General features: G+C 62.3%; 53 protein-coding genes, 7 tRNA genes, 5 pseudogenes and 1 riboswitch (2 of these 66 running past the window's edge). Of the genes and pseudogenes, 35 read left to right on the plus strand and 30 right to left on the minus strand.

The annotated features are described in order from the left end of the window. Both LDP01_RS00745 and LDP01_RS00750 read right to left on the minus strand, forming a co-directional pair. Positions 1–140 carry the 5' portion of a potassium channel family protein gene (locus tag LDP01_RS00745; RefSeq protein ID WP_224089620.1) on the minus strand. The gene continues 595 nt to the left of window position 1, outside the view, so only the first 140 of its 735 coding nucleotides appear in the window; it begins with the start codon at positions 138–140; the stop codon falls past the left edge of the window. Next, a pseudogene (locus LDP01_RS00750) lies at positions 140–812 on the minus strand (potassium channel family protein). Before LDP01_RS00750 ends, LDP01_RS00745 begins: the two are co-directional and overlap by 1 nt. Before the next feature lie 115 nt (positions 813–927). Here LDP01_RS00750 and LDP01_RS00755 point away from each other — a divergent pair. From LDP01_RS00755 to LDP01_RS00790, 8 genes are all read left to right on the plus strand, one after another. Then, positions 928–2904: an APC family permease gene (locus LDP01_RS00755; RefSeq protein WP_224089621.1), complete on the plus strand. Its 1977-nt coding sequence runs from the start codon at positions 928–930 to the stop codon at positions 2902–2904. Next, positions 2901–4268, plus strand: a complete 1368-nt coding sequence (locus tag LDP01_RS00760) for a class I SAM-dependent RNA methyltransferase (protein WP_224089622.1) — start codon at positions 2901–2903, stop codon at positions 4266–4268. Before LDP01_RS00755 ends, LDP01_RS00760 begins: the two co-directional genes overlap by 4 nt. Before the next feature lie 264 nt (positions 4269–4532). Continuing rightward, on the plus strand, positions 4533–7343 hold the full coding sequence (gene acnA, locus LDP01_RS00765) for an aconitate hydratase AcnA (RefSeq protein WP_224089623.1): 2811 nt from the start codon (positions 4533–4535) through the stop codon (positions 7341–7343). A gap of 172 nt (positions 7344–7515) precedes the next feature. Beyond that, the gene (dxs, locus tag LDP01_RS00770; protein ID WP_224089624.1) at positions 7516–9489 is read left to right on the plus strand and encodes a 1-deoxy-D-xylulose-5-phosphate synthase; all 1974 of its coding nucleotides are present in this window, start codon (positions 7516–7518) and stop codon (positions 9487–9489) included. After that, a complete protein-coding gene (locus LDP01_RS00775; protein WP_224089625.1) occupies positions 9486–10055 on the plus strand; it encodes a DUF402 domain-containing protein in 570 nt (189 codons plus the stop codon). Before dxs ends, LDP01_RS00775 begins: the two co-directional genes overlap by 4 nt. Next, on the plus strand, positions 10052–10612 hold the full coding sequence (locus LDP01_RS00780) for a hypothetical protein (protein ID WP_224089626.1): 561 nt from the start codon (positions 10052–10054) through the stop codon (positions 10610–10612). The genes LDP01_RS00775 and LDP01_RS00780 overlap by 4 nt, the downstream gene beginning before the upstream one ends. Positions 10613–10644: 32 nt before the next feature. Then, complete coding sequence (locus LDP01_RS00785) at positions 10645–10863, plus strand: helix-hairpin-helix domain-containing protein (RefSeq protein WP_224089628.1); 219 nt, start codon at positions 10645–10647, stop codon at positions 10861–10863. A 43-nt stretch (positions 10864–10906) separates the two neighbouring features. Next, a complete protein-coding gene (locus LDP01_RS00790) occupies positions 10907–11884 on the plus strand; it encodes an aldo/keto reductase (protein ID WP_224089629.1) in 978 nt (325 codons plus the stop codon). A 74-nt stretch (positions 11885–11958) separates the two neighbouring features. Here LDP01_RS00790 and LDP01_RS00795 read toward each other — a convergent pair whose 3' ends face one another. The 9 genes and pseudogenes from LDP01_RS00795 to LDP01_RS00835 form a co-directional block, all read right to left on the minus strand. Then, positions 11959–14103, minus strand: a complete 2145-nt coding sequence (locus tag LDP01_RS00795) for a 3-hydroxyacyl-CoA dehydrogenase NAD-binding domain-containing protein (protein WP_224089630.1) — start codon at positions 14101–14103, stop codon at positions 11959–11961. Continuing rightward, on the minus strand, positions 14100–15368 hold the full coding sequence (locus LDP01_RS00800; protein WP_224089631.1) for a thiolase family protein: 1269 nt from the start codon (positions 15366–15368) through the stop codon (positions 14100–14102). Before LDP01_RS00800 ends, LDP01_RS00795 begins: the two co-directional genes overlap by 4 nt. Before the next feature lie 220 nt (positions 15369–15588). After that, the gene (locus LDP01_RS00805; protein ID WP_224089632.1) at positions 15589–16932 is read right to left on the minus strand and encodes an HRDC domain-containing protein; all 1344 of its coding nucleotides are present in this window, start codon (positions 16930–16932) and stop codon (positions 15589–15591) included. Between the two features lie 59 nt (positions 16933–16991). Further along, positions 16992–17652 (minus strand): annotated as a pseudogene (locus LDP01_RS00810) (DUF3000 family protein). Between the two features lie 69 nt (positions 17653–17721). Beyond that, entirely contained in the window at positions 17722–18840 is a 1119-nt protein-coding gene (locus LDP01_RS00815; protein WP_224089633.1) for a threonine aldolase family protein, read from the minus strand. A gap of 10 nt (positions 18841–18850) precedes the next feature. After that, on the minus strand, positions 18851–19600 hold the full coding sequence (locus LDP01_RS00820) for an SDR family NAD(P)-dependent oxidoreductase (protein ID WP_224089634.1): 750 nt from the start codon (positions 19598–19600) through the stop codon (positions 18851–18853). Then, positions 19600–20967 (minus strand): DUF6421 family protein, encoded by a 1368-nt coding sequence (locus tag LDP01_RS00825; RefSeq protein WP_224089635.1) that lies wholly within the window; start codon positions 20965–20967, stop codon positions 19600–19602. The genes LDP01_RS00820 and LDP01_RS00825 overlap by 1 nt, the downstream gene beginning before the upstream one ends. 185 nt (positions 20968–21152) lie before the next feature. Next, on the minus strand, positions 21153–21611 hold the full coding sequence (gene msrB / locus LDP01_RS00830; protein WP_224089637.1) for a peptide-methionine (R)-S-oxide reductase MsrB: 459 nt from the start codon (positions 21609–21611) through the stop codon (positions 21153–21155). 14 nt (positions 21612–21625) lie between these two features. Next, on the minus strand, positions 21626–22117 hold the full coding sequence (locus LDP01_RS00835; protein ID WP_216923124.1) for a hypothetical protein: 492 nt from the start codon (positions 22115–22117) through the stop codon (positions 21626–21628). A gap of 135 nt (positions 22118–22252) precedes the next feature. Between LDP01_RS00835 and LDP01_RS00840 the strand changes: the two genes are divergently transcribed. Further along, positions 22253–23521 (plus strand): alpha/beta hydrolase family protein, encoded by a 1269-nt coding sequence (locus LDP01_RS00840; RefSeq protein WP_224089639.1) that lies wholly within the window; start codon positions 22253–22255, stop codon positions 23519–23521. A gap of 2 nt (positions 23522–23523) precedes the next feature. Here LDP01_RS00840 and ybaK read toward each other — a convergent pair whose 3' ends face one another. Genes ybaK through LDP01_RS00855 form a run of 3 tightly spaced genes read right to left on the minus strand, consistent with a single transcriptional unit; the run spans position 23524 to position 25508 of the window. Continuing rightward, entirely contained in the window at positions 23524–24018 is a 495-nt protein-coding gene (ybaK, locus tag LDP01_RS00845) for a Cys-tRNA(Pro) deacylase (RefSeq protein WP_224089640.1), read from the minus strand. A gap of 58 nt (positions 24019–24076) precedes the next feature. Further along, positions 24077–24544 (minus strand): SufE family protein, encoded by a 468-nt coding sequence (locus LDP01_RS00850; protein ID WP_224089641.1) that lies wholly within the window; start codon positions 24542–24544, stop codon positions 24077–24079. Positions 24545–24581: 37 nt separating this feature from the next. Further along, positions 24582–25508 (minus strand): sulfurtransferase, encoded by a 927-nt coding sequence (locus LDP01_RS00855; RefSeq protein WP_224089642.1) that lies wholly within the window; start codon positions 25506–25508, stop codon positions 24582–24584. Positions 25509–25719: 211 nt separating this feature from the next. On the opposite strand from LDP01_RS00855, the gene zapE reads away from it, so the two are divergent. After that, a complete protein-coding gene (gene zapE / locus LDP01_RS00860) occupies positions 25720–26760 on the plus strand; it encodes a cell division protein ZapE (protein ID WP_224090952.1) in 1041 nt (346 codons plus the stop codon). A gap of 13 nt (positions 26761–26773) precedes the next feature. Here the strand turns inward: zapE and LDP01_RS00865 are convergent, their stop codons facing one another. The 9 genes from LDP01_RS00865 to LDP01_RS00905 form a co-directional block, all read right to left on the minus strand. Then, a complete protein-coding gene (locus tag LDP01_RS00865) occupies positions 26774–27994 on the minus strand; it encodes a benzoate/H(+) symporter BenE family transporter (protein WP_224089643.1) in 1221 nt (406 codons plus the stop codon). A gap of 116 nt (positions 27995–28110) precedes the next feature. Beyond that, positions 28111–28344: an antitoxin gene (locus LDP01_RS00870; protein ID WP_224089644.1), complete on the minus strand. Its 234-nt coding sequence runs from the start codon at positions 28342–28344 to the stop codon at positions 28111–28113. 83 nt (positions 28345–28427) lie between these two features. After that, on the minus strand, positions 28428–29882 hold the full coding sequence (locus LDP01_RS00875; protein ID WP_216923133.1) for an amino acid permease: 1455 nt from the start codon (positions 29880–29882) through the stop codon (positions 28428–28430). Positions 29883–30057: 175 nt separating this feature from the next. Next, positions 30058–30133, minus strand: a tRNA-Gly gene (locus LDP01_RS00880). Between the two features lie 57 nt (positions 30134–30190). Next, positions 30191–30265, minus strand: a tRNA-Val gene (locus LDP01_RS00885). 24 nt (positions 30266–30289) lie between these two features. Beyond that, positions 30290–30362, minus strand: a tRNA-Gly gene (locus LDP01_RS00890). 56 nt (positions 30363–30418) lie between these two features. Beyond that, positions 30419–30493, minus strand: a tRNA-Val gene (locus LDP01_RS00895). A gap of 38 nt (positions 30494–30531) precedes the next feature. Then, positions 30532–30602: transfer RNA gene (locus LDP01_RS00900), tRNA-Cys, on the minus strand. Positions 30603–30647: 45 nt separating this feature from the next. Next, a tRNA-Gly gene (locus LDP01_RS00905) sits at positions 30648–30720 on the minus strand. Between the two features lie 270 nt (positions 30721–30990). Between LDP01_RS00905 and LDP01_RS00910 the strand changes: the two genes are divergently transcribed. Then, positions 30991–31065, plus strand: a tRNA-Val gene (locus LDP01_RS00910). Here LDP01_RS00910 and LDP01_RS00915 read toward each other — a convergent pair. The 4 genes from LDP01_RS00915 to LDP01_RS23835 all read right to left on the minus strand — a co-directional run bounded on the left by LDP01_RS00915 (position 31036) and on the right by LDP01_RS23835 (position 33274). Beyond that, positions 31036–31392, minus strand: coding sequence for a hypothetical protein (locus LDP01_RS00915; RefSeq protein ID WP_224089645.1), 357 nt, complete (start codon positions 31390–31392; stop codon positions 31036–31038). The genes LDP01_RS00910 and LDP01_RS00915 overlap by 30 nt on opposite strands. Before the next feature lie 213 nt (positions 31393–31605). Beyond that, complete coding sequence (locus LDP01_RS23830) at positions 31606–32082, minus strand: RNA polymerase sigma factor (RefSeq protein WP_224089646.1); 477 nt, start codon at positions 32080–32082, stop codon at positions 31606–31608. 75 nt (positions 32083–32157) lie between these two features. Further along, positions 32158–33033, minus strand: a complete 876-nt coding sequence (locus LDP01_RS00925; protein WP_224089647.1) for an NmrA/HSCARG family protein — start codon at positions 33031–33033, stop codon at positions 32158–32160. Between the two features lie 106 nt (positions 33034–33139). Next, entirely contained in the window at positions 33140–33274 is a 135-nt protein-coding gene (locus LDP01_RS23835; protein ID WP_527249059.1) for an FAD-dependent oxidoreductase, read from the minus strand. Here LDP01_RS23835 and LDP01_RS00930 point away from each other — a divergent pair. Further along, positions 33236–33568 (plus strand): hypothetical protein, encoded by a 333-nt coding sequence (locus LDP01_RS00930; protein WP_224089649.1) that lies wholly within the window; start codon positions 33236–33238, stop codon positions 33566–33568. The two genes, LDP01_RS23835 and LDP01_RS00930, sit on opposite strands and share 39 nt — an antisense overlap. Here LDP01_RS00930 and LDP01_RS00935 read toward each other — a convergent pair. Both LDP01_RS00935 and LDP01_RS00940 read right to left on the minus strand, forming a co-directional pair. Next, entirely contained in the window at positions 33555–34853 is a 1299-nt protein-coding gene (locus LDP01_RS00935) for a Y-family DNA polymerase (RefSeq protein WP_224089651.1), read from the minus strand. The genes LDP01_RS00930 and LDP01_RS00935 overlap by 14 nt on opposite strands. Next, on the minus strand, positions 34846–35277 hold the full coding sequence (locus tag LDP01_RS00940) for a LexA family protein (RefSeq protein WP_224089653.1): 432 nt from the start codon (positions 35275–35277) through the stop codon (positions 34846–34848). The genes LDP01_RS00935 and LDP01_RS00940 overlap by 8 nt, the downstream gene beginning before the upstream one ends. Positions 35278–36396: 1119 nt before the next feature. Here LDP01_RS00940 and LDP01_RS00945 point away from each other — a divergent pair. The 17 genes and pseudogenes from LDP01_RS00945 to hisF all read left to right on the plus strand — a co-directional run bounded on the left by LDP01_RS00945 (position 36397) and on the right by hisF (position 52406). Then, entirely contained in the window at positions 36397–38631 is a 2235-nt protein-coding gene (locus LDP01_RS00945; RefSeq protein WP_224089655.1) for a CLIPPER-2 domain-containing protein, read from the plus strand. Between the two features lie 105 nt (positions 38632–38736). Further along, positions 38737–40218 (plus strand): SpaH/EbpB family LPXTG-anchored major pilin, encoded by a 1482-nt coding sequence (locus LDP01_RS00950; protein WP_224089657.1) that lies wholly within the window; start codon positions 38737–38739, stop codon positions 40216–40218. A 229-nt stretch (positions 40219–40447) separates the two neighbouring features. Continuing rightward, the gene (locus LDP01_RS00955; RefSeq protein WP_224089659.1) at positions 40448–40627 is read left to right on the plus strand and encodes a hypothetical protein; all 180 of its coding nucleotides are present in this window, start codon (positions 40448–40450) and stop codon (positions 40625–40627) included. A 37-nt stretch (positions 40628–40664) separates the two neighbouring features. Beyond that, complete coding sequence (locus LDP01_RS00960) at positions 40665–41618, plus strand: PD-(D/E)XK nuclease family protein (protein WP_224089660.1); 954 nt, start codon at positions 40665–40667, stop codon at positions 41616–41618. A gap of 50 nt (positions 41619–41668) precedes the next feature. Then, entirely contained in the window at positions 41669–42241 is a 573-nt protein-coding gene (def, locus tag LDP01_RS00965) for a peptide deformylase (RefSeq protein ID WP_224089662.1), read from the plus strand. Then, positions 42238–43158, plus strand: coding sequence for a methionyl-tRNA formyltransferase (fmt, locus tag LDP01_RS00970; protein WP_224089663.1), 921 nt, complete (start codon positions 42238–42240; stop codon positions 43156–43158). Before def ends, fmt begins: the two co-directional genes overlap by 4 nt. Then, positions 43136–44707, plus strand: a complete 1572-nt coding sequence (locus LDP01_RS00975; protein WP_527249060.1) for a transcription antitermination factor NusB — start codon at positions 43136–43138, stop codon at positions 44705–44707. Before fmt ends, LDP01_RS00975 begins: the two co-directional genes overlap by 23 nt. A 109-nt stretch (positions 44708–44816) precedes the next feature. Next, positions 44817–45503: a ribulose-phosphate 3-epimerase gene (gene rpe, locus LDP01_RS00980; RefSeq protein WP_224089664.1), complete on the plus strand. Its 687-nt coding sequence runs from the start codon at positions 44817–44819 to the stop codon at positions 45501–45503. A 77-nt stretch (positions 45504–45580) separates the two neighbouring features. Beyond that, positions 45581–45735: riboswitch (FMN riboswitch) on the plus strand. A gap of 87 nt (positions 45736–45822) precedes the next feature. After that, positions 45823–46473 (plus strand): annotated as a pseudogene (gene pnuC, locus LDP01_RS00985) (nicotinamide riboside transporter PnuC); the annotation flags it as partial. 84 nt (positions 46474–46557) lie between these two features. Further along, positions 46558–47649: a bifunctional diaminohydroxyphosphoribosylaminopyrimidine deaminase/5-amino-6-(5-phosphoribosylamino)uracil reductase RibD gene (gene ribD / locus LDP01_RS00990; RefSeq protein WP_224090953.1), complete on the plus strand. Its 1092-nt coding sequence runs from the start codon at positions 46558–46560 to the stop codon at positions 47647–47649. Then, positions 47649–48347: a riboflavin synthase gene (locus tag LDP01_RS00995; protein WP_224089665.1), complete on the plus strand. Its 699-nt coding sequence runs from the start codon at positions 47649–47651 to the stop codon at positions 48345–48347. The genes ribD and LDP01_RS00995 overlap by 1 nt, the downstream gene beginning before the upstream one ends. Then, positions 48344–49039 carry a 3,4-dihydroxy-2-butanone-4-phosphate synthase gene (ribB, locus tag LDP01_RS01000; protein ID WP_224089666.1) on the plus strand — a complete coding sequence of 232 codons (696 nt, stop codon included), beginning with the start codon at positions 48344–48346 and terminating at the stop codon, positions 49037–49039. Before LDP01_RS00995 ends, ribB begins: the two co-directional genes overlap by 4 nt. Next, positions 49036–49741, plus strand: a pseudogene (gene ribA / locus LDP01_RS01005) (GTP cyclohydrolase II). The gene ribB and the pseudogene ribA overlap by 4 nt, the downstream one beginning before the upstream one ends. Positions 49742–49759: 18 nt before the next feature. Beyond that, on the plus strand, positions 49760–50245 hold the full coding sequence (gene ribH / locus LDP01_RS01010) for a 6,7-dimethyl-8-ribityllumazine synthase (RefSeq protein ID WP_223948696.1): 486 nt from the start codon (positions 49760–49762) through the stop codon (positions 50243–50245). Positions 50246–50376: 131 nt separating this feature from the next. Next, positions 50377–50640, plus strand: a complete 264-nt coding sequence (locus tag LDP01_RS01015) for a phosphoribosyl-ATP diphosphatase (protein ID WP_018778638.1) — start codon at positions 50377–50379, stop codon at positions 50638–50640. 84 nt (positions 50641–50724) lie between these two features. Then, positions 50725–51585, plus strand: a complete 861-nt coding sequence (gene hisG, locus LDP01_RS01020; protein ID WP_224089667.1) for an ATP phosphoribosyltransferase — start codon at positions 50725–50727, stop codon at positions 51583–51585. 44 nt (positions 51586–51629) lie between these two features. Further along, positions 51630–52406 (plus strand): imidazole glycerol phosphate synthase subunit HisF, encoded by a 777-nt coding sequence (gene hisF, locus LDP01_RS01025; RefSeq protein ID WP_224089668.1) that lies wholly within the window; start codon positions 51630–51632, stop codon positions 52404–52406. Positions 52407–52490: 84 nt separating this feature from the next. Here hisF and LDP01_RS01030 read toward each other — a convergent pair whose 3' ends face one another. After that, positions 52491–53135, minus strand: a complete 645-nt coding sequence (locus LDP01_RS01030) for a TIGR03085 family metal-binding protein (RefSeq protein ID WP_224090954.1) — start codon at positions 53133–53135, stop codon at positions 52491–52493. 89 nt (positions 53136–53224) lie between these two features. Here LDP01_RS01030 and hisI point away from each other — a divergent pair, with 89 nt between their 5' ends. The 6 genes and pseudogenes from hisI to trpB form a co-directional block, all read left to right on the plus strand. Next, on the plus strand, positions 53225–53641 hold the full coding sequence (gene hisI / locus LDP01_RS01035) for a phosphoribosyl-AMP cyclohydrolase (protein WP_224089670.1): 417 nt from the start codon (positions 53225–53227) through the stop codon (positions 53639–53641). A gap of 57 nt (positions 53642–53698) precedes the next feature. Then, positions 53699–55283, plus strand: a pseudogene (locus tag LDP01_RS01040) (anthranilate synthase component I). Further along, the gene (locus tag LDP01_RS01045; protein ID WP_224089672.1) at positions 55280–55882 is read left to right on the plus strand and encodes a Trp biosynthesis-associated membrane protein; all 603 of its coding nucleotides are present in this window, start codon (positions 55280–55282) and stop codon (positions 55880–55882) included. The pseudogene LDP01_RS01040 and the gene LDP01_RS01045 overlap by 4 nt, the downstream one beginning before the upstream one ends. A gap of 131 nt (positions 55883–56013) precedes the next feature. Further along, positions 56014–56286 carry an HGxxPAAW family protein gene (locus tag LDP01_RS01050; protein WP_216923214.1) on the plus strand — a complete coding sequence of 91 codons (273 nt, stop codon included), beginning with the start codon at positions 56014–56016 and terminating at the stop codon, positions 56284–56286. A gap of 2 nt (positions 56287–56288) precedes the next feature. Beyond that, a complete protein-coding gene (gene trpC, locus LDP01_RS01055) occupies positions 56289–57107 on the plus strand; it encodes an indole-3-glycerol phosphate synthase TrpC (RefSeq protein ID WP_224089674.1) in 819 nt (272 codons plus the stop codon). A 113-nt stretch (positions 57108–57220) separates the two neighbouring features. Beyond that, positions 57221–57671, plus strand: partial view of a tryptophan synthase subunit beta gene (gene trpB / locus LDP01_RS01060; RefSeq protein WP_224089676.1) — the beginning only. The gene runs 926 nt beyond the window's last position; only the first 451 of its 1377 coding nucleotides appear in the window; it begins with the start codon at positions 57221–57223; its stop codon lies beyond the right edge, outside the window.

The following is a 57671-nucleotide window of genomic DNA, read 5'->3' on the forward strand; positions in this document are numbered from 1 at the left end:
AGCCAGCGCGCACCCCGAAGGCCGCTGCGGCCAATGACTTCAGGCTTGAGGTCGATGAGCAGGATTTGATGGTTGTGGGCCAGGAGCTCACGGGCAATGGACGAGCCGACGCTGCCTGCGCCAACGATGACAACTTTCACTAAGACTCCTTGGCCGGTGCTTTGGCGAGGACCCGGCTGATCTCCGAGGTCCTGTCCAGGCTCAACATTGCGTGGACGGTATCGCCTTCCTGGTACGCCGTGCCCGGCAGGGGCAGGAGGCCTTCACCAAAACGCGTCAGGAAGGCTATACGAATGCCCGCGGCAGCTTCAATGGACATCAGGCTGTGGCCAATCCATCCTTCATGCAGGTCCACTTCTGCCAGGACGAGCCGCCCTGATGGCTCCCGGTAATCGCCGGCGAGATGCTGTTCGGGAAGTATGCGCCTGAGGACCTGGTCGGCGCTCCACCGCACGGCAGCCACGGTGGGAATGCCGAGGCGTTGGTAAATTTCGGCGCGTCCGGGATCGTAAATACGGGCCACGACGTGTGCCACATGGAATGTCTCACGTGCTACCCGGGTGGCCAGGATATTGGAATTGTCACCACTGGAAACTGCGGCGAAGGCGTAAGCCTCTTCCACTCCGGCCCTGCTTGAGCGTGTCCCTGTCGAAACCTACGCCAGTGACCTTGCGGCCGGTAAACGTGTTGCGAAGCCGACGGAACGCCCGCTCGTCCTGGTCGATGATGGCCACCGAATGGCCGGCGTCTTCCAAAGTGTGTGCCAGGGTTGCGCCAACACGGCCGCAACCCATGATCACGAAGTGAGCCACCGTGTCTCCTTATGTGTGTTTACCGTGCCGCTGCGTATGACTTTACCGGTGCGGCGGACGTAAGGCGGCGACCGCCGTCATGACATCGCCGGGGATTCAGAGTAGTTTTGCGAAAGTGTTGACAATACTGAATGCTGCGAAGCGTGTGGTTGTGGGCCGGCCAGTCCGGAATGACCGCTTATCCCACACCCTCTTGCCCAAACGCATCGCTTTGCCGATCTTCGCCTCGGACGCCCTGTCTTCAGTGGCCTACGCGCCGGATGAAATCCTGTTGACCCTGGCTCTCGCCGGTGTCAGCGCCGTGGCCTTCTCCCCGTTCGTCGGCTTGGCCGTGATGGTGGTTTTGCTCACAGTGGTTGCCTCCTATCGGCAGAATGTGCACGCCTACCCATCGGGCGGGGGCGACTACGAGATCGCCAACGTCAACCTGGGCAAATATGCCGGGCTCACCGTTGCTTCCGCGCTCTTGGTGGACTACGTCCTGACCGTTGCGGTATCGATGTCCTCCGCAGCCGCCTACCTCACCACGGCGATCCCTTCATTGCACGGCCAACAGGCGATGATTGCGACTGTGGGCGTGATCATTCTCGCCCTGGTCAACCTGCGGGGCATCAAGGAGGCCGGCACGGTCTTCGCCGTTCCCACCTATATCTTCATGGCGTCCATCCTGGGCATGACCCTTGTGGGCATCTTCCAGGCGCTGACGGGACAACTTGGCCAGGCGCCATCCGCCAACTTCACCATCGTGCCCGAGGCCGGCTTCGATGAAGGCCTTGTTGGACTTGCCGGTGCATTCCTGTTGCTGCGTGCCTTTTCCTCGGGCGCCGCGGCATTGACGGGTGTGGAGGCGATCAGCAACGGGGTGCCCAATTTCCAGAAGCCCAAGAGCAAGAATGCTGCCACAACCCTGCTGTTGCTGGGCGCGATCGCGGCGGCCATGCTGGCCGGCATCCTTTACCTCGCCAACGCCACCAAGGTCCACATTGTTCTGGATCCCGCCAAGGAATTCCTTCTTGACGGCAAGCCGTTGCCCGAGGGCTATATCCAGAACCCGGCCATCAGCCAGATCGCAGACACCATTTTTGGGGCAGGTTCCATTCCCTTTTACGTGGTGGTGGCCGCCACCGGCGTCATCCTTGTCTTCGCTTCCAACACTGCCTTCAACGGCTTCCCCGTGCTGGGATCCATCCTGGCGCAGGACGGCTACCTGCCCCGCCAGCTCCGAACCCGCGGCGACAGGTTGGCCTTCAGCAACGGCGTACTGGCCCTGGCTGCCGGAGCGCTGGTCCTCATCCTTTCGTTCAACGCCGACGTCACCAAGCTCATCCAGCTGTACATCGTGGGTGTCTTCATTTCCTTCACCGCCAGCCAACTCGGCATGGTCCGCCACTGGGGCCGGGAACTGAAACTGGCCAGGGACAAGTCGGTACGCCGCAGGATCATCAAGTCCCGGACCATCAACATGGTGGGCTTCGGCATGACGGGGTTGGTCTTGGTCATCGTCCTCATCACCAAGTTCGAGCAAGGTGCCTGGATCGCACTCCTGGCCATGTTCGTGCTGTTCCTCATCATGTGGAGTATCCGGGCGCACTATGACAATGTTGCCAAGGAGTTGGCAGTTGACGAGGATTCATCGCCACGCGCATTGCCCACCCGGGTGCACGCCGTTTTGCTTGTGTCCCACGTCCGCAAGCCTGTATTGCGTGCCCTGGCCTACGCCCGGGCGTCGCGGCCTTCGCGACTCGACGCGGTCACCGTGGATATCAACTCCGAAGAGACAGAACATACCGTCCGGGATTGGGAGAAGCTGGAAATTCCAGTACCCCTCACCGTGCTGGCCAGCCCCTACCGTGAGACCGTGACTCCCATCATGGAGTACATCAAGAACATGAGACGCGACTCTCCCCGCGACTTGATCGTGGTGTACATCCCTGAGTATGTCGTGGGCAAATGGTGGGAGCAGTTGGTCCACAACCAGACGGCCCTCAGAATCAAGACGCGGCTCCACTTTGAACCTGGAGTCATGGTTGCCAGCGTTCCGTGGCAGCTGAAGTCCTCCGAAGAAGCAAAGGCACTGCAGGATACCCAATGACCTCCCACAGCATTTCACCCCATACTGACAACAGCGGAGGCCAAGGTACAGCCGGCACCGAACTGACCGTTGACGTTGGCCCCATCGCGCATGGCGGGCATTTCGTCGCACGCCATGAGGGCCGCGTCATCTTCGTACGCCACGGCATTCCGGGGGAGAGGGTCCGGATCCGGTTGACCGACTCCGGCGACTCGTCGCGCTTCTGGCGTGCCGACGTCGTGGAGGTCCTGGAAGCCTCGCCGGACCGCGTGCCGCACTTCTGGAAGCCGGCAGATTCGCTGGCGGCCTGGCGGCATGGAAATCCGCCCGTGGGAGGTGCCGAGCTCGGCCACATTTCCCTGCAGCGGCAGCGCGCCCTGAAGGCTGAAGTGTTGTCGGAGCAGCTCAAGAGACTCGCCGGCCTGGACCTTGCGGTCGAGGTTGAGGGCGTAGGTGCCAACGACGACGGCGGACTCGGCTGGCGTACGCGCGCCAGCTTTGCCGTGACCTCCAAGGGGCGGCTGGGTATGCATGCCCACCGTTCCGACGTCGTGGTGCCGATCCGGGAGATGCCGTTGGCACTCCCCGGAATCAACGACCTCAAGTTGTGGGACCTCGATCTCAGCGGGATAGCGCGCGTGGAAGTGGCGACACCTGCCAATGGCTCCCGGCCGCTGGTGTTGCTGGCGCCGGAGGAAACGACCAGTCCCAAGCGGCTGCACAGCGTCCTTTCGCAGTTGCCGCATGATGTCTCCGTAGCCAGCTTCGATCCCGGCAAGGGCCAGGTGCTGCAGCTTCGGGGGAGGACTTGGGTGCAGGAATCGGCGGCAGGGCATGAATACCGTGTGACGGGCGAAGGGTTCTGGCAGATTCATAAGGACGCGCCGGACACCCTGGTGGACGCGGTGACGGGCTACCTCGCAGGCGGCGGGTATCTCCAACCCGGTGCGGCGGTGGCCGACCTCTATGCCGGTGCCGGCCTGTTTACTGCGCCTTTGGCTGATGCGGTGGGCGTTACCGGTTCGGTTTTGTCCGTTGAAGGATCACCTGGCACCAGCCGTGATGCGCGCAAGAACCTGCACGGAGAATCCCATGTCGAGATCGTGCAGGGACGAGTGGAGCGGGTATTGCACCAGCGACCACGGAACTTCGATTCCCTCGTCCTGGACCCACCGCGCGTGGGTGCTGGAAAAGCAGTGGTAAACCAACTCATGGCCTCACATCCCAGGGCAATTGCCTATGTGTCCTGTGATCCGGCTTCTTTTGCACGTGATCTGGGTTACTTCCAGCAAGGGGGTTGGCGCTTGGAGTCATTGAGGGCCTTTGACCTGTACCCCCACACCCATCACCTGGAAACCGTCAGCCTCATCGTTCCCGCCGTTTAGGCCGGTTATCGCCCGTCACGCCACCGATGGCGGGCGATGCGTGGGTTGCCGCGTTTGACGGAGCTGCCTGGCAGCGGTGCTTGAACGTGATCGAAGCCACTACGATGGGCATAGTAGTCCCACATAGCAGCCCCGCTCCGCATTGTTCCGCGCGGGGGCAGGGGTTGACCAACTGAGAGTGCCGCCCGGCTAAGTAAGGTGCGCCTAACTGGCTAGCGGCCAACCACGCGACAAAGATGAAACTGTTGCGAGAGGAGTCCTGCCATGAGCACTGTGGACAGCTTCGGTTCCAAAGGCGTACTGAATGTAGCCGGCACCGATTATGAAATTTTCCGGTTGAACTCCGTAGAGGGCGCAGACAGCCTTCCGTTCAGCCTCAAGGTATTGCTTGAAAACCTCCTGCGGACTGAGGATGGCGCCAATATAACGGCTGACCACGTCCGCGCCCTGGCCGGTTGGGACCCCAATGCGGAGCCCGACACGGAAATCCAGTTCACCCCTGCCCGGGTCATCATGCAGGACTTCACCGGCGTACCCTGCGTTGTAGACCTCGCCACCATGCGCGAGGCCGTGAAAGAACTTGGCGGCGACCCCAAGCGCGTCAACCCCCTGGCACCCGCCGAAATGGTCATCGACCACTCCGTCCAGATCGACGCCTTCGGTAACTCCGGCGCACTGGAGCGCAACATGGAGATCGAATACCAGCGCAATGGTGAGCGCTACCAATTCCTGCGGTGGGGCCAGACGGCCTTCGATGACTTCAAGGTTGTTCCCCCGGGAACCGGCATTGTCCACCAGGTCAACATCGAGTACTTGGCCCGCACAGTCATGACCCGTGAGGTCGACGGCGTGCTTCGTGCCTACCCGGACACCTGCGTCGGAACCGACTCCCACACCACCATGGTCAACGGTCTGGGCATCCTGGGCTGGGGCGTCGGCGGCATCGAAGCCGAGGCTGCCATGCTTGGCCAGCCCGTCTCCATGCTGATTCCCCGCGTCGTGGGCTTCAAGCTCAACGGCAGCATCCCGGCCGGTGCCACCGCAACGGACGTTGTGCTGACCATCACCGAGATGCTGCGCAAGCACGGTGTTGTTGGCAAGTTCGTCGAATTCTACGGTGAAGGCGTTGCCGCTGTGCCGCTGGCAAACCGTGCAACCATCGGCAACATGAGCCCGGAGTTCGGTTCCACGGCTGCCATGTTCCCGATTGACGATGTCACCTTGGACTACCTGCGCCTGACCGGCCGTTCCGAAGAGAACGTCGCCCTGGTGGAGGCATACACCAAGGAACAGGGCCTCTGGCACGATCCTTCCCGCGAGCTGCGCTTCTCCGAGTTCCTCGAGCTGGACCTTTCAACGGTTGTTCCCTCCATCTCCGGCCCGAAGCGTCCCCAGGACCGCATCGAGCTGACCGATGCCAAGGAGCAGTTCCGCAAGGACATCCACAACTACGTCGCCATTGAAGACGGCAGCGTTGACGAGGCATTGGACGAATCGTTCCCGGCTTCGGATGCTCCTTCCTTCACGCACGCTGATTCGCACACCACGGAGACCGCACGCGTTGCTTCCGCCGCCAACGGCGCGCAGGGCCGCCCGTCCGCTCCGGTGCACATCAAGACCGCTGACGGCCGCGAGTTTGAGTTGGACCACGGTGCAGTATCGATCGCCTCGATCACTTCCTGCACCAACACCTCCAACCCGTCCGTCATGTTGGCTGCAGCCCTCCTTGCACGCAACGCCGTTGACAAGGGCCTGACGTCCAAGCCGTGGGTCAAGACTTCCGTGGCTCCGGGTTCGAAGGTCGTTACGGACTACTACGAGAAGTCCGGCCTGACCCCGTACCTGGAAAAGCTGGGCTTCTACATCGTGGGCTACGGCTGCGCGACGTGCATCGGCAACTCCGGCCCTCTGGAGCCGGAAATCTCGGAAGCCATCCAGGCCAACGACCTCTCCGTTACGGCTGTCCTCTCGGGCAACCGCAACTTCGAAGGCCGTATCAACCCGGACGTCAAGATGAACTACCTGGCCTCCCCGCCGTTGGTCATCGCTTACGCCCTGGCCGGTTCCATGGACTTCGATTTCGATACCGATGCCCTGGGCACGGACTCCGAGGGCAACGAAGTCTTCCTGAAGGACATCTGGCCCAACCCCATCGAGGTGCAGGAAGTCATTGACTCCTCCATCGACAAGGCCATGTTCGCCAAGGGGTACGAGGGCGTCTTCGACGGCGACGAGCGCTGGAAGGCACTGGACACTCCTGCAGGCGACACCTTCGCCTGGGCCGAGGACTCCACGTATGTCCGCAAGCCCCCATACTTCGAGGGCATGAAGGCACAGCCGGACCCCGTCAAGGACATCCAGGGTGCCCGCGTGTTGCTCAAGCTCGGCGATTCCGTCACCACCGACCACATCTCGCCGGCCGGCTCCTTCAAGTCCGACACGCCGGCAGGGCAGTACCTCCTGGCCAATGGCGTGGAGCGCAAGGACTTCAACTCCTACGGCTCGCGCCGTGGCAACCACGAAGTCATGATCCGCGGTACGTTTGCCAACATCCGCATCAAGAACCAGCTCCTGGACGGCGTCGAAGGTGGCTTCACCCGCGACTTCAGCCAGGAAGGTGCACCCCAGGCCTACGTTTACGATGCTGCGCAGAACTACCACGCTGCGGGAACGCCGCTGGTTGTCCTTGCAGGCAAGGAATACGGTTCCGGATCATCCCGTGACTGGGCAGCCAAGGGCACGGCCCTCCTGGGTGTCAAGGCCGTCATTGCCGAGAGCTACGAGCGCATCCACCGCTCCAACCTCATCGGCATGGGCGTTCTTCCCCTGCAGTTCCCCGCTGGCGAGTCTGCGGCAACACTGGGCCTGACCGGTACGGAGACGTTCTCGGTTGAAGGCGTCACGGCGCTGAACAACGGCACCACGCCCAAGACGCTCAAGGTCACGGCAAAGGCCGAGGACGGCACGTCCAAGTCCTTCGACGCTGTCCTGCGCATCGATACCCCGGGTGAAGCGGACTACTACCGCAACGGTGGCATCCTGCAGTACGTCCTGCGTCAGATCTCCGCAGCATAGTGAACCTGCTGGTTTCCAGCTGATTCTCCAATGCAGGCAGCCCCGGCTGGTCGCCCGACCAGCCGGGGCTGCTGCGTCTGTGGATGACTATTCATCCTCCACAGGCGCGAAAACGCCTGCCCCGGGCACGCGCTAGAGTTAACAAGCACGTCATTCACCCTAAGGAGGGCCGTTGGGACTCTTGGAAACCATCAAGGATCCACAGGACCTGGCAAAACTGTCCGGCCAAGAGCTGGAACAGCTGGCCGGCGAGATCAGGAATTTCCTGATTACCAACGTAGCCGCTACGGGTGGACACCTGGGTCCCAACCTCGGCGTCGTCGAGCTCACGCTTGCCGTGCATCGCATCTTCGAGTCTCCCCGGGACAGCATTGTCTTTGACACCGGGCACCAGTCCTATGTCCACAAGCTCCTCACGGGCAGGCAGGACTTCAGTACCCTCCGGCAGCAGGGTGGCCTCTCCGGTTACCCTGACCGCGCCGAATCCGAGCATGACATCGTCGAAAGCTCCCATGCATCGTCGTCTTTGTCCTGGGCGGACGGCATTTCCCGCGCCCGGCAGCTGACCGGCGAAGGCGACCGGTTCGTCGTCGCGGTTGTAGGGGACGGCGCCCTCACGGGTGGCATGACTTGGGAAGCCATCAATAATATTGCCGCTGATAAGCGGCGGCGCGTGGTGATTGTGGTCAACGACAACGGCCGCTCCTATGCACCTACTGTGGGCGGTTTTGCCGACTACCTGGCATCGCTGCGTCCCACCATCGACACTTTGCGGACGACGCCGGCCTATGAGCGGATGCTTGACTGGTGGAAGAAGAAGCTCCAGAACGGTGGTCCCGTAGGCCAGTTCACCTACAAGAGCCTGCACGCCATGAAGAAGGGCATCAAGGACTGGTGGGCGCCCCAGGGAATGTTTGAAGACCTGGGCATGAAGTACATCGGTCCGGTGGACGGCCACAACCTCCAGGCCATGGAGCACGCCCTCACAACGGCCAAGGCCTACGGTGGCCCCGTGATCGTGCATGCGATGACCGAAAAGGGCCACGGCTATGCCCCCGCCCTTGCCAACGAGGCCGATCAATTCCACGCTGTGGGAATCATTGATCCAGAGACGGGTGAGCCGACCGAAAGGCCCGGTGCCAGATCCTGGACCTCGGTCTTCGCCGAGGAAATCGCCGACATCGCTGACGAGCGTCCTGACATTGTCGGTATCACCGGGGCAATGCTGATACCGGTCGGTCTGCATAAATTCGCGGAGCGCCATCCTGAACGCGTTATCGACGTCGGTATCGCGGAACAGCATGCACTCACGTCTGCTGCGGGGATGGCCTACGGTGGCCTGCACCCGGTGGTGGCGGTTTATGCAACCTTCCTGAACCGTGCCTTCGATCAGCTCCTGATGGATGTGGCACTCCACAAGGCAGGGGTCACGATCGTCCTGGACCGTGCAGGCGTTACAGGGCCGGACGGTCCCAGCCATCACGGTATGTGGGACATGGCAATGGTCCAGATTGTCCCCGGACTCCATTTGGCCGCACCGCGCGACGCCACCCGGCTCAGGGAAGAACTGCGCGAGGCGGTCGCCATCAATGACGCCCCCACGGTGGTACGTTTCTCCAAGGGCAGCGTTGGTTCTGAAGTGGAGGCTATTGAGCGGCTCCACGATGGCGTGGATATCCTGGCGCGCCGTCCCGAGGGCTCCAGCGAAAACGACGTCCTCATCATCAGCGTTGGCGCCATGTCCGAGCTCGCCCTGGATGTCGCCGGCCGACTTGGCGCCCAGGGAATCAGCTCGACGGTGGTTGATCCCCGTTGGCTCCTGCCTGTCCGCAGGTCAATCATCGCCCTTGCCGCCAGGCATCGTCTGGTCATCTGCATCGAAGACGGCGTCCGGGCCGGCGGCGTGGGTTCGCGCATCCGCCAGGAAATGCGCGCAGCCGGTGTTGATACGGCTTTGAACGAGGTGGGCTTGCCTGTTGAGTTCCTGGTGCACGGATCCAGGAGCCAGGTCCTGGAACGCGTCGGACTGACGGCCCAGAAAATAGCCCACGACGTCGTAGCCCAGGTCCTGGGTACAAAGGTCCCCTTTGCGCGGCCCCTGCCAGGTCAGGAACACCCCACCACCGGCAGTCTGCCCAAGCTGTGAGTCCCGATCGCGAGCCGGGCTCCCTGCAGCCCGGTGACCTCGTGGTGGCGAGAAACAGGAAATGGAACGGCAAGGCACACTGGGTTGTGCCCGGCCGCTACCTGGGTGAGGACATCCACGGGTGGTGGATTTTCCAGGGCGCGGGGGAGTTCTGTTCGCGTCCCGGTGCTGCCTTCTACACAGCTTCGGATGCCGTCCTGCTGGTACCGCGGACCGGCGAATTCGTAGCCACGTTCTATGACGACACGTACCCGGGTGACTTCCGGATCTACGTAGACCTGGCAACCGGCCATGGATGGAACACCATCAGGCCAGGCGTCACCGAGTTCCACATGATCGATATGGACCTGGACGTCATCCGATCCACCCTTCACGGTGTGTTCGTCGATGACGAAGATGAGTTTGAGGACCACCGGGCAGGCATGGGATATCCCGCAGAAACCGTGGAAACCATGCGTGCGGAGTGCGCAGCCCTTCGTGAAGCAGTGGACGCCATGAAGGCTCCATTCGACGTCGAGGGCACCAGCAACACCAGTGCAGAGTGGTTCAGGAAAGGACGAACATGAGCGGCATTATCCGCGCGTACAAGCGCGACGACGAGGGAGTACTGCACTTCCGTGAAGCCTGGTACGACGACGACGACCACCAGTTCGTGATCAATCACGGGGTGGTGGGCCACCAAAGCAAGACGGATGAAACAGGGGTCGACGACGACTCTTCCGTAGACGGTTTGATGGCGGCTTTCGCTGCCCAGTGTGAAGAGGACGGGTTCGCAGAGATCCCCGAGTCCGAGCAATTTTGGGTAGTGGCACAATTCGCTCTGAAGACCAAGGACGGCACGGAACGTGACCGTCACTTCGAGCGCAAGGCGAAGGCGGCGCTGACTGGTGAACTGGCTTGGCGGGGACTGGGAATCGTGGACCGCACGGAGATTGGGAACTCGCGCCTGAACGTCTTTTGCCTTTGCCCGGATGTCAACAAGGCCGTCAATGCCATCAAGATCTGCGTTCGCAATGAGGACCTGGATTTCACCAAGCTCTCCATCGCAGCGGCTCCGCACAGCGACCCCACGGCATTCCGCCTGAAGCACTCGCCCAAGCAAGGTGTGGGCTTTACCCTCTAAGTAGGACCTAACGCACTCAGGAGGGATGTTCCATGTCGTCCAAGAGCAACTGGCCCGGACATACGCCGCTACCCAAGGGTCTTGCGGCGCCGGCAAAACGCGCCCTGGCCCACGAAGGCATCGAAACTTTGGAACAGCTGGCCGAGTTCGGCGAACAGAAAGCCTCCAAGCTCCACGGCATGGGACCGGTGGCCATAGCCCAGCTCGAGGAGGCAATGGAGGAATCCGGCATCACTTTTGGCTTGCGCTAAACGTCGGCCATGGGCCCCGGAGTGGCGTTATAGGCTGGGTTCCATGACTGAATATCGACGCCTTGGCCATTCCGGACTGACCGTCTCAGCTGTGGGGCTGGGTTGTAACAATCTGGGGCGCGCCAACACTCCCACCGAGTCGCAGGAAGGCACGGATGCCGTTGTCCACGCCGCGATCGATGCCGGGGTGACGTTCTTCGACGTCGCGGATGTCTACGGCCGGGAAGCTGGCCTCAGCGAGACCATGCTTGGCAAAGCGCTGAAGGGGCATCGCGACGACGTCGTCATCGGTACCAAGTTTGGTATGGATATGCGCGGGGCCAATGGCAATGACTTTGGCGCGCGCGGTTCCAGGCGCTACATCCTCAAAGCGGTGGAAGCCTCGCTACGCAGGCTGGGCACGGAGTGGATCGACCTCTACCAGTTCCACACCCCGGACCCACAGACGCCCATCGAGGAAACCCTTGCAGCGTTGGATGTCCTGGTCAGCAGCGGCAAGGTCCGCTACATCGGACACTCGAACTTCGCCGGATGGCAGATCGCCGAGGCCGAGTACGTTGGGCGGCAGTCTGGAGGGGTTCGCTTCATTTCAACCCAGAACCACTACAACCTCCTGGACCGCCGCGCCGAGCTCGAGGTACTTCCTGCCGCGGGCGCCTTCTCGCTTGGCGTGCTTCCTTACTTCCCCCTGGCCAACGGCCTGCTCACCGGCAAGTACTCCGCAGGTTATGCCCCCGAGGGCTCCCGCCTGAGCCACACGCGAACCAATCTGGTGCATGACGCCGACTGGCAGCAGCTGGGCCGCTTTGGCCAGTTCGCCAAGGAGCGGGGCATCACCGAACTCCAGTTGGCATTCTCGTGGTTGGCAGCCCAACCCGGCGTCAGCAGTGTTATTGCCGGGGCGACGCGTCCGGAGCAGATTCGTGAGAACGCTGAAGCAGTGTGCTGGGTCCCGAGCCAGGAGGAGCGCGAGGAACTGGACGACATCTTCCCGCGTGCTCCCAAAGTGGCACTCTTCTAGACGGCAAAAGATTCAAACATGAAAGGGCAGTGGCGGGGGCTTTCGCTCCGGCCACTGCCCTCCCCGATGCCGATTTAGGCTGGGGCGGAGGCGACGCCCGGTGCCAGGAAACGCTTGCCATTGATGCGTTCAGAGGCACCAACACGGTCCAGATATGGAGTGATGCCACCCAGGAACATGGGCCAGCCCGCTCCCAGGATGACGCAGAGGTCGATGTCCTCAGGCCCGGCAACTACGCCTTCTTCGAGCATCAGTCCGATTTCTTCGGCCAGGGCATCCTGGGTTCGCCGCAGCACTTCCCCGCGTGTGGAGGGAGTGTTGCCGAAGGACATGATGGCCAGGGTCTCAGCCGGGATGATTGGCTGTCCATCCGGACCTGGGACCCAGAGGGACTTTACGCCGTTGTCGATGAGCTTCTGCAGGTTCTGTGAAACGGGGAAACGGTCTCCGAAGGCATTGTGGAGGGACTCCTGCACATGCTGTGCGACCGGCAGTCCCACCATGGCGCTCAAGGTGAAGGGAGTCATCGGCAGACCCATGGGCCGCAAAGCGGTGTCTGCCACTTCGGCGGGGGTGCCTTCGTCGAAGGCTGCGATAACTTCGCCCATGAGGCGGAGCAGGATGCGGTTCACGACGAACGCCGGCGCGTCCTTAACGAGGACCGCGGTCTTCTTCAGGCCCTTGGCGAGTTCAAAAGCCGTGGCAAGAACGGCGTCGTCAGTCTTCGGCGCCCTGACAATTTCCACGAGGGGCATGACGGCAACAGGGTTGAAGAAATGGAAGCCCACCAGCCGCTCCGGGTAACGGAGGTCTTCGGCCATGGCGGTAACAGACAGCGAGGAAGTGTTGGTGGCGAGGATGCACTCGGGGGAGACGATCTCTTCGACTTCGGCGAATACCTGCTTCTTGATGTTCAGTTCTTCAAACACGGCCTCGATGACGAAGTCGGCATCAGCGAAGACTTCCTTGGATACCGAACCGGTGACCAGCGCCTTGGTCCGGTTGGCGGCGTCGGCCTTGATCCGCTTCTTTGCCAGCAATTTGTCGACCTCTGCGTGGACGTATGCAACGCCCTTGTCCACCCTGGCCTGATCGATGTCTGTCATCACGACAGGCACCTTGAGTTGGCGCGCGAAAAGTAGCGCCAACTGGCTTGCCATGAGCCCGGCGCCTACCACGCCCACCTTGGTGACCGGACGGGCCAGCTTGCGGTCCGGTGCGCCTGCAGGCCGCTTGGAGCGCTTCTGGACGAGGTCCAGGAAGGCGTACACGGTGGAGCGGAACTCATCCGTCTGCATCAGGCCGGCAAGGGTTTCACATTCCAGTTCGGCCGATTCGCCTTGGCTCATGGTGCGGTTTGCTTCCATGATGTCCAGCACCTTGGCAGGCGCGGGAGAGGCATTGGATGTCTTCGCCTCCACATACGCACGGCCTGCTGAGACCGCTGCAGCCCAGCGGCGGGCGACGTCCTCGTCCGAGGGGTCGACGGCGTTCTTCCGTGCTGGTGTTTCTTCGCCGGCAATGACACGGGCAGCCCATGCCAGGGACTGCTCCACGAAGTCGGCCGGCTCGAAGAGGGCATCGGCAATGCCGAGCTCAAAGGCCTCCGGGCCGGTGAGTGTGCGGTTGTTGCTGAGCGGGTTCTCGATCATTACCTTGACGGCATTTTCGGGTCCGATCAAGCGGGGGAGAATGTATACGCCGCCCCAGCCCGGAACAAGGCCAATAAACGCCTCAGGCAGTGCGATGGCGCCGGCGCCGGTGGAGACGGTCCGGTAGGTGGATTGCAGGGCGATCTCCAGTCCTCCGCCAAGGGCCAGGCCATTGATGAAGGCGAAGCTGGGCACGCCGAGGTTGGCCAGGGTGGAGTACACCGCGTGTCCAAGCTGCGCCATCCACAAGCCATGTTCGCGTTCCTTGAGGGTCTTCACTGCAGACAGGTCTGCGCCGGCCACCAGGAAGTAGGGTTTTCCGGTTACGCCGACGCCGACGATCTCGCCCTTGGCGGCGCGGTCCTTGAGCCCTTCCAGGACCTGTCCCAATTCCACCAGGGTGTTTGGACCCAGGGTGGTGGGTTTGGAGTGGTCCAGTCCGTTGTCCAGGGTGATGAGGGCGAAGGTGCCTGCACCGCCTGGAAGCTGGATGTCCTGGACGTAGGAATGCGTCACGATCTCGTCAGGGAAGAGGGAGGCGAGCTTCTGGAATTCTGCGGCGCTCATGCGGCGGCTCCTTCTGTGGTGGCGTGGCTTGAAGCTGGGACGGAGGATTCGAAGTCAGCGTGGTTCGGGTTCTCCCAGATCACTGTGGCACCCATGCCCAGGCCGATGCACATGGTGGTGATGCCATAACGGACAGTGGGGTCTTCCTGGAATTGCCGCGCCAGTTGGTTCATTAACCGAACGCCTGAGGAAGCGAGCGGATGTCCGACGGCGATCGCCCCGCCGTAGCGGTTGACCCGGGGGTCGTCATCCGCGATGCCGAAGTGGTCAAGGAAGCTCAGGACCTGGACTGCGAAGGCCTCGTTGATCTCGAACAACCCGATGTCTTCGATTGCGAGGCCCGCGTTCTTGAGGGCCTTTTCCGTGGCTGGCACGGGACCGATTCCCATGACTTCAGGTTCTACTCCCGCGAAGGCATAGGAAACCAAACGCATCTTGACCGGTAGGCCCAATTCCGCCGCGGCTTCTGCCGAAGCGAGCACCGCAGCCGTCGCGCCGTCGTTCAAGCCTGCTGCGTTGCCCGCCGTAACCCGCCCATGGGCCCGGAAGGGCGTACGCAGTTCGGCGAGATCCTCCACTGTGGTTCCTGGGCGGGGCGGCTCATCCTGGGTGTGAAGTGCCCAACCCTGGCCTGGCTTCATGGTGGCGACCGGGACAAGGTCGTCTTGGATCTGCTGGCGGGAATAGGCTTCGGCCAGTTTCGCCTGGGACGCGGCCGCGTAGGCGTCCGTTCGGTCCTTGGTGATGGCCGGGAAGCGGTCATGCAAGTTCTCGGCCGTGTTGCCCATGTTCAGCGCTGCTGGATCTACGAGCCGCTCGGACATGAACCGAGGATTGGGATCAGCGCCTGAGCCCATGGGGTGGTTGCCCATGTGCTCCACGCCGCCGGCAATGACGACGTCGTACGCGCCAAAGCCGATGCCACTCGCCGTCGTCGTCACTGCCGTCATGGCTCCGGCGCACATACGGTCTATTGCGAAGCCGGGCACCGTGCGGGGAAGGCCCGCCAGGAGGGCAGCCGTCCTGCCGATGGTTAGCCCTTGATCGCCCGTCTGGGTTGTCGCGGCGATGGCTACCTCATCAATGCGGTCAGCAGGCAATGACGGATTGCGGCGCATCAGTTCCCGGATGCATTTCACTACCAGGTCATCAGCCCGCGTCCCCGCATAGATGCCTTTCTCGCCGGCTTTACCGAAGGGTGTCCGCACACCATCCACGAACACGACGTCGCGGACGCTCCTCTGGGCGTTGCGTGATGGACTCATGTGTTAACTCCTCGTTGAGACATGGTGCCGGATCCCGCAGAGCGGATCTCCGGCTGGCATTGATGCAATGTTACTCGCCAGTAACTTAGGGTGCAAGGTGCTGGGTCTGCAAGGTGCCGGGCTTGGAATATGCACGGGAATGCCAGGGCGTCCTGGGACGCAAAAGGCCCGCCACCTCGAACCGGAGTTCGCGTGACGGGCCCGGAGGCAAGGTAGTGGTTCAGTCAGAGTCCTTGGACTGCTGTGCTTCCCTCGGCTTGGACTCCTTGCCGGGGAGTGGCTTTGGGTTCAGGCACGCCTCGGTCAGGATGGGTGCGGCGAAGGAGATTTGCCATTCCCGCGCACCAAGGGTGCGTAGCTCTTCGGCCACTGATTCCAAAGAAACGTCCGACGGCGGGCGCCACGCCACGCGCCGCAGGTAGTCCGGGGTGAGGAGGTTCTCAATCGGAAGTTTCAGTTCGTCGGCCTTTTCCTGCAGCGCGGGGCGGGCCGTGGCGAGGCGTGCCGCAGCGGCCGGATCCCGGTCCACCCACACGCGTGGCGGGGGCGGGGCGTTGGTGGCCAAGTGCAGGGGAGGCAGTTCGGTGAGCGTGCGGGCGGTCGTTATGCACCGCAGCCATCTGGGGGCTTCGCGCTGGGCGGACCTGCCATGGAAGCCCTTGGTGGCCAGGAGCTGCGGAACGGTGGTGGGAAGAGCCTTGGCTGCTGCGACGAGGGCGGAATCCGGGATGAGCCGGCCGGGAGCGACATCGCGCTTGCGGGCTAGTTGATCCCGCTCCTGCCACAGTTCCCGAACGGCGGCCAGCTGGCGGCGGTCACGGATCTGGTGGAGTCCGGATGTCTTCCGCCATGGATCCACCCGCGGGGGTGCGATGCCCGCAGCCAGGATTCCCGCGAATTCTTCCTCGGCGAATCCGAGCTTGCCGTCGGCCTCCAGAAGTTCGATAAGTTCCTCGCGTAGTTCGGCCAGAACTTCGACGTCGAGGGCAGCGTAGCGCAGCCACGGTTCTGGCAACGGCCGGGTGGACCAGTCTGCGGCGGAATGTTCTTTGGCGAGACCGAACCCAAGGAGTTGTTCGATGACGGCAGCGAGCCCCACGCGGGGAAGCCCGGCGAGACGGGCCGCGAGTTCGGTATCGAAGAGTTTGTCCGGCCACATGCCCAGCTCGGAAAGGCACGGGAGGTCCTGGGTGGCAGCGTGCAGGATCCATTCGACACCCCGCAGGGCGTCATTGACGATGTCCAGGTTGTCAAAGGGTTCGGGGTCGATCAACCAGGTGCCGGCTCCTTCGCGCCGGATTTGGACCAGGAAAGCGCGTTGGCCGTAGCGGAATCCGGAAGCGCGTTCAGCGTCGACACCGGCGGGCCCTGTTCCGGCGGCAATGGCCGCGGCGCAGCGCTCCAGTCCTGCCAAGGTATCGATGACCAGCGGCACGCCTTCGCGCGGGGTATCGAGATCGATGACTTCAGGGATGTGGCTGTCGAAGCCTTCAACTTTGATGTGGGTCGTGGGATCAGCAACCGGATCGCCGGTTGTGGTTTTATCCAGGTTTTCAGGGGTCATGGTGGCTTAAGCTTACCGATTCCTGCTGCTGCAGGCCCTCGCGGACGAATTCAGGGCATTCAATTGAGCCTCCTGTTGGGTAGTCCAGTGACGCCTGGTGGAAGGGGCGGCAGTCCGGCGAACGTACAAACCATGTCAGACCAGGCTTCCAGGTGTGCTTGCACATTGGCCGTGGCAGGCGTCCAGGAGGCCCGCAATTCGATATCTATTGTGTCGGGGCGATCGGAGAGGGTGCCGAAGCTCTCTGAGAGAATCCTCGTGGCGGTCCCTCCGGCAGCGCGGTACTGGGCAGCATGGTTTTCAAGGGCTTCCACCAGCCAGGTCCAGGCGACGGAACCCAGCATGGTGTCGTTTCCCATTTCGGCATCCATCTGGGCGCGGATATAGGTGACAATCCTGAATTCGCCTTCCCATACGGCTGATCCATCGGGATCGTACAGCAGGATGAAACGGCCCGTGGCCAATTCCTCGTCCTCTTCATCTGGAATGCCGGCGTTCTGCTTTTCGGCGAAGGCTTTGGCTGCAGGGGCCGTGGACCGGTACCTGCCGGGTAGCGGCCGTGGGGCTGAAGACTTCCGCTCCAAGGGCCACGGCATATGGTGCCAGACGGGCGGGCGCGGGGATTTCGTCCAACCGCAGTTCGCTGCGGCATTGTGCTTTTCGTAGCGTTCCCAAGGCGAAAAGAAATTCCGAGGGAACCTGGGCGAGGGCGTTCACCATCGCAGATTATGCGTCCGGGGCGGCGAATCCCTGTAGGCTCGCCGCCCCGGACAATTCCTTGTTCACTTGTTAGCTGGCCGCCAAATCGCTGGCCAGCTCCCGCTTAATGGCGGCGACGAAGGCATCGATATCTTCCTCCGTGGTATCGAAGGAACACATCCACCTGACTTCACCACGGGCAGCGTCCCAATCGTAAAAGGCGAAGGATGAGCGCAGGCGGTCTGCGACTCCGGCGGGCAGGATCGCAAAGACGCCGTTCGATTGTGTCGCCTGGGTGGGTTCCACCCCGTCGATACCCTCGATCGCCGAGCGCAGGCGTGCCGCCATCGCGTTGGCGTGGGCCGCTGACCGCAGCCACAGTCCGTCCTCCAGCAAGGCTATGAACTGCGCCGAAATGAAGCGCATCTTCGAAGCCAGCTGCATGTTCATTTTCCGAAGGAATTTCAGGCCGTCGGCTGCTTCAGGGTTGAGGGCAACCACGACTTCACCAAAAAGCAGTCCGTTCTTGGTACCGCCGAATGACAGGATGTCCACACCGGCGTCGCGCGTGAACGTACGCAGGGGGACGCCAAGGTGAGCTGCAGCGTTTGCCAGCCGCGCTCCGTCCATGTGCAACTTCATGCCCTTGGCATGGGCGTGATCGGCGATGGCGCGCACTTCTTCAGGCGTGTAGCAGGTGCCCAACTCGGTGGTCTGGGTGATGGAGACAACCAAGGGTTGCGCGCGATGCTCATCGCCCCAGCCCCAGGCTTCACGGTCGATCAATGCGGGCGTGAGCTTTCCGTCTTCCGTGGGTACCTGCAGGAGCTTGATGCCGCCCACGCGCTCGGGTGCCCCATTCTCGTCCATGTTGATGTGCGCCGTGGAAGCGCAAATGACGGCGCCCCAGCGGGGGAGGAGCGACTGCAGGGACAGGACGTTGGCGCCTGTGCCATTGAAGACCGGGAAGGTTTCGATGCCACTGCCGAACTGCTGTTCCAGGACCTCCTGGAGCCGGGCAGTGTAAACGTCCTCACCATAAGAGACCTGGTGGCCTCCGTTGGCTGTAGCCAGGGCAGACAGGATCTCCGGGTGGACCCCGGAGTAATTGTCCGAGGCAAACCCCCGGACCGAGGGATCGTGGAGTGGCCCCGATGCTGCGGTGGCGCTGGGGATTGCCTCTGTTGTGCTCGTCACTGGTTCGTTCACGCTTTCAAGTCTATTTGGCCAACACGATGCGCTGGCCGTTGATGGTGGCCGCAGGTTTGTCGAAGAGCCCGACGACGGCAGCGGCCAGTTCTTCGACGTCGGTATAGCCGGGGAAACGCCGCTCCGGATGCTCGCGCCGCATTCCGGCATCGACGAGGGATTTGACCACGAAAATAACAGCGGCGCTGTGTTGCTGCGGTGCGACGGCTTGCTGAGGTGCGGGGTCTTGCGCGTCTCCGGCCTGCGCTTGCCGGAAACCGTCCGCTACCGCGAGTGTCCAGGCTTCGGCAGCGGCCTTGGCAGCCGCATAACTGGCGGTAGCGGCTGTGGGAGCAGACGCAGTAGTGGACGAGACCATGGCAAAACGGCCATATGGTGATTCTTCCAACTGGCGATAGAAGACGCGGGAGACATTGCGCAGGGTGGTGATCGCGCCCTCTTCAAGGGAGGCCCAGTCGTCGTCGGACTGGTCCTCGATGCCGGTCGCACTGCGCCAGCCACCCACAAGATGGATGACGCCGTCTACCCGGTCGATGCCGAGCTGACGAATCGTCTCTGCAAGTTCGCGGACGGCGTCAAGGCTTGCGAGGTCGCAAACCAGCGGAGTCACGCCATCTCCGGCCTCCAAAGCTGCGGTCTTGATGCGGACGTCGTCTGAACCGATGGTGAAAACCCTGTGACCGGCAGCCGCCAAAGCGCGCGCCGCGGCGACGCCGGACGCGCTGCTGCCGCCGGTCACGAGGACTGTCAGTGGGCTCATCAGGCCGCCATCGCGCCAGTGATGCCGGTAGTGGATTCGATAACAGGGCGCATTTTCTTCTCCAATGCTTCGTAGAACATGGACAGCGGGAACTCATCGTCCAGGACTTGATCGGTAAGGCCGCGGGGGGCACCGTTCAAAGGCAAGGCATCAGGGCCCTTGGCCCAGATCGATGCCGGGTGTGGAGTCACTGTACCGGAAATGAGTTCGTAGGCCGCAAGCCAGTGGGCAGCCTTCGGGCGGTCGATGGAACGCCAGTACAGCTCTTCGATCCTGGCACCGAGTTCGATGACTACATCTGCCGCTTCGTCCCAGTCGATGCGGAGCTTGCTGTCCGTCCAGTGCAGCACGTGGTGTTGGTGCATCCACGCGAACAGGAGCTGACCACCAAGGCCGTCGTAATTGCGGACCCGGCTGCCTGTGATGGCGAACCGGAAGATCCGGTCAAAAATCACAGCGTACTGCACGAGCTTGGCGTGCTTGCGGGCATCAGGATCGGCGTTCTCGTCCTTTTCGATGCGCACGGACTCGCGGAAGGCCGTCAGGTCGCATCGGAGCTCTTCCAAAGAGTAGAGGAAGAACGGCATGCGCTGCTTGATCATGAACGGATCAAAAGGAAGGTCGCCACGCATGTGCGTGCGGTCGTGGATCAAGTCCCACATGACGAAGGTGCGCTGGGTGAGTTCCTGGTCTTCAAGCAGCTCCGCGGCGTCCGCAGGGAGCTCAAGTGACGTGGTGGCCGCCGCAGCCTTGAGTACGCGCCGGAAGCGGGCCGCTTCGCGGTCGGCAAAGATGGCGCCCCACGTGAATGTCGGCGTCTCCCGGACAGCCACTGTCTCCGGGAAGAGGACTGCCGAGTTGGTGTCGTAGCCCGGTGTGAAGTCCACAAAGCGGATCGGAACGAACAGCTTGTTGGAGTACTCGCCAGCTTCCAGTCCGCCTATGAACTCCGGCCAAATGACCTCGATCAAGACAGCCTCGACCAGCCGGTTGGTGCTGCCGTTCTGGGTGTACATCGGGAAGACCACCAGATGCTGGAGTCCATCCACCCGCTGTTCCTGCGGCTGGAAGGCCTGGAGGGAGTCCAGGAAATCCGGAACTCCAAAACCGTCCTGGACCCAGCGGCTGAAGTCTTCCACCAACAGTTCAAGGTATCGGGCGTCGTGGGGGAAATGAGGGGCCAGCGCGTTGATGGAGTCCGAAATCCTTGCCACCAGTTGGGCGGCTTCAGCGTGGGCAGCCGGATCCTTAATGGAACCGTCCTGCTCCTGGTAAGCCTGGAGTGCGGTGGCAGCGGCCTTGAGTGCAGTCCACTCCGCGTTGTCGGCAGTGACACGCGGGAGGGCGGCGGTGGCGGTGATAGTCATTGATGCTCGTCCTTTCAGAAGTCGTTCATGCTTCTGATGTGAGCGTAGCAACCGAAAAGTTTAGCTAATCCAAAAAACGGTTGAGCATAAGAAACTCTGGTGGAAACGGTTGTTTCAAAGCGTCCGAGATGCAGCAGCTGCGCATTCCGGGACGGGCACCGCACGCGAGACCGCCCCGGAAGGGCCTACTTCTTTTCGGGTCCAGCCGGCTCTTTCGACTCCACAAGCCGCAGCGAGATCGAGTTGATGCAGAAGCGCTGGTCCGTGGGAGTGCCGTAGCCCTCACCTTCAAACACGTGGCCCAAATGCGAGTCGCAGTTGGCGCACCGGACTTCCACCCGGTCCATCCCCATCGTGCGGTCATGGAGGTAACGCACCGTGCCCTCGGCCAACGGTGCCCAGAAGGACGGCCAACCACAATGGGAATCAAACTTTTCGTGGCTGGTGAACAACTGGCTGCCACAAGCGCGGCACTGATAAACGCCTTCGGTATGAGTGTCCCAGTACTCGCCGGTGTAAGGCCGCTCAGTACCGGCCTGGCGAAGCACGCGGTACTCATCCGGAGTCAGCTCTTCACGCCACTGGGCATCGGACTTCTCCATGGGCACGGCCGTGGTCTTGCTGGTTTTCTCAGGAGTGTTCATGTCTTATGCAACGCTCACGAGTCGCCGATAAATCCCGAACCCGCATACAAGTGAAGAACTGGAAGCCCCAACTGGTCCTGCGCCTTATTGGCCCAATCCGTGTGGAAAGTATCCGCGATTGCGTGCGGACGTGTTACCACCACAGCTTGCGCGGCATCCAGTGCCCGGACCTTCGCTACCAAGCCGGCCACGGCACCGCCGTCGACGATCTCGCCCGTGACACCCCCGCCCAAACCTTCCAGCGCAGCCAACGAAGTGGCCAGGGTTTCCGACGCCTCCGCCCTCTCAGCATCCGGGTTGGGGGACTGGCCACCAAGTTCCCGGAACGCTTTGGCAATATCGAGCATGGAAAGGTTCTCCAGGAAATCAACCAGGAGATGTCGCTCGGTATTGGCCGGGACCAGGACAACCAAGGGTGCGTCGCCGCCGTCGACCAATTTGGCGATGTTGACGCGGTCGTCGGGACCAAGGGGCTCTTCTGTCAGGATGACGATGGGATCGCTCATGGCTACAGCGTAGTCCCGCCGAACAGCACGACGCAGATTTTCGGCCCTCAATTCTCGCAGGCCATTCCCGCAAGCAATCCGCCGCGCTGCCTCCACGTGCATGGACCACGGCCACTGAACGGCGACAATGGAGCCATGGCATTGAATACCCGGTTAGCGAGCGACGCTGCAGAGAAGAAAATGTCCCTGCGCACCAAATGGGCCATCGCAGGAATCCTCACCGGAGGGACACTCGCAGGGCTCGTCGGTGCCGGATCTTCAGCGCTCGCAGTGTATTTTGCCCGGCGCGTCATTACGCCCGCTGCCCGTCATGAGGACCAGGAGGTTCTCGCCGTCATCCGTGGAGACAAGGGTCTGCAGGTCATCCTTGCGGCCACCCCGGACACCACCATCGACGGCGTGTTCAGCCTCTTCTTCGAGGGCGGTAAAGGCCATGCCAGGATCGGCAGGATCGTGTCCTACTCACCAGCTGAACAAACGGTGCTGCGCGAGGTCGAAGAGGTCTACAGCGGCAATCTGGCTGAAGCCCGCCGGGGCTGGTGGAGCGGCGCGACCTACCCGGATCCCGCTGCCATCGGCCTGGCCGCCGAGGACGTGGAGATTGACCTCGACGTCGGAAAGGCGCCAGCGTGGTTGGTCCGGGCGGATGCAGCTACCCACGCACCCATCTGGGCGATTATGGTGCACGGCCGCGGTGCCACCAGGCTTGAAGGCCTCAGGGCTGTTCGGACCGCGCGGGAGTTGGGACTGGACAGCCTGCTGATTTCATACCGCAATGACGGACTTGCGCCCTCGGCACTTGATGGGCGGTACGGCCTGGGCTCCACGGAGTGGCGCGACGTGGAAGCCGCCATCGAATATGCGATGGCACACGGCGCCCGGGAAGTGGTCCTGTTCGGCTGGTCCATGGGTGGAGCAATCAGCCTCCAAACAGCCGATCTGTCCAAGCACAGGCACCTGATCCGTGCATTGGTGCTGGACGCGCCAGTGATCAATTGGGTCAACGTGATGGCCCACCATGCAGAGATGAACAGGATCCCCTACAACGTAGGCCGATACGGACAGCTGATGCTCGGACATCCACTGGGCCGCCGGCTCACCGGGCTATCCGCTCCCGTGGATTTCAAAGCGATGGACTGGGAAGCGCGAGCCGTTGAGCTACGAACCCCAACCCTGCTGATCCACAGTGTCGATGATGACTACGTCCCCTTTGAGCCTTCTGCCAGCCTTGCGGAGAAGAACCCGGAAATGGTGACGTTCGAACCGTTCCACGGAGCGCGGCACACGAAGGAGTGGAACGTTGACCCGGAGAAATGGGAACGGCTGGTTCGCTCGTGGCTGCAGCGTCAATTGGCTCCACGGAACAATCCCGGGCAAACAGAGGGTGACGGGCAGGTCGGGTGACGCTAGCCCTTGGCGCCGATAGGGGCGGTCACGGCCTTGGTCAGCCGGACCAGGTCCCCTGGGGCAAGTTCGATGTCGAGACCGCGTCGCCCGCCGGACACCAGGATGGTGTCAAAGGACAACGCGGAATCATCCAGGACTGTAGGGGAGGGCTGGCGCTGGCCCAAAGGGGAGATTCCGCCCAAGACGTAGCCGGTCCGGCGCTCGGCCGCCTTGGGGTCCGCCATGGCTGCCTTCTTCGAACCCAGGGCTGCCGCCACGGACTTGAGGTCCAGGGTTCCTGAAACGGGGACGATGCCGACGGCGAGTTTGCCTTCGACTTCAACCATCAAAGTCTTGAAAACCCGCTTGGGATCGATGCCCAGGACTTCGGCAGCTTCCAGCCCATAACTTGCGGCCGATGGATCATGGGAATACGGGTGCAGCACGAAGGGAACGCCGGCCGCAGCTAGTGCTGCAGTGGCCGGCGTTCCCTGTGATGCCATCTTCTTGGCCATGTGCCAGGACGCCTCTCACCTTTGCTGTGCAGAAAGTGGCTTTGCCTTGCAGAAAGGCTTAGCGTTCCAAACGGCTTGCTGCCGCCACTTTCCGCTTGATCCTGCCCAGCATGGCGGTCATGCCGCGCATACGCAGGGGAGTGATGGCCCTGGTCAATCCCAGCAACTCCGGCATGTCATCCGGTACGTCCAGAATTTCCCGGGCCGTCAACCCATCGAGTCCTTCGTGCAGTACCCCGGCGAATCCACGCGTGGTGGGAGCCTCCGGAGGCGCTTTGAAAAACAACCGGTAGGCGCGGGGGCCTTCGGCATTGTCCTTGTTTTTCTCGGATTCGATCGTGAGGAACAAAGGTGACTGGCACTCCACAACCTGCTCCAGCAACTCCGGGTGGTCCTTGAGGCGCTCCGGAAGCTCCGGCAGCCCACGCGAGAACTCGAGCAGCAGTTGCAGGCGGTCAGGCTCCGTCAGTGCCTGGAAGTCATCGACGATTTCCGCCAGTGCGGCGGGCAAAGTGTTGGTACTCATCACTTCCAGCTTACGCACAACGGCGCTGATTGCATTGCTAGTTACGGACCAAGGCGGCCGGCACGGATCCGCGCTCGGCGCCCTTGACGATGGGGACGCGGACCGCGTTGCCCCACTCGGTCCAGGAACCGTCGTAGTTGCGGACGGTTTCAAAGCCCAGCAGGTACTTCAGTGCGAACCAGGTGTGGCTGGACCGCTCGCCAATGCGGCAGTAGGCCACGACGTCGTCGCCCGCCGTCAAACCGGCTTCCCCCAGGTAGAGGGCTTCCAGTTCCTCACGGGAACGGTAGGTGCCGTCCTCAGCGGCTGCGCGGGCCCACGGGATCGAAGCAGCAGTGGGGATGTGGCCGCCACGCAGCGCGCCTTCTTCCGGGTACGCGGGCATGTGGGTGCGCTGGCCCGTGTACTCCTCGGGGGAGCGCACGTCGATCAGGGGGTTGCCCAGGTGAGCCAGGACGTCCTCTTTGAAGGCGCGGATGGGAGCGTCGTTCCGCTCTACTTCGGGGTAGGTTCCCGGGGCCGGCGTCGGTACGTCCGTGGTCAATTCGCGGCCTTCGGCGATCCACTTGTCGCGGCCACCGTCCAGCAGGCGCACATCTTCGTGTCCGAACAGCGTGAAGACCCAGAGGGCGTAGGCTGCCCACCAGTTGGACTTGTCACCGTAGATCACCACAGTGGTGTCGCGGGAGATGCCCTTGGATGCAGCCAGGGAGGCGAATGCGGCGCCGTCCACGTAGTCGCGGGTCACTTCATCATTCAGGTCGGTGTGCCAGTCGATCTTTACGGCACCCGGAATGTGGCCGGTTTCGTACAGGAGGACGTCCTCATCGGACTCCACGACTACCAGCTTGCCGTCGGCGATGGCGCCTTCGGCAAGTGCTGCGGCAAGCCACTGCGTGGACACGAGTCGTTCAGGGTTCGCGTAGGAAGCGAACTTTTCGTTTTGTTCAACGGGGTAGGACATGATGATGGCCTTTCACTGACAACGGGCGGAGCCAGGCCCTGGAAGCTGCATCAGTTGCCGGCCCGGCGTGCTCCAACACTAACCACGGGCCGCGAGGAATGCTTCCCCGCTGGTCACATGGTGAAACATGGCCTTGGTCACGTCGCCGTTTTCGGGACGCCCGATGCCGGTATTCTTGCTGGGGACCCAAATACTGGAAGAACGGACCACCGTGGTACAGATCGAACAACTGGCTGCCCGCACGCCGGCAGTCTCCGTGGAGGAACTCCTCAAGGGTTTCTACCCGTCTCCGCGATTCGGAGAGGTATCGTTCGACAGCTACCGCCCGGACCCCGCCCAGCCCAGCCAGGCCAATGCGGTCAAGCTGCTGTCGGCTTTTGCCGATGGCGTGGGCGCCGATGACGGCGGCGGGCTGTTCAAGAAGTTGTTCGCCAAGAAGACCCCCGCCACTCGGGCCGGCATTTACCTTGACGGAGGCTTCGGCGTCGGAAAGACCCACCTCCTGGCCTCCCTTTGGCACAGGTCTCCTGGTCCCAAGGCCTTTGGCACATTCGTTGAGTACACCAACCTCGTGGGCGCGCTCTCGTTCCGCAAGACCGTGGAAGCCCTCAGCAACTACAAGCTGGTCTGCATTGACGAATTCGAACTCGATGATCCCGGTGACACCGTGCTGATGTCCCGCCTGATGCGCGAACTGGCCGACGCCGGCGTAAAACTGGCCGCTACCTCCAACACCCTGCCGGGTTCCTTGGGCGAAGGCCGCTTCGCAGCCGTGGACTTCCAGCGGGAAATCCAGGTCCTTGCCGACCAGTTCGACGTCGTCAGGATCGACGGCGAAGACTTCCGTCACCGTGGCCTGCCCGCAGCTCCATCCCCTTTGAAGACTGAAGAACTCAAGCACCGCATGCACGCCGAGTTCGACGGACAAACAGTTGCCGTGGATGATTTCCGCACTCTCGTGCACCACCTTGCCGGCGTCCACCCCAGCCGGTACCGCCAGCTGATCTCAGGCATCGAAGCCGTGGTGTGGCGCGACGTCGAGACGATTACCGAGCAGGCAGTAGCGCTGCGCTTCGTGGTCCTCGCCGACCGCCTCTATGACAAAGATGTGCCGATTCTTGCCAGCGGCGTCCCCTTCGACAAACTCTTCACCGAAGAGATGATGACCGGGGGATACATGAAGAAGTACTTCCGTGCCGTGTCCAGGCTTACGGCTCTCGCCCGCGAGGGACAGAACCACGAACCTGCCTGATCCGGTTCCGGCCCTACTTATGTGAAGGTGTCAGCGGTTCCCGGTCTTTCAGCAACCAGCGGACCAGGATGCCTCCCGCCAAAGCCCAGAAGGCAGCCCCCACTCCTGCGAAGCTGATCCCTGAGGCGGCAAGCAGGAAGGTGATGCACGCGGGAACGCGTTCTTCGGCAACTGCCAATGCGGAGGAGATGGCTGAGGCCAGCGTGCCGAGCAAGGCCAGGCCTGCGACCGCTTCAAGCAAGCCGGCGGGTGCAGCAGCCACCACCGTGACAAGGGCTGCGGAGAACGCTGCCAGTATCAGGTAGGCAAGGCCAGCCACGAATGCCGCGATCCAGCGCCTGCTGTGGTCTTTCCCTGCTTCCTCTCCGGCCGCCAACGCCGCGCTCAAAGCAGCAAGGTTGATCGCGTGGCCTCCGAACGGGGCGCCCGCAATGGATCCGGCTCCGGTGACGACCATCGATGCCCGCCAGGGTGTTGTGAAGCCAAAGGATTTAAGCACGGCGACGCCGGGAATGTTCTGCGATGCCATCGTGACAATGAACAGGGGAAGGGCAAGCCCCACCGCTGCCTCCACCGTGAATGTTGGAGTGGTCCACTCGAGCCGTGGCAACAGGTCATCCCCGGGAATCTGAACGCCGTTCGCCACGATATGGATGCCGATGACGGCGAGGGCGACCACGAGTGAGGCCGGGACCGCCCAGCGGGCCGCGAACTTCGTCATCACCAACCAGCAAAGGGCCACCGGGCCCAACAGCAACGGCGTTTCTCCCAGGGCTCTAAAAGGAGCCAGGCACAGGGGGAGGAGGACGCCTGCGAGCATCGCCTGCGCAAGCGGTGTGGGTATCTTCGTCATGAGCCTGCCAAGGCTGGGCAGTAACCCCGTCAGGACGATCAGCACCCCGACGACGACGAACGCACCCACCGCTGCCGGCCAGCCGCCGTCGACCATTCCTGCAGAGGCGAGGAGCGCGGCACCCGGCGTGGACCACGCCAGGGTGACAGGCATTTTCGACCGCCATGCCAGCCATAAAATGCCCAGTCCGAACGTGAGTGTGAGGGCCAGCAGGCCGCTGGAGGCTTGCGCCTGGTTGGCTCCCACAGCCTTCAGTCCGGCAAGGACCACGGCGAAGGAGGACGTGAAACCGACGAGGGCGGTGACAATGCCGGCGGTGATGGGTGCCGCCACCGTGTCCTGGCGGGAGGGACGCTGGACTGCGGAAGAGGCTGATGGCATAAGGACCAAAATACCGGACTGGAAGCTGGAGACCGGTTAAACGCCAAGGGCACCGGTGGCGCCTCTCGGCGGGACCGGTGCCCCCTTGACGTATCTGGTACGGCGGGCTCAGGCAGCTACAGCTGCTTAGGCTCATCCGTGACGGGAGCCTGTGCGGCGTTCCCGTCTGTTGAAGCCACGAAGTCGGAAGCGGCATTCTGAACCGCGTCAACCTGACCTGCGAACTTGCCGCCTGTCTTGTGGTCGACGAAGTCTCCGGCCTTTTCGATGCCATTCTGAATGGCTTCTTCGTTGCCCTGAATGAGACCCTGAGCCTTACCCTTCAGGTCGTCAATTAAACCCACGGGCACCTCCCTTCCTTCGCGGAGCCAGTTCGCTCCTCCGCGTCCGACCCTAACACCAGATCCTGGACGTGCCAAGGATTCCAGGGGCGCTACGCCAAGGGCTTACTGAGCTCAAGGTGGCGTGGGCTGTCCGGATTCATGAGCGAGTGCTTCCGGCCGTAGGAGAAGTAGATGATCAAGCCAACAATGAGCCAGACGGCAAAACGCAGCCAGGTTTCCCAATGCAGCTGGGACATCAGGAACGCGGAAGCCAGCACGCCGAAGGCGGGAACTACGGGCATCCACGGCAAACGGAAGGTGCGGGGGGCATTTGGCTTCTTGTAGCGGAAGACGATGACGGAAATGCAAACCACAACGAATGCTGCCAGGATGCCGATGTTGGTGAGGTCCGCCACTTCCTTGATCGGGAAAACGCCGGCGAGGAACGCTGAGGCGATGCCCGCGATCCAGGTCACCCGCTGGGGTGTGCCATGACGGTCGGTACGGGCGAACCATCCCGGCAGCAGGCCGTCGCGGCTCATGGAGAACCATACGCGGGTAACGCCCAGAAGGAAGGTCAGCATCACGGTCAGGATGGACAGGACAGCGAAGACCGAAATGATGGTGGCGATGATAGGCAGGCCAACCCCGGTGAAGGCCGATGCGAAGCCAGCCTTGGGATCGATGTCCTTGTAGTTCTGCATGCCGGTGAGGACGAGCGTAGCTGCCACATACAGCAGCATGGCGATGATCAGGGACAGGACGATCGCCTTGGGCATGTGCTTCTTGCCGTCCTTGGCTTCTTCCGCGGCTGTACTCATGGCGTCGTAACCAAAGACAGCGAAGAACACCGTGGCTGCACCGGCAAAGACCGGGCCGAAACCACTGGGCATGAACGGATTGAAGTTCTCAGTGTTGATGTAGAAAATGCCCAACCCGATGATGAAGAGGATCAACACCACCTTGATGGCAACAGCCACCAATTCGAAGCGGCCGAAAGCCTTGGTTCCCCTGCTGAGGATCCAGGTCACCAGGAGGCACACCAGGATCGCCGGAAGGTTGATGATGCCGCCCTTGCCTTCATCCACTGTGGACGTCATCCAGGTAGGCATGTGGATTCCGATGCCGGACAAGAAGGCATCGAAGTAGCCGGAGATGCCGATTGCCACAACGGCAACAATGGCGATGTATTCAAGCAGGAGATCCCAGCCAATGAACCAGCCAATGATCTCGCCCAAAGCCACATAGCCATAGGTGTAGGCGGAGCCGGCCCTGGGGATCATGCCGGCAAATTCGGCATAGGACAGAGCGGCCGCGCCGGAAGCGAGTCCGGCGATAAGGAACGAGACGAGCACTGCAGGGCCTACGCCCGGATTGTTGGCGTCGCCGTGGGCTACAAGGCCAGCCAGCGAGAAAATGCCGACGCCGATAATGCCGCCGACGCCGATGGCCGTCAGTTGCCAAAGGCCAAGACTCTTGAAGAGTCCACTGTGCTTGCTTTCTTCCTCGATATCGTCGATGGGCTTGCGCCGCATGACGGATTGGGAAGCCGTCTGTTGATTCATGGGGTACTCCTGCCAGTTGGCGTGGAACGGTGATGAGTTCGCATTACATTGTGCGAGAGGAATCACATTAGATAAAGCGACTTTTTCTTAGGTGTATCAGTTACCTCAAATGATGAATGGCATTTGGCTCCGCGTGGGCATAAAAAAAGCAGCTCCGAGGAGCTGCCTTTTTCGTTGGAGCGGACGACGAGATTCGAACTCGCGACATCCACCTTGGCAAGGTGGTGCTCTACCAGCTGAGCTACGTCCGCACATGTTGCCTGCCCGGCAAATGCCTGGCCTTCAACAACAAACAAGTTGCCTTGTTCTGGTGGGCGATACTGGGATCGAACCAGTGACCTCTTCCGTGTCAGGGAAGCGCGCTACCGCTGCGCCAATCGCCCGTTTCCGGGTCCTAATGAAAGGAGAGCGGACGACGAGATTCGAACTCGCGACATCCACCTTGGCAAGGTGGTGCTCTACCAGCTGAGCTACGTCCGCACATGTTGCCTGCCCGGCAATGCCTGGCCTTCAACAACAAACAAGTTGCCTTGTTCTGGTGGGCGATACTGGGATCGAACCAGTGACCTCTTCCGTGTCAGGGAAGCGCGCTACCGCTGCGCCAATCGCCCATGCATCCAGCCGTGACTGGAAGACATGGTTTTCACCGAGGTGGGTACGGGATTCGAACCCGTGTATACGGCTTTGCAGGCCGCTGCCTCGCCTCTCGGCCAACCCACCGTGTAAGCAGATTCCGAGGAATTCTTGCCTTGACAGTGCCTTGCGAGCGGACGACGAGATTCGAACTCGCGACATCCACCTTGGCAAGGTGGTGCTCTACCAGCTGAGCTACGTCCGCAGTGCCGTTACGCCGGCCTGCCCAGTAGGCATTCCGTCGCTTTCCGACGAGTAAAAACTCTATAGGAGGTTGCTTCAAACTCCAAATCGGTTGCTTGCTTTTGCTTCCCAAGGGGCTTGGATCCTTGAATTTACGGGCCTCTTGGGGAGTTTCACGGCTGTAATTCCACCGTTGTGGTTCAGTGGTCTGAGCGCGTTTTGCAATCCAGCCCGGGTGGGCTAGTCTTCTGTATGCATCAGCGAGTTGATGCAGCTTTTACCCGTTGTACCGGGGCGATTGGCGCAGTGGTAGCGCGCTTCGTTCACACCGAAGAGGTCACTGGTTCGAACCCAGTATCGCCCACCAACAGAAACCCCCGGATTTTCCGGGGGTTTCTTTGTTTTCAGGCGTGGTGCCATCGCTGAGGTAAACCGGGATTTCGCGTTGGTGTCTAGGCAGGTTCCTGGCAGCTTCTTCCGGGCTTGCCGGATCGGTTCCGTTCATCTGGTCCGAGTACACGTAGCCCTTTGCTCCGTTGGTGGCGATTACTGCGAGTAGGTCCGGGGCTTCGCGTCCTGGCACCTCGACGCCATAGCTCTCGCCCTTCGCGTTGATTTTCCACTCGGTAGGAGCTTGTGCGATGTATCTGGCGCTGATCTGCCACCTGTTCCCAGTATCGGTTGTGATGGTCACCCCTTGTGTTGAGGGCTCCAAAGCAACGACACATTTTGACCAGGCACCGCGTGTTCCCAGATCGGACGAAGAGCAGGAGACGTTGGCGCCATCCGGGAAAACGAACTTACCTTCGGTGAGGCAGGTGAGTTCCACCTCAACACCCGTCGCACCAGCGGGAGCCTGTCCAAGGTCAATCGTTGCCGTGCCGCTGTAAACGGCAGTCGAGGGGGTTCATGACGGGTCTCCTTTCAATACTGGCGAATGGACATGGTGAGGTGATCGAGGCAGCACAGCCTTCAGCTTCCGGCGGGCACGGTGCAGACGGACTTTAGCTGCCCCGGGTGAAATCCCGAGTGCTTCAGCTGCCGCTGGCAAGGGCAACTCTTCGAAAACGACAAGGCTGACCAGCCTGAGGTCCAAGGGCTTCAAGACAGCCAACGCCGCTGCGACCTCATCATTCATCGACGAGTCGTGGTTTGGATGGGCCGGATCCAGTTCCGCTTCGGCTTCTCTGCGTCTGGGAATGGCGTCTAAGAGCCTTCGATGGCGGACCTTTGATCGCTGAAGATTCCTGGTGGTGTTTGTCGTTGTAACCAACAGCCACGGAAGGATCGAACCATCAACCAGCCTGACGCCTTCCCGACGGCGCCATAACTCAAGGAAAGCGGCTGCCGTGCCGTCTTCGGCGTCGTGCCTTCCTCCAACCAAGGAGCAGTTCGAGCCCCGACCTCCGCCAGGTAAGGTAAGCGGCAGCCCCGCGGTCTCCGCGGTGCTCAGTACCGCTCACTTTGGCCGTTGTATCAGCCATTCCTTAACGGTCCGGGCCTCCGGCAGGACCTCGCGCGTTGCCTGCGTACTCATGTCGAACTGCCCGGTCCGCAGCCATCGCCACATGGTGGTGAGGTCCTTCCCCACGAACCGTTCAAACAGCTTCTCCGGCATCGGCAAACCACGGGGCTTTCGTCCGGTCCGTTCCCGCCACAAGATGCGGCACTCGTCTATTGACCGCACGTCAGATGCCAGTCCCAGCACCGCGCCGCTCCACCGTTCGGGGTCGGCGAACATCCGGGCGGCGATGGCACCCAGATCGTCAACGCAGAGCCAGCCCACCGGCCGGGTCGGGCCCATCAGCTTTGGCATCAGGTGCCAGGTGGAAAACTGCGGATAGTAACCTTTGTCCGTCATTAGTTCCATGAACGCCATTGGCCGGAGCACGGTGAGCGGCAGTCCGAGTTCGCGAAAGCGCCGGGCGATAACCAGCTTCGAGTCCCAGGAACCGACGCCTGTTGGCTGGTCGCTGACTCCTGCCGCCCCGTACACCACGTGGCGTATGCCCGCTTCAGCGGCGGCCTCCGCCACGTTGCTGCCTTGCCGGACTTCGGCGTCGATTCCACTGGTCATGGGATTTTGGACGTTGAAAAGCCCGTCGGCCCCTTGGAACGGCGTCCGAAGAGAGCCGGGATCCTCGGTGTTCGCCTGCTGAACCTGGGCGCCGAGCGCGCGCAGGGCCTGTGAAGCGTCGCTGGACGGATTTCTGGTCAGGGCGCGCACCTGCCAACCGTCTTTGAGTAGGTGACGGACCACGGCCGATCCCTGCCGGCCGGTCGCACCGACCACTACCACCACACCCGGAGTGCCCCTGCCCGAGGAAAAAGCCATAGCTCAGTATCCCATTCGGGCCGAGGATTTGACCCGGGGCGGAAGGAACAGCCCACGCCCCGTCCGGACGGATGAGAGCGCCGGTTGCGAGAGTTTTTCGAGGATTTCATCGGCGGCTCGGCGGCTCGGCGGCTCGGCGGCCGGAGCAGGCGGCGCCATCCATGTAGCCGCTCCAGACTGTTGTGGTCTGTGCGCCTGCCCAGTGGATCTGGCCTACGGCTGGAGCGAGCACCCACCGCACTGGATCCAGGCGCTCGCATCGGCCCCAACCAGCTTCCGCGCTGCACTCAGGCAGGCCGGGCCCGCTCCCACTGCTGCCCGGGAACGGGGATTCGAGCTGCCACCCAGTGGCCGGCGGCTCCCGGCGCAGCGTGAACGTATGCAGCTCGGTGTTGGTGCTGGGCATTTTGGCCTGGACCTGCCAGTACTCAACGCTGGCGACGTCCCCGGCGCCGACAGCTACGCGGTGCAGGCTTCGGGTGCGAGAGTCACTGCGGTTTCCTTTCTGCTGTTGCTGCCGGTCAGGCGGCTTTGACGAGGGGGAGTTCGTCCCAGTGGGTGGTGTATCTGGGGGAGAGCATGTCGCGTTTCATGGACCAGTCCGGCCCGTTTTTTATGCCGGCATGGCCCAGTCCAATGGAGCCACGGCCGTATCGTTTGCTGACCTCTTCGACGAGGATGCCGATGCCGCGTTCTTCGTGCGGGTTCTCGAACAATTCCAGGGGCTTCTGATTACCGGTCGGGCGGAGGTCGGTGACCATGATCCCGGCGCGGACGTACTTCACTCCCTCGTGGACCTGGGGGAGTAGGGCGTGGGCTGCCCTGGTCAGGAGCACAGGATCAGCGGTGGGCATCGGCAGGGCCAAACACACCGACGGGCAGGACTTTTCGTTTGGTTTGAAGTGCGACGTTGCTGCGAACGCGGTGAGAACTTTGGCTTGCAGGTCATGCTTGGCCAAGCGGGCACTGGCCATCTGCGCGTAGACGCTCATGACCTGCCGCAATCCGGCACCGGTGGTGATTGGTGTGGAGAAGGACCGCGAGAAGATCAGCTGGTCCCGGCCGATGCGTTCTTCCTCCATGGGAATGCACGGAGTGCCTTGCAGCTCCAGAACTGTGCGCATCATGACAATGGAGAACTTGTCGCGGATCGCCACAGGATTAGCCCGGGTGAGGTCCAGGATCGAGAAGATTCCCATCGCGTTCAGGCGCTTGGTGAGTCTGGTGGCCACGCCCCAGATTTCGATCACCGACAGCTTCGCCATGAGTGCTTCCCGTTGCTCGACGGGTACAGATTCCCAGCGGCAGACGCCATCGAACCAAGGGTTCTTCTTGGCCCATTTGTTGCACAGCTTGGCCAGCGTTTTCGTGGGCGCGATGCCCACACAGACAGGCACGCCGACGTGGCGCCTGCAGGCTTCTTTCATCGTCCGGCCCAGCTGCAGCAGCTCATCGGGTTCACCCTTGACGCCCAGGAATGCTTCGTCGATGGAGTAGACCTCCAGCCAGGCTGAATACCTGCCCAGCAGCTCCATGACCCTGGCTGAAATGTCCCCGTACAGTTCGTAGTTGCTGGACAGGGCCACCAGGCCCCATTCCTTGGCCCGGGGGCGCAGTTTGAACCACGGCTCGCCGAGCCCAATGCCCAGACGCTTGGCTTCCGGTGAACGGGTGACCGCGCAGCCGTCGTTGTTGGAGAGAACTATGAGCGGTTTACCCTCCAGTGCGGGATTGAAGACACGCTCGGCTGAGGCATAGAAGCAGTTCACGTCCACATGCGCTATCTCCTGCATCCGGCGCATGATTGCGGGCTTAGACATGGTGCAAACACCGTGTCGCAACGCCCCAGATGGTCAGGTCCGAGAGCGCAGGAACCTTGATGTCAGGAAAGTCCGGGTTGTCGGCCTGCAGGACGACACCGTGGGCGGTGATCCTTAGCCTCTTGATGGTCAGCTCGCCGTCAAGAACAGCGACAACGACAGATCCGTCCTTGGGCTCCAGTGCGCGGTTGACGATCAGCTCATCGCCGTCGCTGATGCCGGCCTGCTGCATGGACTGCCCGGTGACTCGGACAATGAAGGTACTGGTCACGTCCTTGATCAGGTGCTCGTTCAGGTCAATGCGACCGTCGAAGTAATCCTGGGCCGGTGAGGGGTAGCCAGCAGCAACCGCTACCGGTGCCATCAGTACAGCTACCAGAGAGAGTCCCGCATCTATCACACGGGGGCCAACTATCACGCCCACAACACACCTTTTTTCGAATATATGTTCGAATTAAAGTGTACGCCGTTCCACCGACAGAATAGGGACTCCACCAAGTCGCATTCGGTGCCTTATGCCCGGGGGTGTGTGACCGGCCAACCGGAGGTGACCGGCCACACTGCACGTTGGCCAGGACGGGGGGTTGTCCCCCTGTTCAACGTGGTACGCACTGACCTGCGTACTCAGTCCGGACAAACTGTGCAGGCGGTGCGCTTGTGACGGGGGCCAGAAGCCACAGTCTGTTTTGCTAACAGAGATTCCGTGGCCTTTGAGCCGCGCGTCTACGTAGTGCGCGTTAGCAGAGGGTAGTGACGCGTTTTCTCAGAAAGCTTTCCTCGGTGGTGATTTCATCCAGCACTCCGGGACATCGAAGGCCGCGAAGGTTGCCGGCAGGTGATGGGCCAGAGCCGGTAGTTCGGCTTTGGCAGTAACCATCCTGCGCTGGAGGGCATCAAAGTCCACCAGGCTGTTGTTCCAGATGACAGCCTCTTCCGGCCAGCTCAGGATCCTGCCAGAAGGTCCGAGTTCCGGCCCGGTCGCCTTCCTGGGGAGCCCCGAGCTTCTCAAAGAGTTTTCGCTTTTCGCGACATGAACTTTTCCAATCCCGCACTCCTTTGACTGGAGACCCGACCTTGCCGGACGCAATCGGTCAGGCTCCGCAACATATGTTTGGCCGTCGGCTGTGGGGTCTGTCGGTCACTGTTCATTGGAGAGAATCCCTTGAAGTATCTGCTTGGGAAAATAACAGCCTTCGTTGCCGTATTAATGGTCGTTTTTGGCGCACTTTCAATGGGGGTGCTCCACCTAAGTCCATCAGCTCACGCCTACGAAGTAGCAACCAACCAGGCAAACGTTACCGGCGGAGCGGCTATTTTGACGATGCCAGGATCCGGTCTTACGGCCACCTATGATCAATCCGGACTGACTGACCTCGTGGGACAGTCAACGATGGGCAGCCGTGGATATGTGGCCTCTGATTTCTCACAAAACATTGGGACTGGGTCCCCGGCTGTTGAATTCGCTACCAACGCGGTCAATAATTGCGCGGCAACCGGTCCCTGTAGCGGCTTGGGGACGGTCACGATCGCGTTTAGCCAGCCCGTGAAGAATCCTGTGCTCAACATCGCTGGCCTCGGTGGAAACGTGACTTGGTACGACAACAAGAAAGGACCTGTCGACCGCCAGTCCCAGCTCCACGCCGTGTTGAATCTCGCAACCGCGGGCTTGACGATGACCAAGCTTTCCGGTGGAAACCTTAGCGTGTCGGGAAATGCCATTACGGCCACTAACGACAACGCAGGTACTCGGTGCGAGACGACCACCCAAACGAACGATCCTCAGCCTGTAAATGCCCAAGCGACTGCGGCCTGTGGGTCTGTCCGTATCAATGGCATTGTGACCTCGTTGACGTTCGATATCAGCGCGGTCTTTGTCCAGACCACCAGCGCGCTTCCGCCATACACGATCAACGACGCCCAAGATCCAAACCATAACGCGGACAACTTCGTCATGGCGGTGACTGTTCCGCAGGATTTTGGTGATGCGCCTGCTTCCTACGATCAGAACAATGCTGCGCGGGCGGATCTGTCGGATGTGACGTTGGGGGCGAATGTTACTGAGGACAACGCGTCGGTGGCGAACGGCACGGTTTCGCCGAATGCGGGTGCGACGGCGGCTTTGGACCTGATGGACGACGGCGTGACACTGGCTCCGATGGTGCAGGGTTCTACGGGTTATTCCACGACGGTGGCGATCAGCGGGGCGGGCAAGCCGGGCACGACGTGTGGGTGGATTGATTTCAACAGGAACGGGATCTTCGACAGCGCTACCGAGCGGGCCTGCGCCTCCTTCGCGGCCGGTGCCACGTCGGCGACGCTGACCTGGGCGGTCCCTGCCGGGGTGGGTGCGGGGACGACGTATGCGCGGTTCCGGATCGGTTACACGACCGCCCAGGTCCAGGTCCCGATCGGTGCATCGGATTCCGGTGAGGTGGAGGATTACCTCTTCACTGTTGCTCCCTCGTCCGCTCCGGCGATCACGTTGGTGAAAACGGTGAACAAGACCACGCTGGTGGCCGGTGAAACGGCGACGTACACGTTCGTGGCGAAGAACACGGGCAACGTGACGCTGACTTCGGTGGTGATCACCGAAACCCTGTTCTCCGGAACGGGCACGATGTCGGCTTTGTCGTATGCCTGGCCTGGCCTTCCGGGGATTCTTTTGCCGGGGCAGTCCGTGACGGCGACCGCAACGTATGTGGTCACGGTTTCGGATGTGACCACGGGGTTGGTGACCAACACGGCGAAGGTCACCGGGAACCCGCCCCTGGGGTTGCCTGTTTCGGCAACCGATGATGCGCAGGTCACCGCGCCGGCTGCGTGGAAGATCAAGAAGAGCGCCACGGTCAACGGGTCCGTTCCCGCAAACCAGTCCGTGAGCCCTGGCCAGACCATCGTGTATACGGTGACGGCGTCCAGTATCAGCGGCACCATCACCGGGGTGGTGCTGAAGGACAACCTGGCAGAGGTCCTGGATGACGCGACGTTTGTGGCCGGGTCAGCGACCCTGGTCATCGGCACCGGAGCGCCCGTGCCGGTGGCCAACCCCGTACCGCCCTCCACGGTGCTGACCACGGCGGCGTTCACGCTGCCGGCCGGTCAGACGGCCACCCTGACGTACAGTGTGCTGGTCAAGGCCGGGGCATGGAACGAACAACTCGTCAACGTCGTGACGGGCACCTCGACCACCACACCCCCGCTGACCTGCGCACCCTCTTCGGGGGCGGCCGGCCCTGACTGCACCACCACCCATCACACCCCGGCGAAGGTCCTGATCGAGAAGATCGGCGAGTCCTCCGGCGGGACCTGGGTGCCGATGGCCGGCTCCACCTGGGCGGTGCACGTCGATAACGCCGGCACCCCCGGTGCCGTGCTGGCCAGCCCCACCATCACCGCCGTGGCGGGGCAAACAGGCCGGTTCCAACTCGAAGGAATCCAGCCCGGAACGTACTGGCTTGAAGAAACCACCGCCCCGGACGGGTTCAACCTCCTGGCCGAACCGGTGAAATTCACCATCGCCACCAACGGCACCGTAACCCTCGGACAAGGCTCCACGGGTCAAGGCTCCGGCTCCGGTGGGGTTGTGACCAGTACCGACGCCGATGGTGACGGGATCTTCCTGCTCACGGTCCGGGACGTTCCGGCCCTGGAGCTGCCCGAGTCCGGCGGCATCGGCTGGTGGCCCTTCACCACCGCAGGATCGGCCCTGTTGCTGGCCGCCCTCGCCCTGGCCCTGGCCGCCAACCACCGCCGGCAGCAGCCCACTACTACCACTTAGAAGAGTTCCCTCCTGGCCCTGTGCGTGTTGCGGGGCGGGGCGGTGCATGTCCATCTCCGAGTACCACCTGTAGGAAGAACCATCACGATGAAAGAGGAAAACACTGTGAGTAATCACCACACCGGGCGGCTTTGGAAGACCGCCGCCGCCACGATCGCCGGGGCGGTGTTGGCGATGTCCTTCTCCGTGGCCCCGGCTTCGGCTGCGCCCCTGGTTGACGGGGACATGACCGGTTCCATCACGGTCCACAAGTTCGAACGTCCCTCCACCCCGACGGGCCTGCCGAACAACGGCACGTCCGTGGACACGACCGGCCTGACACCGTTGGCCGGTATCGAGTTCACCATCGAGCAGGTCAACACCATTGACCTGTCCACCAACGCCGGCTGGGACGCCGCGCACAACCTCTCCAGCGTCTTCGCCCCGGCCGATCCCAACGGTTCGATCACCGGCGCCGGGTACACCCTGGGTGCTGCCCAGGTGAAGACCACCGACGCTGCCGGCACCGCAGCCTTCACCGCCTTGCCGGTGGGCCTGTACCTGGTGACGGAAACGAACTACCCGGCCGGTGTGACACCCTCGGCCCCGTTCCTGGTCTCCGTGCCGTTGACGGACCCGGATAACAACGACAACTGGATCTACGACGTCCACGTCTACCCGAAGAACTCCGTCGCCGGTGCTGAAAAGACCGTCACGGACGCCCCGGACGTGAAGCTCGGGGACCAGATCGACTTCACCATCACCGGTGACATCCCGAACGAAGCCGTCATCGATGGCTACAAGATCGTGGACGTCCTGGACCAGAAGCTGACCTACATCGGCGCGTCCGCGACCCTCGCTGACGGCACAGCCCTGACCGCGGGCACGGACTACACCGTGAACTTCGACGCCGCGAACAACACCGTCTCGGTCATCTTCACCCCCGCCGGCCTGGCCAAACTGGCAGCCCACACCGACACCCGCGTGCAGGTCATGGTCAACACCAAGGTCAACACCATCGGTGAAATCGAAAACGAAGCCCTCGTTTACCCCAACGCTGCCAGCTTCACCATCGCCCCGGGCCAGCCCGGCGGCCCGGTCGTCACACCCCCGGTCGTGACCAAGTGGGGCGAAATGACCCTGCAGAAGGTCAACGAGAACGGTGCAGCCCTTGCCGGTGCCGCGTTCTCCGTCTACACCAACGAAGCCGACGCGAAAGCCGGAACGAACCCGGTCGACCTCAACGGCCAGAGCGTCTTCACCGTCGCCGCGGACGGCACCCTGACGATCTCGGGCCTGCGTTACTCGGACTGGGCCAACGGCGCAGCCGTGGCACCCGGAACCCCGGACTACCGCACCTACTACCTCGTGGAAACCACCGCCCCGGCAGGCTACGAACTGCTCGCCGAGCCGGTCTCCTTCCTGATCAACAGCACCACCACCGGCGTCGGGATCGACCTGCAAGTCAAGAACATCCCCTCCAACAGCGGCTTTGAACTGCCGCTGACCGGTGGCGTCGGAACCGGCATCCTCTACGCAGCAGGAGCCCTCCTCGTCGCCGGCGCAGCCCTGATGCTCGTCCGCAACCGCCGCACCAACAACAACTAACACCCACTGCAGGGCGCCGCTACCGCGGCCCCCGCAGCAACCCCAAGTGGGGAAGAACGCCAACCACGCGCTCTTCCCCACTTGCATTCCCCTCAGCACTCTCCATAACTGCCGCACTTCAAAACCGCCGCAGCCCTGTTGATGGTCAACTGCTGCGATACCGAGCCACGTTCGGTGCATGCGGAGCATTCCAGCGTCACAAAAATGCCGGCCAGTGCACAGCGTCAACATGAATGGAACAACAGAACCTGAAGACTCCGAGGCACTCCTGAAGGACTTGGCCACGACGTCGCCCATCCTCGCGGCAAAGCTCGCCCGCCTGCCGGCTGAACAGGCGGCCATGATCTTTGGGGAACGGCCCGTCGAAGGCGGAATTCGCCCAGCAAGAGCAGGCGCGCCTGGCAGCTGAGGGGAATTCTGTCGGTGCTCTGTGTCAGAGTCTTTATATGACTGCTCCACTTCTTGCCCACGCTACCGACTACGGACGAATGTACGCCCGCTCCACAACGGAGCAATTCTCTGTCCCCTCCATCACCACGGTGATAGGGCAGCAGGCGCACTCCCTGGACGGTTGGTTCAGTTATATGGGAGCAAGCAGCTTGGCCGCAGATCCCGAACTTCCAGCCTTGCTTGGCAGCCCGGCGAGGATCCGGCAGGCGGTCAACAAAGCTTCCAAGGCAGCTGAGGTCTACAGGGACCAAGCTGCGGCAAGAGGCGATCGCGTCCACAATTACTGTGAGCAGGTGGCCTTGCGCGCCCTGGGTCGTCCGCATCGGATGCAGGAATGCCGTGATGAGCTTGCCTCCCACGGTGAGCAGGCCTTTGCAGCCCGCTTTGACGAATGGTGGGAGCTGTACAGGGTGGAGCCCCTGGCTCCGGAAATCACTGTTTGGAACAAGACTGTTGGCTATGCCGGCACGCTGGACCTTGTTGCGAGGATTAACGGGCGCATCTGCCTGATCGATTACAAGACCAAGGGCACCACCCGCGATGGCACTGTCAAGGCACTCGACGACAAAGTCGTCATGCAACTGGTAGCGGGAATGAAGGCGGAAGAGAGCCTCGTTGACCCGGTAGCGGGGGAGTGGGAGCCGTGGAAGTTTGGTGCGAATCCAATGCTGCTGGCCGTGGCTATCGGAGAAACGGAAGTAAGGCCTCAACGAGCCAACCCGGATGTCCTTAAGCACCATTGGTGGAAGTTCTGTGCCCTGAGACGGGTGTGGGAGATGTCTGCCGATGTAACTGCGGCTGGGCAGGCACTCATGCCCGTCCCGCCGCCGTCGTTCGTCTCGCCCTCGTTGGAGCCGGCGTCGCCGTCGTTGGAGTCCGCCTCCCTGGTGCCTGCAGGCGCTGGGACCAGGGACAGCGGCAGCAGCTTGCACTCAACTAAACTGGCTTAGGCTCCGCAACAGCCGGACCAGAGTGTGACGATCGTGAGGACTGACAGCAGATGGCAATTTTGAGTATCCGAATCATTGGGGATCCGGTGTTGCGCACCGTAGCCGATCCCGTTACTGAATTCGGTCCGGAGCTCGCCAAGCTGGTAGCAGACATGATGGAAACCATGGAGGACGTGGAAGGCGCAGGCCTCGCCGCACCCCAGGTGGGCGTTAGTAAGCGGGTCTTCACCTATCGCATTGGCGGTGTAGAGGGACACATCATCAACCCGGTCCTGGAAAACAGCGAAGATTTCCAACCGGATGAAGTTGAGGGCTGCCTCTCCATACCCGGCCTTGGTTTTCCCGTGCGCCGTCACCGCGCAACGCGTGTCACGGGTGTGGATCTCAATGGCAATCCCGTAGAGGTTGAGGCCGAAGGTATGTTGGCACGTTGCTTCCAGCACGAGACCGACCACCTGGACGGCGTCCTTTATACGGACAGGCTGGAGGGCGAAGACCGAAAAGCCGCGCTGCGTGCCATCCGAAACGCCAACTACCACGCTGTGACGGAGCAAACCACATCCAAGCGGGCAAGCTCTGTTGGTTCCAGCTTTGGTGGCGGCAGTTTCGGGGCTCCCGAGTGAGGGTCCTCTTTGCAGGTACTCCGGCAGTCGCCGTCCCATCCTTGGATGCTTTGGTCAAGGCTGGCTTTGACATCGTTGCTGTCCTGACCCGCCCGGATGCACCGTTGGGACGCAAGCGGGTTCTGACGCCGTCACCGGTTGCCGCCCGGGCCGAGGAACTTGGCATCGAGGTCATTCGCGCTGCCAAGGTGGACGCTGACACTACGGCACGAATTGCTGAAATTGCTCCAGACGTAGCCGCCATCGTGGCTTATGGGGGAATCGTGCCTCGCGCTGCCTTGGGCGTTCCCCGGCACGGCTGGGTCAATCTCCACTTCTCGCTCCTGCCCGCGTGGCGTGGTGCTGCTCCGGTGCAGCGCTCCATCATCGCAGGTGACGACGTCACTGGGGCGGCTACCTTCCAGTTGGAAGAAGGGCTGGATACGGGCCCGGTGTTTGGGACGCTAACCGAAACCGTGCGGCCGGCTGACACCGCTGGTGATCTTCTTCAGCGCCTTTCCGTGAGTGGCGCCGTCCTCCTCAGCCAGACGCTGTCGGCCATCGACGCCGGTCAGGCGGCGCCCCAGCCGCAGACCGGCGAGGTTTCCCTGGCCCCCAAACTCTCGCTCGAGGACGGACGATTGGACTGGCAACAGCCGGCGCTTGCCCTGAATCGAAGGGCACGTGGCGTTACGCCCGAGCCCGGCGCGTGGACCACGTTGGAGGGTCAAAGGATCAAGCTTGAACCCGTGGGGCTCCGGCCCGACGTCAAGGACATTGCTCCCGGAGCGGTCCGGGTCGATGGAAAGTCAGTGCTGGTAGGCACTGGTTCCCATGCAGTGGAGTTGGGGCGGATTCAACCCGCCGGCAAAAAGATGATGTCGCCGGCCGACTGGGCCCGCGGCTTGGCTGCACCTGAGAAAGTGGTATTCCAATGAGCGAGTCCGGCCGGCGAGGCCCCAACAACAGCGGGAGCCGGGACGGTGGCGGACACGCCAATCGTGGAGGGCCCGTAGCGACAGCAAGCGCAATGCCCAGGGCAGGGAACGAAACAGGGGGCCACAGCGGGGTTACTCCAATAACGCCCCGTCGCAGCGCACGCGTCGTGCTGATCCTGCGCGTTTGGTAGCTTACGAAGTCCTCCGCGCCGTTGCGTCGGAAGACGCGTATGCCAATCTTGTCCTTCCTGCCAGAATCCGGGAACATCGGCTGGACCGCCGCGACGCTGGTTTTGCAACCGAGCTGAGCTACGGTGCATTGCGGGGACAGGGCACCTACGATGCCATCCTGGCCCGCTGCGTGGACCGGCCCCTCGAACAACTCGACCCAGCGATCCTTGATGCCTTGCGCATCGGCGCACATCAGCTGCTTTCCATGCGCGTTCCTGCCCATGCTGCGCTGGACCAAACCGTGGGCCTTGCCCGCGCGGTCATCGGCGCCGGGCCGTCTGCGCTCATCAACGCCGTCTTGCGGAAAGTCACCGCCCACACCATGGCCGAGTGGATGGACGTCCTGCTGGAGCAGGAGACTGACGAGACCAGGATTGCTGCACTGCGTCACGCACACCCGGAATGGATCGTCCGCGCACTTCGCCAGTCGTTGGTGAACCATGGAAGATCCAAAACCGAAATTGAAGCCCTGCTGGAGGCAGACAACGCGGCGCCTGTGGTTAATCTGGTTGCTCTGCCAGGGCTGGGGAACCTTGAGGAAGCTTTCGAAAACGGGGCTGCGGCTGGAGAGCTGGTAGAGGACTCCGCGCTGTCGGCCGGAGGCGACCTTGGCAGGCTCGAGTCGGTCCGGAGGGGAACTACCCGCGTTCAGGATGTCGGCTCACAACTCGTAGCCCGCGCAGTTGCAAGCGTCGATCTGGGAGCCCCTGCCGGCGAAGGAGAGCGGTGGCTGGACTTGTGCGCAGGGCCGGGAGGCAAAGCTGCATTGCTTGCCGCCCTGGCTCACCGTGATGGCGCCACCTTGCTCGCCAACGAGCCTGCACCGCACCGCGCCAAGCTGGTCCAGCAGGCGTTGTCTGCGGTACCTGCGGAATCCTGGACGGTGCGGACCGGTGATGGACGTGAGGTCGGCGACGAACAGCCCGACTCCTTTGACCGGGTATTGGTGGACGTTCCCTGCAGTGGTCTTGGTGCCTTGCGCAGGCGTCCCGAATCACGGTGGCGCCGTGCACCCAAGGACATCGCGGACCTTGGTCCGCTGCAGCGAGAACTCCTGGTTTCGGCTATCGACGCCGTCAAGCCCGGAGGCGTTGTGGCCTACGTGACGTGTTCACCCCACCCGGCGGAAACCACAGCCGTCGTGGGTGATGTCCTCGGAAAACGTGATGACCTTGAGCTGCTCGACGCCGGCAAGGCACTGGACGCTGTAAGCCTCTCGGGAAGCCTTGGGGCCGGGCACGAGCTTACGGCCCAGCTTTGGCCGCACGTTCACCACACGGATGCCATGTTCATGGCGCTCATCCGCAAAAAGTCCTAGCTCCGTAATTAGCCCTAGCTCCGCAAAAAGTCCTGGCTCCGCAAAAGTCCTGGCCCGCCATCCTCGCTTGAACACAAATCGATAAAACAACTGACCCAAAGGGGCTGCCTTGTCTCAGTGCTGTATCAACCCGAGCATCCTGTCCGCCGACTTCGTCAACCTTGAGGCGGAGCTGCAGCGGATCGGCAACGCCGATGCCGTGCACGTGGATGTCATGGACAACCACTTCGTTCCCAACCTGACGCTTGGCCTGCCGGTGGTACAGCGGATCCAAGCCGTCAGCCCGGTTCCCTTGGACGCACACCTGATGATTTCAGATGCTGACAGGTGGGCACCTGCCTATGCGGACGCGGGCCTCGCGTCGGTGACGTTTCATGTCGAGGCTGCCATGGCGCCTGTCAAGCTTGCCCGTGAACTGCGGGCCCGTGGTTCAAAAGCGGGTATGGCATTGCGGCCTGCCACTCCGGTTGAGCCGTATTTGGACATGCTCAGCGAACTGGACATGCTCCTGATCATGACGGTTGAACCGGGCTTTGGTGGCCAGTCCTTCCTGGATATCACCTTGCCCAAGATCCGCCGCGCCCGCGCAGCCATTGACGGATCCGGAATCGGCGTGGCCATTCAGGTGGATGGCGGGATCACCGAGGAAACCATCCTTCGCGCAGCTGAAGCGGGGGCGAACGTCTTCGTGGCAGGCTCAGCTGTGTACGGGGATGAAGACCCTGCCGCGGCAATCGATCGGCTCCGAGCGGCCGGGTCCAAGGCAGCAATGGCGGGCGGCTCGGCGAAACCGTGACGACCGTCATCAGATGTTACGAAGATTGCGGGGAATAGCTCAGGCATCTCCGCAGTTGTGGCAGAATAGCAACACACATACGTGCTCCGGGGTCGGTGTAAGTCCGAACCGGCGGTTATAGTCCGCGACCCGCGCGCCTTGGGATCCAAGTCATTGGAATCCCGCTGGCAAACGGTTGAACCGGTGGAATTCCGGTACCGACAGTTAAAGTCTGGATGGGAGAAGCACGTACAGTCATGCTGTGTGCGTCCTTAGGGACGCCGCGCAGTGCGCTGTCGTACACCCCCGGAGCCATCGCGGCTTACTGGGAAGGAACGGCATGGACTTTCTGCGATGGCTCTTCGAAGCACAGATTCCCGTTGGAGGATCTGCGCTTGTTTTACGCGAAGTGCTTGGCAACATCTTTGGGCTCGCCAGCGCCCTCGGCGGAATGCGCCGCAAAGTCTGGGCGTGGCCTGTAGGCATTCTGGGAAATATCCTCCTGCTGACGGTCTTCCTCGGCAACGTTTTCGGCGCAGCCACCCCGTCAACCCTATGGGGACAGGCTGCACGGCAGATCATGTTCATAGCGGTGGCCGTCTACGGTTGGTACCGCTGGCAGCAAGGGCGGCAGGCCAGCAACCAGGGACGCGCAATCGTCCCGGGCTGGGCCAGTAACAAAGTCCGCATCGCCCTCCTTGGGGCAATGGTGGCCGGAACGGCCGCCCTGACACCCCTCTTCGACGCGCTGGGCTCCTACCCGCCCGTGTGGGCTGATGCCTGGACCTTCACAGGTTCCCTGCTGGCCACATACGGTATGGCCCGGGGATGGACCGAGTTCTGGCTCATCTGGGTGGCCGTTGACATAGTCGGCGTCCCGTTGCTCTTCAGCGCCGGGTACTACGCCAGTGCCGTCATGTATCTTTTCTACGGATTCTTTACGTTGACCGGTTTCTTCGTGTGGTGGCGGGCAGAGAAGCGCGAACGTGCCACGACCGTCACGGGCCCCTGCTGTAGTAGGAGTCGCTCCGTGACTCTGAACCCCAAACTCTTCAATGCCGCCGAAACTGCGGCTATGGATGTGGCCCTTGCAGCTGCCTTGGGCGGGCCGCGTGGAGCAAACCCGTTGGTGGGCGCCGTTGTGCTCAGCCCCGGGGGAGAACAGCTCGCCGTTGGCTACCATCGGGGAGCCGGCACAGCCCACGCCGAGGCAGATGCCATTCTTGAGGCACGCCGTCAGGGCGTGGATCTTGCAGGAACCACCATGGTGGTCACCCTGGAGCCCTGCAACCACGTGGGCCGCACCGGTCCCTGCGCACAGGCCATCATTGAGGCCGGGATCTCCAAGGTGATTTACGCCGTCGATGATCCCCACGATCCCGCCGCGGGCGGTGCCCGCACGCTGCAAGCGGCGGGAGTCGACGTCGAATCCGGCCTCGGCGCCGACAAGGCATTTGACCTCAATCGAGAATGGTTCGACGCCGTCGCAACCCAACGTCCGTTCGTCACCTTGCACATCGCCCAGACGCTGGACAGCCGCATCGCCGCAGTGGACGGTACCAGCCAATGGATCTCCAGTCCTGAGTCCCTCGCGGACAACCACGGATTGCGGGGCCTCATCGATGCAATCCTGGTGGGCACTGGCACGGTACTTATCGACAATCCACGTCTGACGGCACGGGCATCCGACGGCAGCCTGGCGCAGCGCCAGCCGCTCCGCGCCGTCATGGGTTTGCGGGACGTTCCCGAAGACGCTGCGGTACGCGGAACCGATGGCCGTTTCGTGCACCTGCAGACCAGGGATCCGGCGGAAGCGCTCAGCCAACTGTTCCACCAAGGCGTCAGGCACCTCATGGTGGAAGGCGGTTCCAGCATCCTCAGTACGTTCCTTGCTGCTGGATTGGTGGACGAACTGATCGTCTATCTTGCTCCAACCCTTTTGGGATCCGGAACGCCTGCGCTGAACGACCTCGGCATCACCACGCTGGCCGATGCCCAACACTGGGCCTGGGACGATGCCGGTGGCGGGGCGGTACAGACCCTCGGCAACGACCTCCGGCTGCATCTGCGGTCAATGAGATCAGCGGTCGCTACAGCAGCGGCCAGCACAACCAAGAATTCCATTCCGCGCAGTGAAGCTGCGGAATACGTCACAGGAGGACACTGATGTTTACCGGAATCGTTGCCGAACAGGGCACCGTCCTGGGTATTGACCGCGACGGCGATGCCAGCGCGACGTTGCGGCTGAAAGCCCCGACCAGCACCGAGGGCCTGGCCCTGGGAGGTTCCATCGCAGTCAACGGAGTCTGCCTCACCGCAACCCGGATTGACGGGCAGGATTTCAGCGTCGACGTCATGGGGGAGACCCTGGTCCGCACCACCATCGGCGAGTTGGCCGCGGGCGACACCGTGAACCTCGAGCGCTGCGTCCCTGCTGGCGGGCGTCTGGACGGCCATGTGGTCCAAGGACATGTTGACGGCGTGGGTGAGCTGCTGGAACGGGAGCCGCTGGGCAACTGGGATCGTTTGCGGTTTGGCGTCCCTGGGCCGCTGGCACGGTACATTGCCGAGAAGGGTTCGATCGCCGTCGACGGTGTTTCACTGACTGTAACGGCAGTGAGCGCGGCTGCTGAAGCGGCTCCGTGGTTCGAGGTAGGGCTCATTCCTACGACCTTGGAGGAGACAGGCCTGGGGGCCAAGCCGGTTGGCGCACGGGTAAACCTGGAAGTGGATGTACTCGCTAAATACACGGAGCGGCTCCTGTCCTTTGCTCCACAGGGCTCCCCGGCGCACCGCGCCAACGCAGAGACGGCCAGCGCGGAAACAGCCAGCGAGTCTGCCGAAAACCAGGAGGTTGCGCGATGAGCACGCCGACCAAGACGGTCTCGACGGCGTCGGGTCGTACAGGCCTGGATCCCGTGGAATCTGCAATCGCGGCGATGGCTGCCGGCCAGGCAGTCATCGTGGTGGACAACGAAGACCGCGAGAACGAAGGCGACATCATTTTCGCTGCCCAACATGCCACGCCCGCCCTCATGGGGTGGACCATCCGGTATTCATCGGGCGTCATTTGCGTTCCGCTTGAAGCGGAACGGGCGGACGACCTGGCGCTTCCGCCCATGGTGGCAGTCAATGAGGACGCCAAAGGCACCGCCTACACCGTTTCCTGCGATGCGGCGATCGGAGTGAGCACTGGTATTTCGGCCACGGACCGCGCATTGACGGCCCGGATCCTCGCCGACCCGCAGAGCACTCCGGCGGCGATTACACGCCCCGGGCATATTTTCCCGCTGCGGGCGGTTAAGGGGGGAGTGCGTGAACGTCCGGGACACACGGAAGCAGCCGTGGACCTGTGTCGGCTTGCCGGGCTTGCTCCGGTGGGCGTGATCGCTGAGTTGGTACATGACGATGGTGAAATGATGCGCCTGGACAGCTTGCGCGATTTCGCCGCCGAACACGGATGCCCCCTCATCTCCATTGAGGATCTGGTGGCATACGTTGACGCGGTAGAGTCCCAGACGGCACACGTTTCAGTGGCAGACGAGGAGAAGCGATGACCGCACCGACAACGCGCAGCAGCGACGACACCGAGCCCACGCCCCACCCGGTGAGCGGCGGCCCCATTGTCCAGCTGCCCACCGCCTTTGGTGACTTTGTAGCCCAGGGCCTGGACGGACCACGTTACGGGTGTGGAACACCTTGCCGTGAGTTCCCCCAACGCGCCCAAGGATGGCCAGGCGCCACTGGTGCGCCTGCATTCCGAATGCCTCACCGGTGACGTCTTCGGATCTTATCGTTGCGATTGCGGCGAGCAATTGGCGTTTGCCCTGGAGCTCATCCACGCTGAAGGTGGGACGCTGCTGTACTTGCGGGGCCAGGAAGGGCGAGGCATTGGCCTGGCCAACAAGATCAAGGCCTACGCTCTGCAAGAGGCCGGTTTCGATACGGTCGAGGCCAACGAACAGCTGGGATTGCCCGTAGACGCGCGCTCTTACAGCGCCGCGGGTCAGATCCTGGCCGAGATGGGCCTGCATGAAGTCCGTTTGCTCAGCAACAATCCGGACAAGCAAAACCGCCTGGCCCAGGCTGGCGTCTCGGTGGTGGAAATGGTTCCCACCGAGGTCCCTTCGCGTGAACAGAACGTTCGCTATTTGCAGACCAAGAAAGACCGGATGGATCACCGTCTGACGCTCGAAACCGAGCCCGTCGGCAACGGAAAGACCCCGTCCCGAAGCCCCTTTGACAACGAACAAGACTGAACGGAATTCCATCAAACAATGAGCGGACACGGCGCCCCCACTATCGACCTCACCACCCTCAAGCCCGAGGAAACCTCGCAGCTCAAGCTCGCCATTGTGGCAGCCAGCTGGCATACCCAGATCATGGATGGACTGGTTGATGGTGCCCTCCGCGCGGCGAAGGAAGCCGGCATCGCCGAGCCCACCCTGCTGCGCGTCCCTGGCAGCTTCGAACTCCCGGTTGCCGCGGCCCGGCTCGCACCGCATTTCGACGCCGTCGTGGCCCTCGGTGTTGTTATCCGCGGCGGGACGCCGCACTTCGAGTACGTATGCCAGGCCGCGACGTCGGGACTCACCGATGTCAGCGTCCGCACCGGCGTTCCTGTCGGGTTCGGCGTCCTGACCTGTGATACGGAACAGCAGGGCTTGGACCGCGCGGGCCTCCCGGGCTCCAATGAAGACAAGGGACACGAGGCAGTGACCGCGGCCCTTGCCACGGCGGTGACGCTGAAGCAGTACAGCTGACGCGGAAGCAGTCCAGCTGACACTGGTCAGCGGGCGTTGAAGGGGATGTGCGTGTGTCTTCACTCACATCCCCTTCGTCATGCAACGCCCCAACAAGCGGTGCCAGCCCCTAAGCAAGTAGTCTGTAGGGCGTGAAGAATTTCGAGACGCTGTTCGCAGAACTGAGTGAGAAAGCAGCGACCCGCCCGGCAGGCTCGCGCACGGTTGCCGAACTGGACTCCGGAATCCACGGCATCGGTAAGAAAGTGGTCGAAGAGGCCGCCGAAGTGTGGATGGCCGCCGAGTACGAATCCGATGAAGCTGCTGCCGAGGAAATCTCCCAGTTGCTGTACCACCTGCAGGTCCTCATGCTCGCCAAGGGCCTCAGCCTGGAAGACGTTTACAAGCATCTCTAGCCACGCCACTCCGTCTTCAATAGGCGGAGCCAGCTGCGTGGCCGAAGTGCCTGAAAACCTCCATTCCAAACAGAAAGTCTCCCCATGCTCCGTGTAGCAGTCCCCAACAAGGGATCCCTGTCAGAAGCCGCCTCTGCAATGTTGTCCGAGGCCGGCTACCGCCAGCGCCGCGACACCCGCGAATTGGTCATGGTTGATCCCGACAATGACATTGAGTTCTTCTTCCTGCGCCCCCGCGACATTGCGGTGTATGTGGGCCAGGGAACCCTGGACGTCGGAATCACCGGACGCGACCTCCTGCTGGACGCAAAGGTGGAAGCCGAAGAACTCCTTCCCTTGGGCTTTGCCCCTTCTACTTTCCGTTTCGCCGGCCCCGTAGGTGACTTTACCGGCGTCGAGCAGCTCGAAGGCAAGCGCCTTGCTACCAGTTACGACGGGCTCCTGCGCGACTATCTGGCGGATCGTGGCGTGAATGCCAAGGTGGTCCGACTGGACGGGGCCGTCGAGTCATCGGTGCGGCTCGGCGTCGCGGACGCCATTGCCGACGTGGTCGAGACGGGCAACACCCTCAAGGCAGCCGGCATGGAAATCTTCGGTGATCCCATTCTTAAGTCCGAGGCCGTGCTCATCAGGCGCACAGGTCCCGGTGGTGCCGCGAATGGCACCGCCAAGGAAATCGACGTCCTCATCCGCCGTCTGCAGGGCGTCCTTGTGGCGCGGCAGTACGTGTTGATGGACTACGACATCCGCAAGGACCTGGTGGAGGATGCTGCCGCACTCACCCCTGGCCTTGAATCACCCACCGTTTCCCCGTTGCGGGATTCCGAATGGGTGGCCGTGCGTTCGATGGTCCCCAAGAAGGAAACCAACCGCATCATGGACGAGCTGTACGATCTGGGCGCCCGCGCCATCCTGGTCAGCAGCATCCACGCCTGCCGTATCTGATCCAGCATCACCATCGAGCAGAGCAGAATTCTAGGAGTAAGCACATGGCTGTAGCCGTACGCGTCATTCCCTGCCTGGACGTCGATGCCGGCCGCGTGGTCAAAGGCGTCAACTTCGAGGGCTTGCGGGACGCCGGAGACCCGGTGGAACTGGCGCACCGTTATGACAATGGCGGTGCGGATGAACTGACGTTCCTGGATGTCACCGCATCATCGGGCAACCGCGAAACCACGTTCGATGTTGTTCGCCGCACGGCCGAGGAAGTCTTCATTCCGCTGACTGTGGGTGGCGGCGTCCGTGGCGTGGCCGAAGTCGATAAGCTCCTGCGCTTCGGCGCTGACAAGGCATCGATCAACACCGCCGCTGTGGCCCGGCCTGAGGTCATCGATGAAATCACGCGCCACTTCGGCTCCCAGGTCCTGGTGCTCTCCGTGGATGCGCGCCGGACCCGCGAAGGCGACGCCCCGACGTCGTCCGGTTTTGAAGTCACCACCCACGGTGGCAGGACCGGGACGGGAATCGACGCCATCGCCTGGGCCAAGGAAGCCGCGGACCGGGGCGTGGGAGAAATCCTGCTGAACTCGATTGACGCTGACGGCACCAAGGACGGATTTGACCTTGAACTGATCCGTCTTGTGCGCGGGGCAGTCAACATACCGATAATCGCCTCCGGTGGTGCCGGGAAGCCTGCGCATTTCCCCCCAGCCGTGCAAGCCGGAGCCGATGCGGTGCTGGCAGCTTCGGTGTTCCACTTCGGTCCGGATGACATGATCGCCCAAGTCAAAGCAGCAATTCGCGAGGCTGGCTTCGAAGTCAGGTAGCTCTATCGCCAAAAGCAACGCGGGGTCACTTCCGGCCCATCTCCGCAAGGATGATGGGCCCTAAGTGACCCCGCGTTGCTTGTCTTAAAGGCCGATATCTGCGGTTTGTAGAAGCGCGACGGCGTCCGGCTGGCCTTCAAAGGTGACGAGGGCCTGGCTGGTGCGGCCGTGGGCATGCATCAGCAGTTCCCCGGGTTCACCAACAATCGCAACCGACACCGGTGCGCGTTTGGCAACGTGCCGGGGGCCCGAGGGCCGCACCAGAACGATGCCGAGGTCCACACCGCGGTAAAGGAAAGCCGCCCGCTTGATCAGTTCATCCCACAAGGCATCCGAGTACGCTTCGTCGAGGGCCCTGGGCGCCCAGCGGTCACTTGCGCGGCGGATGTCCTCGGTGTGGACGAAATATTCGATGAGATTCGACGTTTCGTCCAGCGCCTTGATCTTCAAAGGGGAAAGGGCCGGCGGTCCTGCACGGAACGTCTTGACGAGTTCCGCGTAGTCGTCGGTGGTCTTGAGCTTGGCGGCAAGTTTGGCCGTCGCTTTGTCCGAAGCCTTGCCGAGGCTGGGGATCAGGAGCCCAATGCCCACGGCCGCTTTGCGCTCCCGCAGGTAGAGGTGCGCCGCAAGATCCCGGGTGAGCCACCCTTGGCAGAGCGTGGGGGAGTCAGGTCCGGCCGCCAGCAGGGTTTCGGCCAGTACTTCTCGGGAAGGATCGACGAAATGCATCACTTGTGAAACTAGCACGATCAGGGCAAGGTTGCGCAGTGGAACCGCCGCAGAATACGGCTCCCATCAAAGGCACTAGACTTGATCTGATGTCAGAGCAGTCCGCCCCCAGTCCAACTCCTGCCGTGGAGCTCTCCAGCGACCCCGCGGACACCCTGCCGCAGGAGATCGCCAGCGCCCTTAAGCGCGATTCCGCAGGCCTTGTAGCCGCCATCATCCAGCAGCACGATACCCATGAGGTCCTCATGCTGGGCTGGATGGATGACGAGGCACTTCGCCGCACCATGACCACGGGACGCGTGACCTTCTACTCGCGCTCCCGCCAGGAATACTGGCGCAAGGGCGACACTTCCGGGCACGTACAGTTCGTGAAGTCAGTCGCCCTTGACTGCGACGGCGATGCCCTCCTGGTCCGCGTTGACCAGATCGGCGCAGCCTGCCACACCGGTACCCGGACCTGCTTCGACGGGCGCGACTTTTCGGTTGTAACGGGCCACCGCGATTAAGGCATCCCCTAGTTTCCCTGACGCACCACCTAAGACCAAAGGCGGAGAACAATAGCCATGCAGGACCTTGGAATCATCAGCCCGGGCCTGGAAGAGTTCCGCGAACTCGCCGTCCACAGCCGTGTCATCCCTGTCCGACTCAAAGTCCTGGCCGACGCCGAGACCCCCATCGGCCTGTACCGTAAGCTCGCCAAGGGCCAGCCCGGTACTTTCCTCCTGGAGTCGGCAGCCGTTGGCGGGGCCTGGTCCCGCTATTCCTTCATTGGTGCCAAGTCCCGCGCCACCCTGACCACCAAGGATGGCCAGGCACACTGGATCGGTGAGCCACCGGTCGGCGTGCCCGTGGCAGGCAATCCGGTGGAGGCAGTCCGTGACACCATCGCCGCCCTGCAAACTGATCGTTTTGAAGGGCTGCCGCCCTTTACGTCAGGGCTCGTTGGGTTCCTGGGGTGGGAAGCCGTGCGCCATTGGGAGAAGCTGACGGCACCGCCGGAAGACGACCTGCAGCTGCCTGAGATGGCCCTGAACCTGGTCACAGACATGGCAGTGCACGACAACGTGGATGGCACTGTCCTCCTGATCGCCAACGCGATCAACTTCGACAACAGTTCCGAGCGTGTGGACGACGCATGGCACGACGCCGTGGCGCGGGTTAAAGCGCTACTGGACCAGGTCAGTACACCTGTCGCCCAGCCGGTTTCTGTGCTGGAGCCAGCCGCACTGGATTTTGCGTCGAGCGTGCAGGAACGCTGGGACGAGGCCAAGTACCTGGAAGCCATCGATCGCGGCAAGGAAGCGATCGTCGATGGCGAGGTCTTCCAGGTCGTCATTTCGCGTCGCTTCGAAATGGAGTGCAAGGCCGACCCCCTGGACGTTTACCGCGTACTGCGCAACACCAACCCGAGCCCCTACATGTACATCTTCAGCCTCGAGGATGCTGACGGCCGCGAGTACTCGATCGTAGGTTCCTCACCGGAGGCATTGGTGACGGTAACCGGCGGCGAAGTCATTACGCACCCCATCGCCGGATCGCGTCCGCGTGGCAAGACTGTTGAAGCCGACAAAGCCCTGGCCACGGAACTGCTGGCCGACCAGAAGGAGCGCGCCGAGCACCTTATGCTGGTTGACCTTTCACGCAACGACCTCTCCAAGGTGTGCGTGGCCGGCACGGTTGACGTCACCCAGTTCATGGAGGTGGAGCGGTTCAGCCACATCATGCACCTGGTGTCCACCGTGGTGGGAGAGTTGGCTCCCCACGCCAAGGGCCTACGACGTCCTCAAGGCAACTTTCCCCGCGGGCACGCTATCCGGAGCCCCGAAGCCGCGGGCGTTGCGCCTCCTGGACGAACTCGAACCGCACCGCCGTGGTATCTACGGTGGCGTGGTGGGCTACCTGGACTTCGCCGGTGACATGGACATGGCGATTGCCATCCGTTCTGCGTTGCTGCGGGAAGGCCGTGCCTACGTGCAAGCCGGCGGCGGGATCGTTGCCGATTCCCACAAGCCATCGGAAGCCCTTGAAACCGTGAACAAGGCCGCTGCGCCGCTTCGGGCCGTGCACACGGCCGGTTCTTTGCAGAACATTTCCGCCGAGACAGTCCGGGACGCAGGAATCGTCGACGGCGGGACGCCCGCCTCATGACCGCTGAAGCAACGGGACACGCGGCGACCACACCGCCGCGTTGGGCACGGAAGTCAACGCTTGTTCTTGCAACGGCACTCCTGGCACTGGCTGTCTTTGGAACCACCACGCAGACCTGGATCGAGGTCCGGCTTGATCCCACAGCTGCCTCCAACAGCGACCTTCACGTTCAGGGCAGCAAGGCAGCCACGGCCGTTACCGCTCTGGCGCTCGTAGCGCTTGCCGGTGGGTTGGCGGCTTCCATCGCGGGGCGGATCGCCCGCTGGATCATCGCGGCCCTCCTTGCCCTGTCCGCTGCCGGGATAATCCTGGCAGCCGCTACGGTCCTGTCGGATCCTCTCGGCGCTGCCCAGGGCTCCATCGCTGCGGCAACGGGCATTTCGGGAGGTCAGGCGAACGTGGCCACAACGGTCTTCCCCGTCCTGGCTATCGTGGCCGGTGCCCTGCTTGCCGTCTGTGCAGTGGTCTTGCCGCTGGCAGGACGGCATTGGAAAACCCGGACCAAGTACGACGTCGCTGCCGTCAAGGAACGCGGTAGCGGACCCGTGGACGAGATCGACAGCTGGGACAGTCTTTCCCGCGGCGAAGACCCAACGTAGGCGGTCCAGCAATCTTTCGGGCCGGTCTGGCGCAACATAAGCGCCGGCGCTGGTCCTGACGTCGGACGATGTCCCGGCCGCCGTCAATAAATGGCAGAATGTAAGCAGTATTCATCCTGAGGAGATTCCACATGAGCAAAACCACAGTGTCCGCAAACCAAGCTACCTCCACCATGGCCAGCCACGCTGATGCCATCGGCCACGGTAACAGCCCGGCTGCCTGGACCTGCGTGATTGTGATGCTGGTCGGCGCCCTGATTTCCTCCATTGCTTTCGTCATCGCCAGCACCCCGATCTTCATCGGTGGAGTTGTGGTCATGGTGGCCGGCCTCATCGTAGGTTGGGCCATGCGCAAGGCCGGCTACGGAGTGGGTGGCAGCAAGCTGCAGAACAACGGTCACTAATCGTGACCGTTCTTGACGACATCATCGTCGGCGTCAAGGAGGACATGGAGGCCCGCCGCCGGCTTGTGTCCCTCGTTGAGCTGAAGGACCGCGTTGCAGCCGCAGCACCCGCGCGTGACGCTTGGGCTGCCCTGGGTGGTCCCGCCTCGAATCGTGACGATCTCAAGGTCATCGCTGAAATCAAGCGTCGAAGCCCGTCCAAAGGCGACCTTGCACCCATTGATGACCCCGCCTCGCTTGCGGTGCAGTACGAAGATGGCGGAGCTTCGGTCATCAGCGTCCTTACCGAAAAGCGACGTTTTGGTGGATCGCTGGCGGATCTCGATGCCGTACGTGCCGCCGTCGATATTCCCTTGCTGCGCAAGGACTTCACGGTGGACGAGTACCAGATCTGGGAAGCCCGCGCCCATGGTGCGGACCTCATTCTGCTGATCGTTGCGGCCTTGTCTGATTCGGAGCTGGCCGACTTCAACGCCCTCAGCCATGAGCTTGGCATGAACGTGCTGGTGGAAACGCATACCGAAGAGGAAATTGAGCGTGCCGTCGCTGCGCAGGCCAAAATCATCGGTATCAACGTCCGCAACCTGAAGACGCTCGGCGTCGACCGCTCAGTTTTCGGTTCACTGGCCGGTTTGATTCCGGCTGAGGCAGTGATTGTGGCGGAGTCCGGCGTACGGACGGCCGAGGACGTCACACACTATGCCGCTAGTGGCGCCAACGCCATTTTGGTGGGGGAGGCGCTGGTCAGCGACTCAACCCCGCGCGAACGCATCACCGAATTCAAGGCAGCTGGAGCTGCCGCCATCGCCGTCAGGAACTGAGGCAGTACCTGAAGCAAGGCGACAGCCATGAGGCAGCCCGGGCTTGTGCCTGCGGCTGCCTTGTGGCACGTGGAACTACCCGATGAACTAACTGGAACAGGACGGTGAGACTGATGGTGGACGCGCCAACAGCCAGCTCGGAAGAGAATGCGGCCGACGCATTCCTGCAAGGTGGCCATTCGCTGCGCAACGCAAGCGGGCCGTACTTCGGCAACTACGGTGGCCGTTGGATGCCCGAGTCACTTATCGCCGCACTCGACGAAGTCCAGGACACGTTCGAGAAAGCGAAAGCCGATCCCGATTTCCTCGCGGAGTTGAAGGACCTCAACAAGAACTACTCCGGGCGCCCCTCGCTGCTGACAGAGGCCAAGCGCTTCTCGCGGCACGCCGGTGGAGCCAGGATTTTCCTCAAGCGTGAAGACCTCAACCACACGGGTTCCCACAAGATCAACAACGTCCTGGGACAAGCCCTCCTGGCCAAGCGCATGGGCAAGACCCGGGTCATTGCTGAAACCGGCGCAGGCCAGCACGGCGTTGCCAGTGCCACGGCAGCCGCCCTCCTTG

This window comes from Arthrobacter sp. StoSoilB13 (assembly GCF_019977255.1).
Lineage (GTDB): Bacteria > Actinomycetota > Actinomycetes > Actinomycetales > Micrococcaceae > Arthrobacter.

Bases quoted from the DNA above. Each gene is read 5' to 3' on its own strand.
- ribH (WP_223948696.1), top strand. From the start codon at position 49,760: ATGAGCGGACACGGCGCCCCCACTATCGACCTCACCACCCTCAAGCCC.
- LDP01_RS00855 (WP_224089642.1), bottom strand. From the start codon at position 25,508: ATGTCCTACCCCGTTGAACAAAACGAAAAGTTCGCTTCCTACGCGAAC.
- def (WP_224089662.1), top strand. From the start codon at position 41,669: ATGGCAATTTTGAGTATCCGAATCATTGGGGATCCGGTGTTGCGCACC.
- LDP01_RS00935 (WP_224089651.1), bottom strand. From the start codon at position 34,853: ATGTCTAAGCCCGCAATCATGCGCCGGATGCAGGAGATAGCGCATGTG.
- LDP01_RS00955 (WP_224089659.1), top strand. From the start codon at position 40,448: ATGAATGGAACAACAGAACCTGAAGACTCCGAGGCACTCCTGAAGGAC.
- LDP01_RS00960 (WP_224089660.1), top strand. From the start codon at position 40,665: ATGACTGCTCCACTTCTTGCCCACGCTACCGACTACGGACGAATGTAC.
- ribB (WP_224089666.1), top strand. From the start codon at position 48,344: ATGAGCACGCCGACCAAGACGGTCTCGACGGCGTCGGGTCGTACAGGC.
- LDP01_RS00865 (WP_224089643.1), bottom strand. From the start codon at position 27,994: ATGCCATCAGCCTCTTCCGCAGTCCAGCGTCCCTCCCGCCAGGACACG.
- LDP01_RS00780 (WP_224089626.1), top strand. From the start codon at position 10,052: ATGAGCGGCATTATCCGCGCGTACAAGCGCGACGACGAGGGAGTACTG.
- hisI (WP_224089670.1), top strand. From the start codon at position 53,225: ATGTCAGAGCAGTCCGCCCCCAGTCCAACTCCTGCCGTGGAGCTCTCC.
- ybaK (WP_224089640.1), bottom strand. From the start codon at position 24,018: ATGGCCAAGAAGATGGCATCACAGGGAACGCCGGCCACTGCAGCACTA.
- LDP01_RS01030 (WP_224090954.1), bottom strand. From the start codon at position 53,135: ATGCATTTCGTCGATCCTTCCCGAGAAGTACTGGCCGAAACCCTGCTG.
- LDP01_RS00835 (WP_216923124.1), bottom strand. From the start codon at position 22,117: ATGAGCGATCCCATCGTCATCCTGACAGAAGAGCCCCTTGGTCCCGAC.
- LDP01_RS00820 (WP_224089634.1), bottom strand. From the start codon at position 19,600: ATGAGCCCACTGACAGTCCTCGTGACCGGCGGCAGCAGCGCGTCCGGC.
- LDP01_RS00805 (WP_224089632.1), bottom strand. From the start codon at position 16,932: ATGACCCCTGAAAACCTGGATAAAACCACAACCGGCGATCCGGTTGCT.
- msrB (WP_224089637.1), bottom strand. From the start codon at position 21,611: ATGAACACTCCTGAGAAAACCAGCAAGACCACGGCCGTGCCCATGGAG.
- LDP01_RS01050 (WP_216923214.1), top strand. From the start codon at position 56,014: ATGAGCAAAACCACAGTGTCCGCAAACCAAGCTACCTCCACCATGGCC.
- ribD (WP_224090953.1), top strand. From the start codon at position 46,558: ATGGATGTGGCCCTTGCAGCTGCCTTGGGCGGGCCGCGTGGAGCAAAC.
- LDP01_RS00800 (WP_224089631.1), bottom strand. From the start codon at position 15,368: ATGAGTCCATCACGCAACGCCCAGAGGAGCGTCCGCGACGTCGTGTTC.
- LDP01_RS00760 (WP_224089622.1), top strand. From the start codon at position 2,901: ATGACCTCCCACAGCATTTCACCCCATACTGACAACAGCGGAGGCCAA.
- hisG (WP_224089667.1), top strand. From the start codon at position 50,725: ATGCTCCGTGTAGCAGTCCCCAACAAGGGATCCCTGTCAGAAGCCGCC.
- hisF (WP_224089668.1), top strand. From the start codon at position 51,630: ATGGCTGTAGCCGTACGCGTCATTCCCTGCCTGGACGTCGATGCCGGC.
- LDP01_RS00995 (WP_224089665.1), top strand. From the start codon at position 47,649: ATGTTTACCGGAATCGTTGCCGAACAGGGCACCGTCCTGGGTATTGAC.
- LDP01_RS00795 (WP_224089630.1), bottom strand. From the start codon at position 14,103: ATGAGCGCCGCAGAATTCCAGAAGCTCGCCTCCCTCTTCCCTGACGAG.
- LDP01_RS00850 (WP_224089641.1), bottom strand. From the start codon at position 24,544: ATGAGTACCAACACTTTGCCCGCCGCACTGGCGGAAATCGTCGATGAC.
- LDP01_RS00840 (WP_224089639.1), top strand. From the start codon at position 22,253: ATGGCATTGAATACCCGGTTAGCGAGCGACGCTGCAGAGAAGAAAATG.
- LDP01_RS00925 (WP_224089647.1), bottom strand. From the start codon at position 33,033: ATGGCTTTTTCCTCGGGCAGGGGCACTCCGGGTGTGGTGGTAGTGGTC.
- acnA (WP_224089623.1), top strand. From the start codon at position 4,533: ATGAGCACTGTGGACAGCTTCGGTTCCAAAGGCGTACTGAATGTAGCC.
- LDP01_RS00875 (WP_216923133.1), bottom strand. From the start codon at position 29,882: ATGAATCAACAGACGGCTTCCCAATCCGTCATGCGGCGCAAGCCCATC.
- LDP01_RS00790 (WP_224089629.1), top strand. From the start codon at position 10,907: ATGACTGAATATCGACGCCTTGGCCATTCCGGACTGACCGTCTCAGCT.
- LDP01_RS01045 (WP_224089672.1), top strand. From the start codon at position 55,280: ATGACCGCTGAAGCAACGGGACACGCGGCGACCACACCGCCGCGTTGG.
- LDP01_RS00825 (WP_224089635.1), bottom strand. From the start codon at position 20,967: ATGACTATCACCGCCACCGCCGCCCTCCCGCGTGTCACTGCCGACAAC.
- LDP01_RS00785 (WP_224089628.1), top strand. From the start codon at position 10,645: ATGTCGTCCAAGAGCAACTGGCCCGGACATACGCCGCTACCCAAGGGT.